General features: G+C 62.6%; 36 protein-coding genes and 1 riboswitch. Of the genes, 18 read left to right on the top strand and 18 right to left on the bottom strand.

Going from position 1 to position 41344, the window contains the following annotated elements; genetic code table 11:
• The 5 genes from AC3VI7_RS03985 to AC3VI7_RS03965 form a co-directional block, all read left to right on the top strand.
• Positions 1-816: PhoX family protein (locus tag AC3VI7_RS03985; protein ID WP_489671397.1), on the top strand; the 816-nt coding region annotated here is incomplete at its 5' end.
• Positions 817-878: 62 nt separating this feature from the next.
• Positions 879-1616, top strand: coding sequence for a hypothetical protein (locus AC3VI7_RS03980; protein WP_489671242.1), 738 nt, complete (start codon positions 879-881; stop codon positions 1614-1616).
• A gap of 104 nt (positions 1617-1720) precedes the next feature.
• The gene (locus AC3VI7_RS03975) at positions 1721-2974 is read left to right on the top strand and encodes a dicarboxylate/amino acid:cation symporter (RefSeq protein ID WP_489671241.1); all 1254 of its coding nucleotides are present in this window, start codon (positions 1721-1723) and stop codon (positions 2972-2974) included.
• A complete protein-coding gene (locus AC3VI7_RS03970; RefSeq protein ID WP_489671240.1) occupies positions 2974-3783 on the top strand; it encodes a DNA/RNA non-specific endonuclease in 810 nt (269 codons plus the stop codon). The genes AC3VI7_RS03975 and AC3VI7_RS03970 overlap by 1 nt, the downstream gene beginning before the upstream one ends.
• Before the next feature lie 47 nt (positions 3784-3830).
• Positions 3831-4334 (top strand): universal stress protein, encoded by a 504-nt coding sequence (locus tag AC3VI7_RS03965; RefSeq protein WP_489669275.1) that lies wholly within the window; start codon positions 3831-3833, stop codon positions 4332-4334.
• Here the strand turns inward: AC3VI7_RS03965 and AC3VI7_RS03960 are convergent, their stop codons facing one another.
• The gene (locus AC3VI7_RS03960; protein WP_489669274.1) at positions 4335-6440 is read right to left on the bottom strand and encodes a lytic transglycosylase domain-containing protein; all 2106 of its coding nucleotides are present in this window, start codon (positions 6438-6440) and stop codon (positions 4335-4337) included.
• 127 nt (positions 6441-6567) lie between these two features.
• The gene (locus tag AC3VI7_RS03955; protein WP_489669273.1) at positions 6568-7167 is read right to left on the bottom strand and encodes a rhodanese-like domain-containing protein; all 600 of its coding nucleotides are present in this window, start codon (positions 7165-7167) and stop codon (positions 6568-6570) included.
• Positions 7168-7282: 115 nt separating this feature from the next.
• Here AC3VI7_RS03955 and AC3VI7_RS03950 point away from each other — a divergent pair, with 115 nt between their 5' ends.
• Complete coding sequence (locus AC3VI7_RS03950) at positions 7283-7879, top strand: 5-formyltetrahydrofolate cyclo-ligase (protein WP_489669272.1); 597 nt, start codon at positions 7283-7285, stop codon at positions 7877-7879.
• A gap of 1 nt (position 7880) precedes the next feature.
• Here AC3VI7_RS03950 and metF read toward each other — a convergent pair whose 3' ends face one another.
• From metF to ahcY, 3 genes are read right to left on the bottom strand one after another with little or no spacing between them, the layout of a single operon-like run.
• Positions 7881-8726 (bottom strand): methylenetetrahydrofolate reductase [NAD(P)H], encoded by an 846-nt coding sequence (gene metF, locus AC3VI7_RS03945; RefSeq protein WP_489669281.1) that lies wholly within the window; start codon positions 8724-8726, stop codon positions 7881-7883.
• A 26-nt stretch (positions 8727-8752) separates the two neighbouring features.
• The gene (locus AC3VI7_RS03940) at positions 8753-9505 is read right to left on the bottom strand and encodes a TlyA family RNA methyltransferase (protein ID WP_489669271.1); all 753 of its coding nucleotides are present in this window, start codon (positions 9503-9505) and stop codon (positions 8753-8755) included.
• Between the two features lie 14 nt (positions 9506-9519).
• Entirely contained in the window at positions 9520-10917 is a 1398-nt protein-coding gene (gene ahcY / locus AC3VI7_RS03935; RefSeq protein WP_489669280.1) for an adenosylhomocysteinase, read from the bottom strand.
• Between the two features lie 150 nt (positions 10918-11067).
• A riboswitch (S-adenosyl-L-homocysteine riboswitch) is annotated at positions 11068-11142 on the bottom strand.
• A 236-nt stretch (positions 11143-11378) separates the two neighbouring features.
• Here ahcY and AC3VI7_RS03930 point away from each other — a divergent pair.
• Positions 11379-12221, top strand: coding sequence for a 3'-5' exonuclease (locus AC3VI7_RS03930; RefSeq protein WP_489671239.1), 843 nt, complete (start codon positions 11379-11381; stop codon positions 12219-12221).
• Here AC3VI7_RS03930 and queD read toward each other — a convergent pair.
• Entirely contained in the window at positions 12182-12625 is a 444-nt protein-coding gene (gene queD / locus AC3VI7_RS03925; RefSeq protein ID WP_489669270.1) for a 6-carboxytetrahydropterin synthase QueD, read from the bottom strand. The two genes, AC3VI7_RS03930 and queD, sit on opposite strands and share 40 nt — an antisense overlap.
• Before the next feature lie 26 nt (positions 12626-12651).
• The gene (queE, locus tag AC3VI7_RS03920; protein ID WP_489669269.1) at positions 12652-13323 is read right to left on the bottom strand and encodes a 7-carboxy-7-deazaguanine synthase; all 672 of its coding nucleotides are present in this window, start codon (positions 13321-13323) and stop codon (positions 12652-12654) included.
• A gap of 285 nt (positions 13324-13608) precedes the next feature.
• Between queE and AC3VI7_RS03915 the strand changes: the two genes are divergently transcribed.
• From AC3VI7_RS03915 to AC3VI7_RS03905, 3 genes are read left to right on the top strand one after another with little or no spacing between them, the layout of a single operon-like run.
• A complete protein-coding gene (locus AC3VI7_RS03915; protein WP_489669268.1) occupies positions 13609-15720 on the top strand; it encodes a 3'-5' exonuclease in 2112 nt (703 codons plus the stop codon).
• 11 nt (positions 15721-15731) lie between these two features.
• A complete protein-coding gene (locus AC3VI7_RS03910) occupies positions 15732-16631 on the top strand; it encodes a VOC family protein (protein WP_489669267.1) in 900 nt (299 codons plus the stop codon).
• A gap of 48 nt (positions 16632-16679) precedes the next feature.
• The gene (locus AC3VI7_RS03905) at positions 16680-17561 is read left to right on the top strand and encodes a LysR substrate-binding domain-containing protein (RefSeq protein WP_489669266.1); all 882 of its coding nucleotides are present in this window, start codon (positions 16680-16682) and stop codon (positions 17559-17561) included.
• A gap of 15 nt (positions 17562-17576) precedes the next feature.
• Here the strand turns inward: AC3VI7_RS03905 and AC3VI7_RS03900 are convergent, their stop codons facing one another.
• Positions 17577-19238: an L-lactate permease gene (locus AC3VI7_RS03900; protein WP_489669265.1), complete on the bottom strand. Its 1662-nt coding sequence runs from the start codon at positions 19236-19238 to the stop codon at positions 17577-17579.
• A gap of 200 nt (positions 19239-19438) precedes the next feature.
• On the opposite strand from AC3VI7_RS03900, the gene modA reads away from it, so the two are divergent.
• From modA to modC, 3 genes are read left to right on the top strand one after another with little or no spacing between them, the layout of a single operon-like run.
• Positions 19439-20182, top strand: a complete 744-nt coding sequence (gene modA, locus AC3VI7_RS03895) for a molybdate ABC transporter substrate-binding protein (RefSeq protein ID WP_489669278.1) — start codon at positions 19439-19441, stop codon at positions 20180-20182.
• A 24-nt stretch (positions 20183-20206) separates the two neighbouring features.
• Positions 20207-20908 carry a molybdate ABC transporter permease subunit gene (modB, locus tag AC3VI7_RS03890; protein WP_489669264.1) on the top strand — a complete coding sequence of 234 codons (702 nt, stop codon included), beginning with the start codon at positions 20207-20209 and terminating at the stop codon, positions 20906-20908.
• Positions 20905-21999 carry a molybdenum ABC transporter ATP-binding protein gene (gene modC, locus AC3VI7_RS03885; RefSeq protein WP_489669263.1) on the top strand — a complete coding sequence of 365 codons (1095 nt, stop codon included), beginning with the start codon at positions 20905-20907 and terminating at the stop codon, positions 21997-21999. Before modB ends, modC begins: the two co-directional genes overlap by 4 nt.
• Positions 22000-22020: 21 nt before the next feature.
• Here the strand turns inward: modC and AC3VI7_RS03880 are convergent, their stop codons facing one another.
• The 3 genes from AC3VI7_RS03880 to AC3VI7_RS03870 are packed head-to-tail and all read right to left on the bottom strand — an operon-like array spanning position 22021 to position 24031.
• On the bottom strand, positions 22021-22749 hold the full coding sequence (locus tag AC3VI7_RS03880) for a hypothetical protein (RefSeq protein WP_489669262.1): 729 nt from the start codon (positions 22747-22749) through the stop codon (positions 22021-22023).
• Entirely contained in the window at positions 22743-23546 is an 804-nt protein-coding gene (locus AC3VI7_RS03875) for a biotin--[acetyl-CoA-carboxylase] ligase (protein ID WP_489669261.1), read from the bottom strand. Before AC3VI7_RS03875 ends, AC3VI7_RS03880 begins: the two co-directional genes overlap by 7 nt.
• Positions 23547-23551: 5 nt before the next feature.
• On the bottom strand, positions 23552-24031 hold the full coding sequence (locus AC3VI7_RS03870) for an SET domain-containing protein (protein ID WP_489669277.1): 480 nt from the start codon (positions 24029-24031) through the stop codon (positions 23552-23554).
• A 92-nt stretch (positions 24032-24123) separates the two neighbouring features.
• Between AC3VI7_RS03870 and AC3VI7_RS03865 the strand changes: the two genes are divergently transcribed.
• From AC3VI7_RS03865 to AC3VI7_RS03845, 5 genes are all read left to right on the top strand, one after another.
• Entirely contained in the window at positions 24124-26736 is a 2613-nt protein-coding gene (locus tag AC3VI7_RS03865) for a DNA topoisomerase III (RefSeq protein WP_489669260.1), read from the top strand.
• On the top strand, positions 26733-26942 hold the full coding sequence (locus AC3VI7_RS03860; protein ID WP_489669259.1) for a DUF1289 domain-containing protein: 210 nt from the start codon (positions 26733-26735) through the stop codon (positions 26940-26942). The genes AC3VI7_RS03865 and AC3VI7_RS03860 overlap by 4 nt, the downstream gene beginning before the upstream one ends.
• A 165-nt stretch (positions 26943-27107) precedes the next feature.
• On the top strand, positions 27108-28784 hold the full coding sequence (locus AC3VI7_RS03855) for an MFS transporter (protein ID WP_489669258.1): 1677 nt from the start codon (positions 27108-27110) through the stop codon (positions 28782-28784).
• A gap of 63 nt (positions 28785-28847) precedes the next feature.
• A complete protein-coding gene (locus AC3VI7_RS03850) occupies positions 28848-29378 on the top strand; it encodes a hypothetical protein (RefSeq protein ID WP_489669257.1) in 531 nt (176 codons plus the stop codon).
• Between the two features lie 20 nt (positions 29379-29398).
• On the top strand, positions 29399-30154 hold the full coding sequence (locus AC3VI7_RS03845; protein WP_489669256.1) for an SDR family oxidoreductase: 756 nt from the start codon (positions 29399-29401) through the stop codon (positions 30152-30154).
• A 9-nt stretch (positions 30155-30163) separates the two neighbouring features.
• Here AC3VI7_RS03845 and AC3VI7_RS03840 read toward each other — a convergent pair whose 3' ends face one another.
• The 7 genes from AC3VI7_RS03840 to AC3VI7_RS03810 form a co-directional block, all read right to left on the bottom strand.
• Positions 30164-30682, bottom strand: coding sequence for a YbjN domain-containing protein (locus AC3VI7_RS03840; protein WP_489669255.1), 519 nt, complete (start codon positions 30680-30682; stop codon positions 30164-30166).
• Positions 30683-30755: 73 nt separating this feature from the next.
• Complete coding sequence (locus AC3VI7_RS03835) at positions 30756-31580, bottom strand: YfaP family protein (RefSeq protein WP_489669254.1); 825 nt, start codon at positions 31578-31580, stop codon at positions 30756-30758.
• Entirely contained in the window at positions 31577-32425 is an 849-nt protein-coding gene (locus AC3VI7_RS03830) for a YfaP family protein (protein ID WP_489669253.1), read from the bottom strand. Before AC3VI7_RS03830 ends, AC3VI7_RS03835 begins: the two co-directional genes overlap by 4 nt.
• A 7-nt stretch (positions 32426-32432) precedes the next feature.
• Positions 32433-34187: a DUF2300 domain-containing protein gene (locus tag AC3VI7_RS03825; protein ID WP_489669252.1), complete on the bottom strand. Its 1755-nt coding sequence runs from the start codon at positions 34185-34187 to the stop codon at positions 32433-32435.
• Between the two features lie 5 nt (positions 34188-34192).
• A complete protein-coding gene (locus AC3VI7_RS03820; RefSeq protein ID WP_489669251.1) occupies positions 34193-38953 on the bottom strand; it encodes an MG2 domain-containing protein in 4761 nt (1586 codons plus the stop codon).
• Between the two features lie 8 nt (positions 38954-38961).
• Positions 38962-39636 carry a DUF1175 family protein gene (locus tag AC3VI7_RS03815; RefSeq protein WP_489669250.1) on the bottom strand — a complete coding sequence of 225 codons (675 nt, stop codon included), beginning with the start codon at positions 39634-39636 and terminating at the stop codon, positions 38962-38964.
• Positions 39633-41344: DUF2138 family protein (locus AC3VI7_RS03810; protein WP_489671396.1), on the bottom strand; the 1712-nt coding region annotated here is incomplete at its 5' end. The genes AC3VI7_RS03815 and AC3VI7_RS03810, both read right to left, overlap by 4 nt.

Genomic DNA, 41344 nt, shown 5'->3' with positions numbered 1-41344 from the left:
ACCTTGCTCGACCACGGCACGCTGTTCGTCGCCCGCTTCGACACAGACGGCAAGGGCGCATGGCTGCCGCTGGTTCACGGTCAAGGCCCCTTGACGCCCGCCAACGGCTTTGCCGATCAAGGCGAAGTGCTGATCAAAACACGCCAAGCCAGCGACTTGCTGGGTGGCACCAAGATGGATCGCCCCGAATGGACGGCGGTCGATCCCAAAACCCGCAAGGTGTATTGCACGCTCACCAACAACAGCCAACGCGGGGCCGATAAGTTCCCTGGCACGGACGCCGCCAACCCCCGGGTGAACAACACCATGGGCCACATCATCGAGTGGCTCGACGACGGCGATTTCGATGGCACCCACCTGACTTGGCAGCACTTTGTTTTGGCCGGCAACGCGACCAACAACAACCTCAATGCGCGCGGCAACGTCAAAGGCAACGCGTTCGGCTGCCCAGATGGCCTGTGGATCGACGGCCGGGGCGTGTTGTGGATCGAGACCGATATGTCCACCAAGGACATGGGTCAAGGTGATTTGGCCGGGCTGGGTCACAACGCTATGCTGGCCGCCGACCCCAGCACTGGAGAGATCCGCCGCTTCCTTGTCGGCCCCGCCGGCTGCGAAATCACCGGCGCCACCGGCACCCCCGACGGCTGCACGATGTTCATCAACATCCAGCATCCCGGCGAAAGCCCCCACGAGCGCAGCGACCCCGACGCGCCCCGAAAAATCTCCAACTGGCCCGACCAGCGCCCCGATGGCCGGCCCCGCTCGGCCACGTTGGTGATCCGCAAAATGGATGGCGGGCTGATTGGGACGTGAGCCGAAGCAAATGGGAACCCACCCGTCGATGACATACGATCCCTGCCATGCGTCATTCCCCTATGTCATGGCTTCTATGGCTCACTTGCTTCGCCAGCGGCGTCTTACTGCTCGGCGGCGCTCACGCTGCAACACCCCCGCAAGCCGCTGAACAAGCCGAGCCCTGGGCATTCAAGGCCACCTCGTCTTGGTACAGCAGCGCCCAAACACCGGAGTCGGTGGATCTGAATCTGCGGGCGGGACAGGGGCCGCATGTGGTTTGGGTGGGGCAGTACCACGATCCAGTTTTCGATCAGGGCCGGGCCGGGTGGGAATACAGCGCGCAAGGCGCGGGATGGCAGGTGGTGCCCTCCCTACAAGTCGCCACCCATGGCTATGCCAGCGGCTCATTCAGTGCGCAACTGGGTCAGAAGGTTTATGCGCTGCTGGGTTGGGGGCGGAGCAACTTGCAGCCGTACATGAATCTCAATTTCGACCCCAATGACGCCTACACCTTGGGGGCCGGCATGCGCGGCAGAAGCTCAACGCTGTCTTTGTTCATGGTCAAGGATGACCGACTGCATACCGATCAAATCATTCACCACTTGGTCTGGCGCTACACCCCCGAAGAAGGCCGACGTTGGACGGTCGATCTTTCCAGCAAACGAGGCCGGCCCACTGAAAATGACCCCAGCCTGAGCGGCACCGGCGTGGCACTCACCTACGACCACCACGCCTTTTTTGTACGCTTGGCGCAGGAGCAAAAAGTCAATTTCACGCCCGATGATCAAACCCGCATCGCACTGGGGATGCGCTTTTGACCAAGGGCCGATTCAAAGATGTGGACATCCACAATCGACACCCCTGATCCGAGCCGTTACGGTCACACCCATACGTGTCAACCGACCACTGGATACCTCGCACCATGAAACGTCTCACGGGTCACCTCTATTTCTGGGTCCTCCTTGCCATCCTTGCGGGCGGCACCTTGGGCTATCTCGACCCCAAAACCGGGGCCAGCCTGAAGCCGCTGGGGGATGGCTTCATCGCGCTGGTGAAGATGCTGATCAGCCCAGTGATCTTCTGCACGGTGGTGCTGGGCATTGCCGGCTCGGGCGACATGAAGAAAGTCGGCCGCGTGGGCGGCAAAGCGCTGATTTACTTCGAAGTCGTCTCGACCTTCGCCTTGGTCATCGGCCTGATCGTGATGCACGTGCTGCGGCCGGGTGACGGCTTCAACATCGACCCCAAAACGCTCGACGGCAAGATGGTGGCCAATTACGCCAAGGCCGCCTCAGAGCAAAGCACGGTCGATTTTGTGCTGCACATCATCCCCAAAACCTTCACCGATGCGTTCACCGGCTCCGGTGATTTGCTTCAAGTGCTGCTGCTGGCCGTGCTGTTTGGCTACGCCATGATGCACATGGGTAAGGTGGGTCAGCCGGTGCATAAGTTCATCGAAGACGCATCCCACATCTTCTTCGCCATGATGGCCACCGTGATGAAACTGGCCCCGTTGGGTGCGGGGGGTGCCATGGCCTTCACCATCGGCAAGTACGGCATCGCTGCGCTTAAGCCGCTGGCCGCGCTGATGGGCAGCTTCTACCTGACGTGCGTGCTGTTCGTACTTATCGTGCTGGGCAGCATCGCCGCCCTAACCGGGTTCAACATCCTGCGTTTCATCGTCTACATCAAGGATGAACTGCTCACGGTGCTGGGTACATCGTCGTCGGAATCGGCTTTGGTGCCGTTGATGAGCAAATTGGAACGCATGGGGTGCTCCAAGTCGGTGGTCGGTTTGGTCGTGCCTTCAGGCTATTCCTTCAACCTCGACGGCACCAACATCTACCTGACCATGGCCGCGCTGTTCGTCGCCCAAGCGCTGAACATCGACCTCAGCCTCACGCAGGAGCTGACGATCTTGGGCGTGGCCATGCTGACGTCCAAGGGCGCATCGGGCGTGACCGGGGCCGGCTTCATCACTTTGGCAGCCACGCTGGCGGTGGTGCCGACCATCCCGGTCGCCGGCTTGGCGCTGATTTTGGGCATCGACCGCTTCATGTCCGAAGCACGCGCACTGACCAATTTCATCGGCAATGGTGTCGCCACCGTGGTGGTGTCCAAGTGGGAAAAAGAACTCGACCACGCCAAGATGGCCGACGCCATGCAAGGTCGCTGATGCGCCAAAGGGCCCACCTCGCAAGATCGGTGCTGATCGGTTTGATCAGCCTGATCTCACTGCCGCTGCTGCTTTCTTGCGGTGGCGGTGGCGGAGGTAGCCCCGACACCGTGATCACGCAGGACTACGGCGGCTTCAAGCTGCTCTACGACTGCACCGAGCACACGGCGCTGCGCTACGAATATCCTCTGGGCTTCGACACCGGCTACTTGCCTCGCCCGGCCAATTTCACGTTCGACCCGAGCTTGCCGGCCGGTTGCACTCAGCAAACCAGCACCGCCACCTACGCCAGCGTGGTCAACGGTTGGGACCGGGGCCACTTGGTGATGTCGAACCACATGGACTACGACGCCACGTTTTTGCTGCGCGCCAACTACATGACCAATGTGGTGCCGCAGGTGGGGACGTTCAACCGGGGCATCTGGCTGGACGCCGAAAACGTGGCCGAGTGCTACCGCGATATCGCGCCGCTCACGGTCTACGGCGGCGTGGTCTACACCGATCCGAGCAACGATTTCTTCCTCGCCAGCCACGGCATCCGCACGCCGGATTGGTTCTGGAAAGCCATCGTCAGCACCGATCCACTCACCCAACAACCGATCGCCATCGCTTGGGTCATCCCCAACCAAAGCAACCTAGGACCCTTGGACAGCTATCTGGTGAGCTTGAACGAGCTCGATCAGCAGATCGGTGCCTCGATGGTGGCTATTGCTGGCGTGCCTGCGGACGTGCGCGCCAGCAAACCCGTCACCACTTGGCCCCTGCCCGCCAACTGCTCCTTCGCCCGCACCGCAGGCTCAGCGATGTGATGAAATGGGGTGAACCCAGCTACACACATCCTCTGAGGAGCACATACATGGTCAAGATTTTGGTTGCTGTCGATGGCTCAGCCGCTTCCCTTGCGGCGGTTGAACACACCCTGCACCTCAGCCGCGAAGGCTTGCCGGTGCAATTGGTCTTGGCAAACGTCCAAGAACCCGCCTCGCTTTATGAGCTGGTGGTCGCCCACGATGCCGCCGTGCTTGAAGAAGTCAGCACGGCTGCGGGCTTCCACCTCTTAGCACCCGCCGAAGCGCTGGTGCGTGCCACCGACGTGGCTTTTGAGAGCGTGGTGGTCTCGGGCGACCCGGCCCACGCCCTGGTCGATCTGATCGAACTACACGCCTGCAACATGGTGGTCATGGGCGGGCGCGGCTTGGGCAGCATGCGCAGCGCCTTGCTCGGCTCGGTCTCACAAACCGTACTGCATCACACCTCGGTGCCGGTCACGATCATTCGGCATCTGGCCGTCGAACCGCCTGAGGCCGAGGACACCGACGACGTGGAAGCGACGCCAGAAGCCGCCGCCAACGTCGGCTGATCAAGGCAAATCAGTGCCCTCAGGGGGCGTATCCGAGGGCCGAGGGCCGATCAGGGGGCCCAAGCGGGTCTTGAGGCTCACGTCCCGCTGTGCGTTGAGTAAGGCGCTGTAGTAGCTGGTGTTGGCCAACACCTTCTTGACGTAATCACGCGTCTCGTTGAAGGGAATGGTTTCAACCCACGCGGCGGCCTCCATGGTTTGGCCTTCACGCCAACGCCGCGAGCGACTCGGCCCGGCGTTGTAGGCCGCCGCCGCCAAGGGCTGCGAGCCATGGAAGCTATCAAGCACCATCTTCAAATAGCCCGTGCCCAGACGCAGGTTCATATCCCGCTGGCTGATGTTGTCGGGGTGATAGGCCAAACCCATTTTTTGGGCGGTCCACTTGGCCGTGGCAGGCATCACTTGCATCAAGCCTGCGGCCCCAACGTTGGAGCGCGCCACCGTGACAAAACGCGATTCTTGGCGGATCAAGCCGTACACATAGGCTGGGTCCACACCGACGTCCTTGGTGATGCGCAAAACGTCCTCCCGAAACGGCGTCGGGAAGCGCTGGCTCATGTCGATCTCTTGGCGACTACGGTCACTGGCGTTGATGCAACGGTCCCAGATCTCCAGCGCACAAGCGCGCTGCGCTGCGGCCAAAAGCTGGCGATCATCAAAATCGCGCATCGTGAAGTTCCACTCCTTCACCCCTTCGGTCCGCAAGCCCAAGGCCAGCAAAGCCAAGGCGCGATTGATGCCCGGATGCTGCTCGGCGGCCGACCGCTCTTCGGGCAAAAGCGCGGCCGGCGCTTCCGGCAAGCTTTGAGGCTGATTCAAGTCCTCGGCCGCCAACTGCCCATAAAAACTGAAGTGGTTCTTGATCCGGTCCAACTGCTGCCGGCCCTGATACCGCTCAGCATCGCCTTCCGGCCCGGTGCGCAAAGAGGCGCGCAAAGCCCGGCCGCGCCAATACATCCAAGCGGGGTCGCGCTGCTCTTGGGCACTCATGGCCTCAATCGCTTCGCGGATACGCAGCCAGCGGCCGGCATCCACGCTGCGCAGCGCGGCACGCACCCGCCAAGCCAGCATCTCGTCGCTCCACTCGGGATCGCGCGCATGCGGCACCTCGGCCGAGCGTTGGAACCATAAATCGGCCTGCGGCATGAGCCGCAACGCCGCTTGGCGTGCCACGGCGGCCCACGTCCAAGCGGCGGTGTCGGGGGCCATGCGCGACTGCCAGCCCGCCAGCGCCTTGGCGGCTTGTTCCGGGTCTTGATTGGCCCAGCGCGCAATGGCCACCGACGCCAACTCTGAATCCGGGCGCCCGGAGGCTGAGCCCAAACGGGTCAACACACGCTGCGGACCATCCATCAACTCGTTGCGCGTGGCGGACGGCATGTCCTCCATCAAGGCCAGGGCTTGCTGCATCACGCGAGGACGGTCAATGTCGAGCGCGCTGCGGGCCTTTTGCCAAACATCGGCATCACTGAACAGACGGGCGTCATAGAACGTTTTGGCCAGCAAGGCACAGCCTTCATCGGGCTCACGCTGCGCCATCCAAGCACGCCGCGCGGCAGCACGCACATCCTCCCCCGTTTGGGAACGCGCCAAGAGGGCATAGCAAACCACCTCGCGGTCATCGTTCATGCGAAAGCGCGGGTAATCCGCCGCCACCTGCGCCCAATCACGCCGATGACCCACTTCGAGGAGCCAATCGTTGCGCAGGCGGTCTTCGAGATAACTGTCCGGCCAGCGGGTATAGAACGACTCGATTTCATCGGCCGACACTTCGGTGAGCCGGTTATTCAGTTCCCAGTACTCGGCCCAAATCAGCAGCGGGTGCTGACGCGTGGCCAAAGCTTGGCGCGCTGCGAGCAGACGTTTGCGGTCATGGCGGGCAAAGGCATCGCGCGCCTCCAGCACCCAAGCATCCGGCCCTTGGGCGGCAGATGCAGCGACCCCGGACACCGCTTGCGCCGCCACCGACTTCTTGGCGTGCGGTGCGTGATGATGCTGGGCTTGACGTTTGGTGTGATGCCCACCACCCGTGTGATGGCGATGAGAAGCTGCTGTGGCCCAGGCAGCACTGCCCAAGGCCAACAGCAATACAACGATTCGGAACATGCGAGAGAAGGCGGTTTCGAGCATGCAGCCACCGGGCGCGAAGTGCGCACAGACGCCGTGGCTGCGGCGAGCCGCCCTTTGTAGCGCATCTCGCCCTCAAAACGCGCTGAAGGCGATGAAAAGAGCCTTAAAAATCGCCGGCAACCACCGGAAAGCCCAAAGCGGCCCAGTCGAGCATCCCGCCCCGGTAGTAATAAATCTTGGTGGCCGGGAAGCCATCGCGCGTCATCGCCGCAATCGCAGTCGGACTCTGCGGGCACACCGGGCCGTTGCAGAAGGCATAGACCTTCTTAGCCGCACCGCAATCCCACGGCTTGGCACCCGCAACCGGCTTGTCGATCTTCTTGCAGCCGAGCTCGTTCATGCGACCGGCCACTTCGGTGTAGGGGATGTGATACGAGCCCGGAATAGTGCCTTTGACGCGATCTTCCGACTCGCGCATATCCACCAAGATCGCATCTTTGTCGTTCATGGCATGCAAGATTTCGATCTCGGTCACCGGCACCACCCCCGGCACAGGCACCAGTGGCTGCAACCAACCCTTGTTCTTGGCGCATGTCGTCATCACCCGGGTGATTTCCACCGGACCCTTGTCGGTCTGGACGATGAAGACCTTGTCCTCGCCAAGAATGCGTAACTTTTCAGGCTCAGCAGCCTGCGATGCAGGGCTCAACAAACCGACCCACAGGGCCGAAGCAGCGGTCACAACAAAACGCAGAGCAGTCATGGACGGTTCATCTCAAGAGTTAGAGCGCATCATCATATAAGCAAATGGCGATATTTGTGATTCACATCGCAAAACGCCGGTTGCTCCCCCGACCCACCGCCGCCACAATCGACCCATGGACACCCCCTTCAAACTGCCCGAGCCGCCCCGCGATAAAAGCACGCTGCGCAAGCAGCTTCAAGCCGAGCGACAAGCGCTGCACGACCGACATCAACGCTCGGTGCATTTGCAAGAGGTGCTGCGCGTCTGGCTGGTGAGCCGCTTCGAGAACAGCATCGGCGCTTACTGGCCCATCAAAGGCGAGTTCGATGCCCTGCCTGCGCTGTTTCGCTGGACCGAGGCCGAGCCCGAACGCCGCATCGGCCTGCCGGTGGTGGACCGCGAAACCAAGCAGTTGCGCTTTCATGTTTGGTACCCGGGCTGCCCGATGGAAGAAGATGCTTTCGGCATCCTCAAGCCCAAGGACACCGAAGAATTTCACCCCGAACTGCTCTTGGTGCCCTGCGTGGGCTACGGCCCGGGCGGCTTGCGGCTTGGCTACGGCGGCGGCTTTTACGACCGCACCTTGGCCAGTCTCAACCCGATGCCTTTCACCGCCGGCCTGGGCTTCAGCCACAGCTTCATCCCTTGGCTCAAAGGCGAGCCGCACGACGTACCGCTCGACACCATGCTCACCGAAGACGGGCTGGCGTGGTCGCGGGAAGACGCCTGATTCAACCCAAGCGCCGCATGATCTCCAACACCGCTGCGCTGCTGTTCATGGTGTAGAAATGCAGTCCGGGTACGCCGGCCGTGCGCAGCTGATCGCACAGCGAGGTGACCACATCCAAGCCAAAGGCACGGATCGAAGCCGTATCGTCACCGAAGCTTTGCAAGCGCAAGCGCACCCAGCGCGGGACTTCAGCGCCGCAAGCATCGGCAAAACGGGTGATGCCGCTGGCGTTGGTGATCGGCATGATGCCGGGCACGATGGGAATATCCACACCCAACGCTTGTGCTTCATCGACAAAGCGGAAGTAGGCGTCGGCATTGAAGAAGAACTGCGTGATGGCCGAATTAGCCCCAGCGCGGGCCTTGGTGGCAAAAGCCTGCAAATCGGCCTGCGGGTTCTTGGCCTGCGGGTGCATTTCCGGGTAGGCCGCCACCTCGATGTGGAAATGGTCGCCGGTCTCAGCGCGGATAAAGGCCACCAAGTCCGAGGCGTAGCGAAACTCGCCCGAGCTACCACCATAGCCGCTGGGCAGATCACCGCGCAGGGCCACGATGCGGCGCATACCCATCGCCTTGAACTGCGCCAGTCGCTCACGCACCGAGTCGCGGGTCGCACCGATGCAGGTGAAATGCGATGCGCCCTGCTGGCCTTCGTCGAGGATGGCTTGCACGGTGGCGAGCGTGCCGTCTTGCGTGCTACCACCGGCACCATAGGTGACGGAGCAAAACTGCGGCTGTAACGCATACAGCTCACGCCGGGCAGCCGCGAGCTTGGTCACACCCTCGGGCGTTTTGGGCGGGAAGAATTCGAGGCTGATGGGCAACACCAAGCCAGCATAAGAAATCATGGTCATCGTCGCTGTCCTTTCAGCGTTCAGGTCCGCGCCCAAACAAAAAATTCGCGGTTGCCGTCACCGCCGTCGATCGGGCTTGGCAGCCATTGCTGCACCCCCAAACCGCAGGCGGTGCAGGCGTCACGCAGGCGTTGCTCGACCCGGGCGTAGGCGGCTTCATCCTTCACCAAACCACCTCGGCTGATATCGGCAGGCTGCAATTCAAACTGCGGCTTCACGAGCATCAGCAAATCACCGCCAGTCGCCAAAAGCGGTTTAAGCGCAGGAAGTACCAAAGCCAGCGAAATAAACGACAAATCGCCAGTGATAAAGCCAAAACCCGTTTTAGGCATCGCCTTGCCCAGCGACGTTGGGCTCAGATGACGTGCGTTGACACCTTCCAGCGCCACCACGCGCTTGTCCGCCCGCAACTTGGCATGGAGCTGGCTATGGCCCACATCCACCCCGACGACTTTCGCAACACCCCGGGCCAACAACACATCCGTGAAGCCGCCCGTGCTTTGTCCCACGTCCAAGGCGATGCGTCCGCCAAGATCCAGCCCGAGAACGGCCAAGACGCCATCGAGCTTCAAGCCCCCGCGTGACACCCAGCGCAGCTCGGCGTCATCGGTGACCTTGATCTCACAGCCCTCGGGCAGATCTTCCCCAGCTTTTTTAGGGACCACCCAGCCTTTCGGCCCGAGCCAGTGGACGGCACCCCGCTCAATCAGCCGCGAAGCCACTGAGCGCGTTGGGGCAAGCCCACGAGCAACCAGGATTTGATCTGCACGCATCGGTGTCAATCCAATCAATAACGGTACGTATCAGGCTTGTAAGGCCCTTGTTTGGGCACGCCAATGTAGGCCGCTTGCTCGTCGCTCAGTTCAGTCAGCATGGCACCGACCTTTTTCAGATGCAGGCGCGCCACCTTTTCATCGAGGTGCTTGGGCAACACATAGACCTTGCCCACGTCGTAGCCATCAGGGTGGCAAAACAACTCCATCTGGGCGATGGTCTGGTTGGCGAAGCTCGACGACATCACAAAACTCGGGTGGCCGGTGCCGCAACCCAAATTGACCAGCCGCCCCTTGGCCAGCAAGATGATGCGCTTGCCATCTTCGAAGATCACGTGATCGACCTGCGGCTTGATCTCGTCCCACTGGCAGTGGGTTTCGAGTTTGGCGACTTGGATTTCGTTGTCAAAGTGGCCAATGTTGCAGACGATGGCCTGATCCTTCATGGCCTGCATGTGCTCAAAGGTGATGACATCACGGTTGCCGGTGGTGGTCACAAAGATGTCCGCCTTGTCCGCCGCCCAATCCATCGTCACGACTTTGTAGCCTTCCATGGCGGCTTGCAAAGCATTGATCGGATCAACTTCCGTCACCCAAACCTGAGCGGAGAGGGCGCGCAAGGCTTGGGCCGAGCCCTTACCCACGTCACCGTAGCCGGCGACCACAGCCACCTTGCCAGCAATCATCACGTCGGTGGCGCGCTTGATGCCGTCCACCAACGATTCGCGACAACCATAGAGGTTATCGAACTTGCTCTTGGTGACCGAATCGTTGACGTTGATGGCACGGAACAGCAGGGTGCCTTTGGCGCTCATCTCCTTCAGACGATGGACACCCGTGGTCGTTTCTTCGGTGACGCCGATGATTTGGGCGCTTTTGCGGGTGTACCAAGTCGCGTCTTCCAGCAGCTTGGCCTTGATCGACGCATAGAGGCAGGTCTCTTCTTCGCTCTGCGGGTGATCCAGCACCGACAGATCTTTTTCGGCGCGCTGCCCCAGATGCATCAGCAGCGTGGCGTCACCACCGTCATCCAAGATCATGTTAGGGCCTTCGCCCGCCGTGCCTTTGGGGCCGAAATCAAAGATGCGATGGGTGTAATCCCAGTAATCGGTCAGGTTTTCGCCCTTGTAGGCAAAAACGGGGGTTCCGCGCTCGACCAAAGCCGCCGCCGCGTGATCTTGGGTCGAGAAAATATTGCACGACGCCCAGCGCACCTCGGCACCCAGCGCCTGCAAGGTTTCGACCAGCACAGCCGTTTGGATGGTCATGTGCAGGCTGCCTGTGATGCGGGCACCCTTCAAGGGTTGCTTGGCCGCGAACTCTTCGCGAATCGCCATCAAGCCGGGCATTTCGGTCTCAGCGATGCGGATTTCCTTGCGGCCCCAAGCGGCGAGGGTCAGATCAGCCACCACAAAATCGTGATGCGCCGGTTGAAGGTGCGTTGAAGTGGAAGCTGCGGTCACGTCGTTCTCCAAAAAAGCGAGCGGACCTGCAAGCACGACGCCGACACAGCTCCTCGATCAAGAGGAGCCCGAGTGATCACTCACCGCACGGCGGGTACATGCAGGTGAGCGTGGTTGCAACAAGGATTTTTCGAGCCTGGGGCCTCGTCAGGCCTTGCAACGCTCCTCGAAAGGGATCGCATTATAGCCACGAGCTATCCATCTCTAGGAGCTCCAAAAGCCAAAAAAGTTATCCCAGTACCAGTTCTTGTTATTTAAATATTTAAATAGTAGTAGTAGTAGAGGGTAGTGCAATCCTGTGGATAACTACACTTTTTTATTTAAAATCAACAACTTAACCTGTGTGTAAACCTGTGGGTTACCTGGTGGATAAGCTGGTGACACTTTGATAACAACTTGGTGAGACAAGGGTGTGTCTGTGGATAACTGCGAGTTATTCAAAAATTATCCACAGGGTTATCCACAGGGCATTTGCCCGTTCAAGCCTGTGGATAACTTGGGTATCACGTCATCCCTTGTACGATGTGTGCCCTTGTGTTCAGCTCTTGGAGCGCTTTGTGTCGGGTGTTTCTCCCGTTTTTGCGGTGATCGATTTCGAAACCACGGGCTCGTCCATGTCTCAGGGCGCTCGGGCTACTGAGATTGGTGTGGTGCGCGTTCATGGGGGGCAGATCGCCGGGTGCTATCAAAGCTTGATGCAAACCGAGGCCTGGATCTCACCGTTCATCGAGCAGCTCACGGGCATCAGTAATGCCATGGTGCGTGATGCACCCCTTGCTGCTCAGGTGATGCAACAGGCTTCGGCGTTTGCAGAAAATTGCACGATGGTCGCGCATAACGCGTCTTTTGACCGTGTTTTCTGGCGTGTTGAGCGCAAGTTAGCCTCATGTGTCCCCGCAGACTTTGATGAGCCCACGGGGTTCATTTGTACGTTGATGTTGTCGCGACGGCTGTATCCCGAGCTCAGCAGTCATCGGCTGAGTGCGTTGGCCGAAGCGTTTGGGCTGCCAGATACGGGTCGAGCTCACCGAGCATTGGCGGATGCTGAGGTCACGGCGCATTTGTTCCTGCGCATCGTGCGTGACGTGGAAGAGCGCTTCGCTACTGAATTGGCGGGACGACCTGTCTGTCCAGACCTGCTCAGAGTGCTGCAACAGTCGGGCAAAAAGAACCTATCTTCTTGCGTGGCGCAGTTTTGCCAGAAGCAGAACGCTCAAGCCTCGAAATCAGCCCAGCAGGTGGGGGTTTCGTAAAGACGTAAGCGGCGCAGTTGTAGGCCTGAACCGTAGTGATCCTGATAGAGCGGCTGCAAGATCTCAAAGGCGATGGCCACGAGATTTTCAGCGGTCGGGATGCGTGGCAAAACGATGGTCTTGTGACCGGGAATCTGAGTCAACAGCGGCATGATCACGCTGTCGCCTTCGTAGACCAGAAAACCATGGTCCCAAAGATCCACCAAATGCGTCTTGGCGATGGTCTTGACTTCGCTGAAGTCCATCAGCATGCCGTGATCGCTGTGGCCCGGGCGGTTGACGGGTTCACCTTGGAGGGTGATTTCAAGCACATAGCGGTGGCCGTGCAGGTTACGGCACTGGCTCTTGTGGTCCGGAATGCGATGGCCGGCGTCGAATTCCAGTCGTTTGGTGATGGTCAGCACGCGCTTGAGCCTTTTCTGTCAGAGATCTATCGAATAGCCAGGATTTTGTGGGTTTGCAGGCTCAAACGCCAGCGTGGATGTTTGAGGCAATACGCCACCACATCCTCGATGTTCTTGGCTTGGTCTGCGCCATCCATGGCTTGCAAGTAGCAATGCTCGAAGCGTAATTCGCCGCAAGCCATCTGTGCTTCAAGGTGGGCAGGATCCAAGCCTTCCTGGGGATAAATCACCTTCAGTTCGTGGCCCTGCTTTTGCACCCAGGTGCTGCCTGCCTTGGGGCTGACGCAGACCCAGTCCAAACCGGCAGGCGCTGCAAGACTGCCATTGGTTTCGACCGCAATCTGGAAACCTTGGGCATGCAGGGCGTCAATCAGGGCCGTATCGACTTGCAGCAAAGGCTCGCCCCCCGTCAGAACCACCAAACGCATGGCTGTGGCTGTGGCGTCTTTCCCTGCGGTGTGGGTCCAGTGTGCGGCGATGGTCTCGGCCAAGGCACGAGCCGAGTCGAACTTGCCGCCCCCTTCGCCGTCCGTGCCCACGAAGTCGGTGTCACAGAAACGGCAAATCGCGCCAGATCGATCACGCTCACGCCCTGTCCACAAGTTGCAACCGGCAAAGCGACAAAACACGGCGGGTCTGCCGGTGTTGGCCCCTTCGCCTTGCAACGTGTAGAAAATCTCTTTGACGCTGTAAGTCATGGCAAAAGGCGTGCGTGGCAGGGCCAGTGGAGGGGGCGCGCGATTCTATGACAGCCCCCGATGGGGCCACAGGGTGTGGGCAGAAATCCTTTTGATCACGGGAGGCACTTTTGCGTGACAATTCCTTGCAATTTGTGCTTTCTTTCACGGTTCTTGTCGTTGCAAATGCGGGAAAGTCACCCAGTTGCAGGGGTGTCCGAGGGCTTCCTCTACATTCCTTTCCTCAGCTTGGCGTCGCAAACCCTCGGCAGACCTCGACTCTTCTGGCCTGACCTCTTCCTGCCCATGGCGATCTTTCCTCAGGGACTCACCCATATCGACCGCCGTTGTACAGCGGGCGAACGTCGGGTGCTGCTTCAATTGCGGCGTTGTCTCGAAGACGACTATCTGGTTTGGTACGACCTGCCTGTCGGACCGAAGGGCTGCCAGCCTGATTTTGTTGTGCTCAGTCCCCGTTGGGGTTTGCTGCTGTTAGAGGTTCGCGACTGGACGCCAGACAAGATCGTTGCCGCGAATCGACACAGCGTTGAGCTTGAGACAGCCGCCGGACGCATCACGGCCACGCATCCCTTGAGCCGTGCCCGCCAAGATACCTTGGCACTTGTCGAGCTCATGCAGCTTGATCCGAGCTTGATCCGTGGCAGTGGAGCGTTTAGCGGCAGGCTGATGTTTCCCTATGGCTGGGGCTTGGTCTTGACCGATCTGCATACGGCTGATCCGAAGAATGCTGATTTTTCCGAGCTTTTCCCTCAACGAAGAGTGCTGATAAGCGAGGATCTTGATGATTCTTTGGCTCCCACCGCATTCATGCAGCGCCTGTGTGGCATGTACACCGTCCACTATCCAAGCACATTGACGTTGCCGCAGCGCGATCGTGTGCGGTGGCATTTGTATCCTGAAATCCGCGTACAGCCCTTTCAAGCCAAGCTATCGCTGGCGGATGAATCGCCTCAGACCGTACCGACTTTGCTGACTTTGCCGGCTGCATCCTTCGCGCCTGAGGATGACTTATGCACCGTGATGGATGAGGTCTTGGATGTGGATCTCGGCGGCCCATATGGCGGGGTCAACCATGATTTGGGCCATCAAGTTGGGGACCACTTCGATGGGCTTATTCCGCGACAAGCCAGCGTGCCCGAGTTGATGCAGATTTTGGATTTGAAGCAAGAGCAGGTGGTGCGTACTTTTGGTGAGGGCCACCGTGTCATCCATGGTGCGGTCGGTTCAGGTAAGACGATGATCCTGATTTACCGCGCCCAGCAATTGATGACGCACGCCCAACCCGAGCGTCCGGTCTTGATTCTTTGTTACAGCCGAATGTTGGCGGATCGCATCGACGCTGTGTTGCGTGGGCGGGGGGTGGATGCCCGGGTGCAGGTGCGCACATTCCATGCGTGGTGTGAGGACTTGGCGCGTTCTTGTGATCTGACGGTTTTGGCCGACCGTCGGGCGGTGGATTACTTCGACCTTTTGCCGCGCACCGTGGATCGCGCCATGGAGGCGGGTGTGGTGCCGCGTGAGCGATATGCCGCCATATTGGTCGATGAAGCCCATGATTTCGACGATCTTTGGCTGCGGATGGTGACGCGGATGGTGGATCCCGTGACGCGTCATCTGTTGGTGCTCTATGACGATGCTCAATCGAAGCATCAAAAAACGCGGCGGCTATTTAGCTTTGCCAGTGTGGGCATTGAGGCCCGTGGTCGCACCCATTGGTTGCGGACCAACTATCGCAACACCTCTGAGGTTCTGGCGGTATCGATGCGTTTGGCACAGGCGTTGCTCGCGATGCCCGACCCATCCCAAGGGGGTGGTGGGGCGGCGATGGAGGCGGGGTCCGACGACAGCGTGCAGCGCATTCTTCCTGCCAGTGGGGGTCGGCGGGGTGCCTTGCCGCAATTCATCGAAGCGCGTGATGCCGATACCGAGGCCATGCTGATCGCTGATCGCCTTGCCCGGGCCCATGCCGATGGGCATGCTTTGCAGGATATGGCCGTGTTGTGTCGGGCCAAGTTTCTTATGCCGCCGATCGAAGCGGCCTTGGAGCGCAAGGGGTTGGCGGTGCAGTCGATGGGGCAGCGCGGTTTTCAGCACATCGATTGGCACCAGTCCAGCATCAAGCTCTTGACTTTGCAAGGCTCCAAAGGCCTGGAGTTCCCTTTCGTGGTGGTGGCGGGCTTGCAGGCGATGCCGATGCGCAGCGAGGCCATGGATGAGGAGCTGCGTTTGCTCTACGTGGCCATGACGCGCGCTACCGACGAGCTGTTGTTGTCCACCCACGGGGATTCGGTGATGGTGCAGCGGGTGCGTGACGCCTTGGCGGTGGTCAAGGACGAGTTGCGCGCCCAAGACGCCCTGACCAAATCCACCCGGTATCACACCGACATCCGGATTTAGGTTCATGAACCATGACTTCCTTTGATCGCAGCAGCCAAGACGTTGGCAACATCGTCGAGTTGGGTCACGTCAATATCCGTGTGCCCGATCAGCAGCAGGCGCTCATTTTCTACGTCATGGGTTTGGGCCTGACGCGCGATCCGTACCTGAACACGGGTGTGGATAACTTGTGGATCAATGTCGGCACCAGCCAGTTCCATCTGCCCACCGGCCCGGCGCAGGTGTTGCGTGGCCGGGTCGGCTTGGTGATGCCCGATCTGCCTGCGTTGCTGACCCGGCTGGAGCGCATCCAACCGCGTTTGGTGGGGACGCATTTTTGCTTTAGCGCGCGGTCCTCAGAAGCCGTGGACGTGGTTTGCCCCTGGGGCAATCGCATCCGTATCCACGCCTCCGATCCGACCCGGTTTGGGCGCATGTTGCTGGGTATGCCTTACGTTGAGATCAACATTCCGCTGGGTGCCGCAGCGCCCCTGGCGCGCTTTTACCGTGAGATCTTGGCTGCACCAGCCAATTTGGCCGCAGATGCTGATGGAAAAGAGGCTGTTGTCTACATTCCCATGGGAATCAGCGAAGGACTGATGCTGCGCGAAACCACGCAGCCGCTGCCGGCCTACGACGGCCACCACATCCAGATCACCTTGGCGGATTTCTCGGGCGTGCATCAGCGTTTGGTGGCGCGCGGCCTGATCAGCGAGGAAAGCAACCTGAGCCAGTACCGTTTCCAAGATTTGATCGATTTGGACCGTGGCACAGTCCTGGCGACCCTGGAACACGAAGTGCGCAGCATGCGCCACCCGCTCTACGCCCGCACCCTGATCAACCGCAATCCCGAACTCACCCACCACCACTACGCCAGCGGCCATGAAGCGGCGGCGTGGCGGATGAGACCGCCCACGGCTGCTGGATCCTAGAATCCGCGCTCCTTTCTCTTTTCGTGGGCGCATCGCGCCCCAACTGCCATGGCCCGTGTGCGTCGTCTTCCACCCATTCACGCCTTGGTGGCGTTTGAGAGCGCCGCGCGTTTGGGTGGATTTGCGCCCGCAGCGATGGAGTTGTGCATCACGCCAAGTGCAGTCAGCCACCGCATTCGGCAGCTCGAAGCTCAGCTGGGCGAGCAGTTGTTCGATCGCACGGCCAGCGGGGTGCGGCTGACTGAGGCGGGGCAGCACTGCTTGGTGGGGGTGCGCGAAGCCTTCGACCGGCTCGCCAGCCTGTCGCGCAGCAGTCCGCACGATGAGGTGGTGCGCTTGGTCGTCGGTACGCCACCGACTTTTGCGCGCAATTTGCTCATTCCGCGTCTGCCCGAGTTCCAGCGGCTGTGGCCGGACATCGAGATTGAGCTGGCGATTGGCGCGCCGATGCAGGACCGTCCTGAGCGGCACGATGTGGATATTCGTTTCGGCAACGGGCTGTTCGACGAGCGGCTGACGGTCAAGCTGTACGACGACCGACTCGATGTGCTGGTCTCGCCGGCCTTTTTGCAGCGCCAACCTGCCGTGACGCGGCCCGCCGAGCTGGCGGGTTTGGAGTTGCTGCGCAGTCCCTTGGTGCCTTGGCAGCCTTGGTTTCGAGCGGCCGGATTGAACTGGCCTGAGCCGCAGCGCGGCACGATCTTTACGGACTTGGGCGCGTTGCTTGAAGCGGCCGCCAGCGGCTTGGGTTTCGCGCTCAGTTCACGCCGGGTGGCCGAGCGCTGGATCCGGGACGGACACTTGGTGCCCTTGTTCCCGGATCTGGAGGTGCCCTCCACCAACACCTATCACGTGCTGGTGGAGCGCGACTTGGCACCCCGTCCCGAGGTGGCCGCCTTCACCGATTGGTTGCGCTCCACCTTTGCTTGATTCAACGAACCCCCATCACCGAACCACCATTTGCGAGAACGGCCAAACGTAGGCTTGCAGCGTGACGTACAGACCGACCAAGCAGGCCAAGGCGATCGAGTGGAAGAACACGTAGCGCAGGATGTCGCCTTCATGGTTGAACCAGCGTGTGGCGGTCGAGGCCACCACGATGGACTGGGCGTCGATCATCTTGCCCATCACACCACCGGAACTATTGGCCGCACCCATCAAGTTCGGTGACAGCCCCAGCTGCTCCGCCGCCACCTTTTGCATGCCGCCAAAGAGCACGTTCGAGGCGGTATCCGAGCCCGTCAACGCCACGCCGATCCAGCCCATCAAGGTGCCGAAGAAGGGATAGAACACGCCGGTGTTGGCAAATGCCAAACCCAAGGTGGTGTCGGTGCCGGAATAGCGCGTCAACGTGCCCAAAGCCAGCATCAGCACGATGGTGATCAGCGAGTAGCGCACCAGCCAGAACGTCCGACCGAAGGTGGCCAGCAGTTGCAGCGGGTTGTACTTCATCACCAGCCCACCGACCAGGGCGGCCAAGAAGATGCCGGTGCCGGTGGCTGAGAGCAAGTTGAGGGTGTAGACCGCTGCTTCCTTGCGCGGGGAGGGCACCACGGGCGGCATCTTCTCGATCAGGTTGTGCAGGCCGTCGATGGGGAAAGCCGGTGCCCAGACACCGTTCCAGAACTTCTTGACTTCGGGCAGGCCCCAAATGAAGACAAACACGGTCAGGATCGCCCAAGGCAGCCAAGCCCGGATCACGTCGCTGCGTGGGTGACGGCGCGGGGCTTGGGCCACGTGGCCTTCGCCGCCGTCTTGCTCATGGCCTTTGAGCGACACCGAGCGCCAGATCGTCTTGGGCTGCCACACGCGCAAGAAACTCACCAAACTGATCATCGACACCATGGCGGCGATCACGTCCACCAGTTCAGGTCCGATGTAGTTCGACACCAAGAACTGCGTGACAGCGAAGCTCAGGCCTGTGACCAAAATGGCCGGCCAGATCTCCAACATCGCTTTGCGTCCGGCAAAAGCCCAGATCAGCCAGAACGGCACCAAGAGCGAGAACAGCGGCAGCTGACGCCCCACCATCGCCGACAGGGCCATCACGTCGTAGCCATGCACCTTGGCCAAGGTGATGATCGGGGTGCCCAGCGCGCCGTAGGCCACCGGGGCGGTATTGGCGATCAGCGACAGGCCTGAGGCGGCCAGCGGTGAGAAGCCCAGCCCGATCAAGATCGCGGCGGTCACGGCCACGGGGGTGCCGAAGCCGGCCGCGCCTTCAAAGAAGGCCCCGAAGGCAAAGGCGATCAGCAGCAGTTGCAACCGGCGGTCTTCGGTGATGCCGGCAATTGAGTCCTGCAAGATGGCGAAGCTACCGTTTTGCTCCGTAAGTTGATGCAAAAAGATGATGTTGAGCACGATCCAGCCGATCGGCAGCAGGCCGGTCAAGCCCCCGAGCAGCGCGGCGTTGCCCGCCATGCCCACCGGCATGCTGTAGACGAAGACGGCGATGGCCAGCGCGGCCACCAAGCCCGCACCCGCCGCGATGTGGGCTTTGAGGTGCAAGAAGCCGAGGCCCACCAGCATCACCACCACCGGCACAGCAGCCAGTAAGGTGGAGAGGGCCATGTTGCCCAGGGGGTCGTAGATCTGTTGCCAAGTCATGGGTTGACTCCTAAAGGGCCGAAATGGAAGGTCGAGAATGCGCGCGATGGTCCGGGTCTCGTGCCGGGATGACAAACGAAAGATTTTCAGCGCGGGTGACGAACAACTTTCATTGCGGATAAACCCGCAGGCCGTCGTTCTACCGTCATCGGCTCAAGCCGATAGACTCCCAGCCCATGAAAACATCGACATGGATCTTCATGAGGTGGCTTGGGTGGGCGCTGGTGGGGTTGTGGCTCTTGCCCGCCCAGGCTGGCGAGGTCCAAGTCGCGGTGGCCAGCAACTTCACCGCGCCGATGCAGGCGATGGCGGTGGCGTTCGAGCGCGAGACAGGCCACACGGTGCAGATGTCCTTCGGCGCTTCGGGCAAGTTTTATGCGCAGATCAAGAACGGCGCGCCGTTTGAGGTGTTGCTCTCGGCCGATGACGAAAAACCAGCGCAGTTGGAAAAAGATGGTCTGACGGTGCTGGGGAGTCGGTTCACCTACGCTTTGGGCACCTTGGTGCTGTGGTCGGCTCAAGCTGGGCTGGTGGATGCCAAGGGTGAGGTGTTGGCCAAGGGGGCCTTTCAAAAGTTGGCCATCGCAGCGCCGAAGTTGGCCCCCTATGGCGCTGCGGCCATGGAGGTTTTGAGCGCCATGGGTGTGCTGGCGGCCGTCCAGCCCAAGCTGGTGCAGGGCGAGAACATCGCGCAGACCTATCAATTCGTCAGCACGGGCAACGCTGAGCTGGGCTTTGTCGCGTTGTCGCAAGTGATGAAAGACGGCGTTTTGCGGGGCGGTGGTTCGGCCTGGATCGTGCCGGCCAAGCTGCACCGCCCCATCCGCCAAGATGCGGTGTTGCTCGCCAAAGGCCGGGGTAACGTGGCGGCTGAGGCGCTGCTGGTGTACTTGAAAGCCGACAAAACCCAAACGCTGTTGCGCGCCTATGGCTACGGCCGATGAGTCGATCTGAGCGGATGCAAGCCCATGCTGCATGACGGTGATCTTCAAGCGCTTGGGTTGACGCTGCGGCTGGCGGCGGTGGTGACGCTGCTGCTCTTGGTCGTGGGCACACCCATCGCATGGGGCTTGGCGCGCAGCCGCGCGTGGTGGAAGGGGCCGGTGAGTGCGCTGGTGGCGCTGCCGCTGGTCCTGCCGCCTTCGGTGCTGGGCTTTTATCTCCTAATCGCCATGGGGCCCGAGGGCTGGGTCGGGCGCTTGAGCCAAACCTTGGGCTGGGGTTTGCTGCCGTTCACGTTCTGGGGGCTGGTGTTGGGCTCGATGGTCTACGCGCTGCCCTTCATGGTGCAGCCGCTGCAAAACGCTTTCGAAGCGCTGGGCGAGCGCCCGCTGGAAGTCGCGGCCACCTTGGGTGCTGCACCGCTGGATGCTTTTTTCAGTGTGGTGGTGCCCTTGGCGCTGCCGGGGTTTGTCAGCGCTTGCGTGCTCACCTTTGCCCACACGGTGGGGGAGTTTGGCGTGGTGCTGATGATCGGCGGCAATGTGCCCGGCCTCACAAGGGTGGTGTCGGTGCAGATTTACGACCACGTGGAGGCGCTCGAATATGCCGATGCGCACCGGCTGGCGGCGGTGATGTGGGTGTTTGCGTTTGCGGTGCTGCTCAGCCTCTACGCTTGGCAAGCTCGGGCCCGCACCCGCGTGGGCATAGGGATGGGTATGGGCCGATGAGCATCGAGGCCCGTTTCAAGATCGACTGGCCGGGTTTCGGCCTCGACGTGGATCTGACCCTGCCGAGTCGGGGCGTGACGGCGCTCTTCGGGCCTTCGGGTTCGGGCAAAACCAGCGTGTTGCGTTGCTTGGCCGGGCTGGAGCGCGCGCCTCAAGGTCGGCTGCGTTTTGAGGGTGAGCTTTGGCAAGACACCACGACGTGGGTGCCGACCCATCAGCGGGCGCTGGGTTATGTGTTCCAGGAAGCGAGTCTTTTCCCGCATCTCTCGGTGTTGGGCAATCTGCGCTACGGCCTGCGGCGGCGTCACGGTGCGTCCGACCTGAGTCTGGATCACGCCATTGAGCTGCTCGGTATCGAGCCGCTGCTGGCGCGCCACCCCGAGCGCCTTTCAGGCGGCGAGCGCCAACGGGTGGCGATCGCGCGCGCTTTGGCGGTCAGTCCGCGCCTGCTGTTGATGGATGAGCCCTTGGCCGCGCTGGACGTGGCCCGTAAGCAAGACATCCTGCCCTACCTAGAGCGGTTGCGCGACGAGTTGCAGATTCCGCTGATCTACGTCAGCCACGCGCCTGACGAGGTGGCGCGGTTGGCCGATCACTTGGTGGTGATGGCTGAGGGCCGGGTGCAGGCTGCCGGGCCTTTGGCGGCCACGCTGGCCCGGCTTGATCTGCCAATCCGGCTGGGCGAGGACGCAGGGGTGGTGTTGTCGGGGGTGGTGGCTGAGCGCGATGCGGCTTGGCATTTGCTGCGCATCGACTTTGCCGGTGGGGTTGTGTGGACCCGCGATACCGGGCTGGCGTTGGGCCGCACGGTGCGTGTGCGTGTGCTGGCGCGCGATGTCAGTCTGGCGCTCGACGCCTCGCCGGGCAGCAGCATCCTGAACATGCTGCCCGCTTGCGTGGACGCGTTGGCCGACGATGAGCATCCCGGCTTGCTGCGGGTGCGACTCATGGTGGGCGCGAAGGGGGCATCCAGTCAGGGCCAAAGCCCGATCTTGGCGAGCTTGACACGGCGCTCGGCGGCGGCACTGAGCCTCAGGCCCGGGCAGTCGTTGTGGGTGCAGGTGAAATCGGTGGCGCTGCTGGAAGGCTGAGCAGCTCGGCTGAAGAGTTTTTCAGCGGGTTTTGCAGGCTTGAAAGGCCCGCACACCCAAGGCAGCTTTGAGCGAGGTAATCCGGGCTTGAACGGCGGCATCGGCGGACGCGATACGCAGGGTGTGGGCGAGGCTGGGGGGCAGGAGCTGGACGATGCGGGCGCTGCGGACATGGATGTCGTTCATGTGCAACAGCGCTGCCTCGGCGGCATCAAGGCGTTGGTATTCGCCCAAGGACAGGCCAAATTCCAGCTCGGGAATGCCGTGAACTTCGTCGATCTTGGTGATCTCCATGCGCTGCAATTCATCGACTTTGCGCAACATGACTTCCCGGCTGGGATAGCGGCCCATGTACAGCATCCACCGGCCGGGCACATCACGGGTCTGCACAGCCCACTGATGAGATTCGATGCGGGTCTTGAGAATGGCCACCGCTTGATCGAGTTCCGAGGTGTTGAACGGTCCAGCTTCGAGGCAAGCCGTGGGACTCGCGACGGTCGGATGGATCGGGGGTGTCTCGGAGGGATCTGTGGGGCTGGTGGTCGATCCAGTCGAGCCCGCTTGGCCGGTTTGGCCGGTTTGCGCTGGCACCACCACCTGCACCGCTTCCGGATGGACTTGCTGGCGCACGCGCTCAGGCTCGCGGTCCCCTATGGGGTCAACGCCAAGCACGCGGGTCAAATGACCTTGCGTCCAAGCATAGAACGCCAGATTGGCGATCAATAAAAAAAGAACCAGCCCTCTCAGCATGGTCGGACGCTCACTTCTCCACTGTGGATGGCTTCAATGCCGCTGGCAGTATGCACGAGCAGCGCCCCTTCGTGGTTGGTTCCGGCCGCGTAGCCCTGAATCGAGGGGCCGGCTTGGACAGGGCGTCCGGCCAGCACATCACGCGCTTCGAAGCATGGTTGAAAGGCGGCCCAGCCCTGATGTTCAAAGGTCTTGAGGGCATGCAGCAACGGCTCAGCCAAGCGGCGCAAGGTGGTGGGCGCATCCAGCGCGGGATCAAGGCTTTGCAAGCCGCCATAGCCGGTGTTGAAGGGGATGTCTGGGGCGTGCGCGGGCTGGGCGGCGATGTTCAGGCCCACGCCGATGACCAGCCAGCGCTGAGCGTTGGGCAGCATCAGGGTCTCGATCAGGATGCCGCCCAATTTGTGGGCGCTGAGATCGGTCGGATCGTTGTTTCGCAGCCACAAATCGTTGGGCCACTTCAGGCCGATGCGGGGCGCAGTGGCGGGCACAGGTTCCAGCGCCTCGGCCAAGGCCACGCCCACCGCGAGCGATAGGCCGGACCAATCCTCGGGTGCGTAGGGCAAGCCCAAGGAGAAAGTCAGCGAGGCTCCCGGCTCGGACCACCAAGCGCGGCCCATGCGGCCCCGCCCAGCGGTTTGACGCTCCGCCACCATCAAGCAGGGCGCGAGGTCGCCCAGACGGGGGCGTTCGAGCAAGGCAGCGTTGGTGGAGGCGGTTTCGGGCAGCACTTCGATGCTGAGTCCGGGGCAAAGGGGCTCTAAGGCCAGCCAGAGATCTTCGGCATGCCAGTTCACGCCATTCACAGTCGGGGCTTTCGCTTGGGTTTGGGCGCGAGCAGGGTGCCGCGACAGCTTGGGGTGCCGCAGCGGCAGGCGTAGCGTTGCTTGAGGGCGGCGGTATAGCGCTCGTCGATGCTCAGGCGGTAGTCGAAGGTGAGCTCCTCGCCGGCTGCAATATCGCGCAGCGCCCGGATGTGGATGCGCCCGCCATCGTCCTCGGTCTCGCAATTGGGCGCGCAGGCGTGGTTGATCCAGCGCGAGGAGTTGCCCCGCACACCACCGTCGATCACCCGGCTATCGTCGATGTGGAAGTAGAAGGTGTGATCCGGCTGCGCAGGGTCGTGAGGATGACGGCGCAGCGCCTCAGGCCAGTCGATCACCTCCCCCGTGTATTCGATGATCCATGCGCCCGCAGGGATCGGCACAAGGGCAAAAACACCTCGGCCATGAACGCTAGAGCGGCGTACTTGGATGCGTCGGGCGCGATGGGTAGCTGGCATGCTCGGACGGCGCTCGCAACTTTGAGTAGATTGATGGGTGTGGGCATGCGCGCAAGCGCGCGCGAGGCCCGAATTCTAAAGAACAGAACATCATGAGCAAGTCTCTCGTCATCGCCGAAAAACCATCTGTCGCGCAAGATATCGTGCGCGCCCTCACGCCGGTGGTGGGTAAGTTTGAAAAACAGGCGGATCACTTCGAGAACGATCAGTGGATCGTGACCTCGGCCGTCGGTCATTTGGTCGAGATCAAGGCCCCGGAGGAGTTTGATGTCAAGCGCGGCAAGTGGAGCTTCAACCACCTGCCGGTCATCCCGCCGCACTTCGATCTGGAGCCCATCGACAAGGGCAAAGCGCGTTTGGCCGCCGTGGTCAAACTCATCAAGCGCAAGGACGTCACCAGCTTGATCAACGCCTGCGACGCGGGCCGTGAAGGTGAATTGATTTTTCGCTTGATCGTGCAGTACGCCGACGGCGGCAAAGGCAAGCTCAATAAGCCGGTGCAGCGCTTGTGGATGCAGAGCATGACGCCGCAAGCGATCCGCGACGGTTTTGGGCGGCTGCGCTCCGAAGCTGAGATGCAAGGCTTGTCGGACGCCGCGCGCAGCCGCTCGGAGGCCGATTGGCTGGTGGGCATCAACGGCACGCGTGCCATGACCGCGTTCAACTCGCGCGACGGCGGCTTCTTCCTCACCACCGTGGGCCGGGTGCAAACGCCGACGCTCTCCATCGTGGTCGAGCGCGAGGAAAAAATCCGCAAGCACGTGCCGCGTGACTACGCTGAGATCAAGGCCAGTTTTGCAGCGGCTGCGGGCGTTTATGACGCCAAGTGGTTTGATCCGAAGTTCAAGAAGGACGAGGACAGCGACCGGCGCGCCGACCGGCTCTGGGACATCACCCAAGCCCAAGCGATTGCTGACGCGGTGTGGAGCAAGACCGGCACCGTGAGTGAAGAGGCCAAGCCCAGCACCCAAGCCAGCCCGCTGCTCTACGACTTGACCACCTTGCAGCGCGAGGCCAACTCACGCTTTGGTTTCTCGGCCAAAAACACCCTGGGTTTGGCGCAGGCCCTGTATGAAAAGCACAAGGTGCTGACGTACCCCCGGACCGACGCCCGCGCGCTGCCCGAGGATTACGTTGATGTGGTCAAGCAGACCTTCGAGATGATCGCCTCCGAGGGCTCTGCTGGCCTGCTCAAGGACTTGGCGCCGCACGCTCGCAAAGCCCTGAGTGCGGGTTATGTGAAGCCGACCAAGCGCGTGTTTGATAACAGCAAGATCTCGGACCACTTCGCCATCATCCCGACCTTGCAAGCGCCCGGTGGCTTGAGCGAGCCCGAGGCCAAGCTCTATGACTTGGTGGTGAAGCGCTTCTTGGCGGTCTTCTACCCATCGGCTGAATTCATGGTCACGACCCGCATCACCAAGGTGCCGGTGGACGTGCCCGGCTTTGGCAAAGAGCAGCATTTCCAGACCAACGGCAAGGTGCTGGTCACGCCCGGCTGGCTGGCGGTCTACGGCAAAGAAGCCCAAGGCGATGACGCCAATTTGGTGGCCGTGCTGCCTGGTGAAGCGGTGATCAACGACGACATCCAAGCCTTGGCTCTGCGCACCAAGCCCCCGGCCCGTTACAACGAAGCCACGCTGCTTTCCGCCATGGAAGGCGCGGGCAAGCTCATCGACGACGAAGAACTCAAGGCGGCGATGCACGAAAAGGGCTTGGGCACACCGGCCACGCGCGCTTCGATCATCGAAGGCTTGATCGCTGAAAAGTACCTGCTGCGTGAAGGCCGTGACCTGATCGCCACCGCCAAGGCTTTCCAGCTTATGACGCTGCTGCGCGGCTTGGATGTGCAGGATCTGACCAAGCCCGAACTGACGGGACAGTGGGAAAACCAGCTCGCGCAGATGGAGCGCGGCCAGCTTAGTCGTGTTGAGTTCATGCGCGGCATTGCCGAGATGGCCGAGCGCGTGGTGCGCAAGGCCAAGGAATACGACCGCGACACGATCCCCGGGGACTACGCCACCCTCGCCACACCGTGCCCGAACTGCGGCGGCATGGTCAAAGAGAACTACCGCCGCTTTGGCTGCACGGGCAGTGACGGTGCCAGCGAAGGCTGCGGCTTCTCGATCACCAAGATCCCGGCCGGGCGCAGCTTCGAGCTGAGCGAGGCCGACGCCTTCTTGCGCGATCACCGCATCGGGCCGTTGGAGGGTTTCCGCTCCAAGGCCGGCTGGCCCTTCACGGCCGAGATCCGGTTGGTGCGTGACGACGAAATCAACAACTGGAAGCTCGAATTCGACTTTGGCGAGGATGAAAAGAAAGCCCAAGAAGAGGGCGAAGCGATTGATTTCTCGGGCGAGCAAAGTCTTGGGGCCTGCCCGAAGTGCAAGGGCCATGTCTACGCCCACGGCACCAACTACGTCTGCGAGCACGCGGTGGGCGCGCATGTCACTTGCGACTTCAAGAGCGGGGTGGTGATCCTGCAACAGCCGATTGCACCGGAGCAGATCCACAAGCTGCTCAGCACCGGCAAGACCGACGTGCTCGATGGCTTTGTCTCGAACAAGACCCGCCGAGCCTTCAAGGCTTTCTTGGTTTACGACAAGAAAGAGGGCAAGGTGGTGTTTGAGTTCGAGCCGCGTGCGGCCAAGGTGCCCGGCAAGACGGCTGCCAAGACCGTCGCCAAGAAGACTGACGACGCATGAACAAGGCCCCGGCCAAGAAGCGGCTCACCAGCCCATGCGTCAATATCTGCCGCATGGATGCCGCCACGGGCTGGTGCGAAGGGTGCTTGCGAACCCTCGACGAGATCGCCGCTTGGTCGGCCTTGGATGAGTCGGTGCGGCGGGCGATCTGCCGCACCCTGCCGGCGCGGCGGGTGGTCTGGCGCCAGCGTCTGCGTGAGGCATGAGCCGCTGGGCGGCTATTCCTGAGGCTCGGTTCAGCCAGATTTCATCCTGAGAGATGCGCTCTGAGGCCTTTCCCTTGCTTTGTGCCGCTGTCAGGATTTGGTCAGACCCTCATTCAACAGTGCAACAGTGTGCGCAAGCTTTCTTTGCGCTCAGGAGAACAACACATGGTCCGTGCCGCTGGCAGCGTTCGCAGTAGTGCCAACAAACCGATGTCGGCTGAAGAGAGAAAAGTCATTCTTGCCTCTTCGCTCGGCACGGTCTTCGAGTGGTACGACTTCTACCTCTATGGCTCTTTGGCGACCATCATCGCCAAGCAGTTCTTTACGGGGCTGGACAGCACCTCGGCGTTTATCTTTGCCCTGCTCGCTTTTGCAGCAGGCTTCATCGTCCGGCCCTTTGGTGCCTTGGTCTTTGGTCGGCTGGGCGACATGATCGGCCGCAAGTACACCTTTTTGGTGACGATCCTGATCATGGGGTTGTCCACCTTCATCGTCGGTGCGTTGCCCGGCTATGAGTCCATCGGGGTGGCCGCGCCGGTGATTCTGATCGGCTTGCGGCTGATGCAGGGCTTGGCGCTGGGCGGCGAATACGGTGGTGCGGCGACTTATGTGGCCGAGCACGCGCCGCACGGCAAGCGCGGCATGTACACCTCGTGGATCCAGACCACGGCGACGATGGGTTTGTTCCTGTCGCTCACCGTCATCTTGGGCACCCGCACCTTGATCGGTGAAGCGGCTTTCGCCGATTGGGGCTGGCGCATTCCTTTCCTGTTGTCGATCATCTTGCTGGCGGTGTCGATCTACATCCGGCTGTCGATGAACGAGTCGCCGGCCTTCAAGCGCATGAAGGAGCACGGGCGCACGTCACGCGCACCACTGTCCGAATCCTTCGGCCGCTGGAAAAACCTCAAGGTGGTGATCTTGGCGCTGCTGGGCCTGACAGCCGGCCAAGCGGTGGTTTGGTACACGGGGCAGTTCTATGCCTTGTTCTTCCTCACCCAGGCGCTCAAGGTCGATAGCTCAACGGCCAACATCTTGCTGGCTGTGGCCTTGTTGATCGGTACGCCGTTCTTTGTGGTGTTTGGAACTTGGTCGGACCGCATCGGGCGCAAGCCCATCATCATGGCCGGCTGTTTGTTGGCGGCCTTGACGTACTTCCCGCTGTTCAAGATGCTGACCCAAGCCGCTAACCCCGATCTGGCGCGGGCGCAGGCCACGAACAAGGTGGTGGTGCGGGCCAACCCGGCCGAGTGTTCCTTCCAGTTCAACCCGACCGGCACCGCTAAATTCACCAGCTCCTGCGACATCGCCAAGCAAGTCTTGGCGGCCCAATCGGTGAGCTACGACAACATCACCGCATCCGCTGGCACGGTGGCTTCGATCACCATCGGCGAGGTCGTTATCCAAAGCTATGCCGCCAAGGGGTTGGCGGCGGATGAACTTAGGGCGGCTGATACAGCCTTCAAGAAGTCGGTCAGTGACACCCTCAAGGCCGCCGGCTATCCCGCCAAGGCGGACCCGGAGAAGATGAACAAGCCGCTCATGGTCGGCATCCTGACCCTCTTGGTGCTCTACGTCACCATGGTCTATGGGCCGATTGCGGCCATGCTGGTCGAGCTGTTCCCGACCCGCATCCGCTACTCATCGCTGAGCTTGCCGTACCACATCGGCAACGGTTGGTTCGGCGGCCTGCTGCCCACCACCTCCTTCGCCATCGTGGCCCAGACCGGCAACATGTACAACGGCCTCTGGTACCCCGTGCTCATCGCCGGAGCCACCTTCGTGATCGGCACCTTGTTCATGCGCGAAACCAAGGACATCGACATCTACGCGCGTGATTGAGCCCGAGCTTGCACACCCCACCACGCGTTATGCTGCGGCCCGGATCAGTTTTCGGGTGAAGTGATGAAGATCTTGAAATGCTTGCGGGTGGCTGGGGTGGTGTTGGGGCTGGCCTTGGGGGCTGGTGGGGCGCAAGCGACGCCGACCGATATGGAGTTGCAGTTGCATGTCGCGCCGGCATCGCTCACCTCGGACCGATTGACGGCGTGGGACTGCGTGTTGCAGCGCTCCATCGGCAATGAGTTGATTCTGGGCGTGAGCTTTGGCTTGCATGAGCTGGGTTTGCGCAACGGCAGCCGCCAAGGTGCTGTGGCGGCTGCGCTGCGGCTGGCCCGGCGGTTGGACTTTGGCTCGCCCGATGTTCAGCCGTATATCGGGGTCGAGGGCGGTGGCGCGACCGCCTTGTTCGATACCGCCGGTCAAGCCGGGCTGATCGCCGGGATGAACTGGTATCCGTCGCACTCGATGTTCGGTGTGACTTTGGAGTGGTCGCTGGCGAGCAAAACTACTTCCGAGGGCGGGGTCTGGGTGCCCAACGTCTCCACCACTCAAACGGTCAACGGCTGGCGTCTGGGTCTGACGCAGCGGTATTGAGGGATAGGAAGGAAGACGACGTGAACCACCGTGTAGCGTTGATCACTGGCGCGGGCAGCGGCATTGGCCGGGCTTGTGCGCTGGCTTTGGCGGTGGATGGCTGGCAAGTGGTGTGCGCCGGTCGGCGCATGGAACGCTTGCAGGCTACCTTGGATCTGGCTGTGCCAGAAGTCGCCAAGCGCATGCTGGCGTGCGAGGTCGATGTCACCGCTGAAACCTCGGTCGAAGCGCTGTTTGCGTTTGTTCAGGTGCGCTGCGGCCGGCTGGATCTGCTGTTCAACAACGCCGGCGTTTTCACCCAAGGCGTGTCGCTGGAGGATCTGCCTTTGACGGCTTGGAAGGCGGCGGTGGACACCAATCTCACCGGGGCCTTTCTTTGCACCCGGGCGGCTTTTCGCCTGATGAAGGCTCAGCAGCCGCAAGGGGGCCGCGTCATCAACAACGGCTCGATCTCAGCCCAGACGCCGCGCCCCGGCTCTGTGGCGTACACCGCCACCAAGCACGCCATGACGGGTCTGACCAAGACCGCCGCGCTCGACGGTCGGGCTTGGGACATCGCCGTGGGTCAGATCGATATCGGCAACGCAGCGTCCGAGATCACCACCGTGATGAGTGCGGGTATCCGTCAAGCGGACGGAACACTCAAATCTGAGCCCGTGATGGACGTGCAGCACGCTGCCAACGCGGTGCTGTACATGGCCAATTTGCCGCCCGAGGCCAACGTTTTGTTCATGACCGTGATGGCCACCCAGATGCCGTTTGTCGGGCGGGGTTGAGGCCGAGATTTATTCGAGGACTTTGCCGCGAAATTCCGGCACGATCTTGGCCCACCAGTCAAAGTTGTCTTCCAAGTTCTTGCGCGTCACGCCGTAGTCGATGTTGACCGACATCTGCAACACCGGGTCACCGTCCTTATCCAAGAAGGCCTTGCCGTAGCGACGCGTGCGGTTCCACTCGTTGAGCTTGTCCAGCGTGACCTTGGTGCCGCTCCACGCGGCGTTGAACTGAATGTCGGTGCATTTCTTACCGCTCTTGCAGCCGTAGAAGTACAGCCCGTACTTGGTGCCTTCAATGCGGCCCACGATCTTGGGGTCGCCACTGCTGTCCGTATCGAGCGAGGCGTTGCCGAAGCCCTTGGCAATGTCAAAGATCTTGTCTGGATCGGCGGCGGTGATGATTTCTTGCCCACTGGCCGCAGGGGCGCTTGAGCCTGAAGCACTGCTTTGGGCGATCGCACCTTGCATCAGAGCGAGGGACGCGATGAGCGGCACGCCAAAGGTGCCACGACGTGAGAGCAGAGCCATCGAAATCTCCTAGGGTTGCAGAGGTTAGTTGGAACGTTTTTGCACAATGGTGTGCCCGATAAGTGTGCCCGATTCAAGAGCGACGTTGAAAGGATTGCACCAACATCAACTCACCGATACGTCGCACCGGCACGCTCAGCGTCTGGCGTTTTTCAGCTCCGGTGTTCTCATCAAGCACCACCGTGATGTGTGCCGTGATCATGGGCTGCTCCCGGGTCTCGTCGTCGAAGTGGTAACCCTCGGCGCCAAAACGGCCCCAGTAGTTGAGGTAGACGTGATAAAGCCCGGGCAGCGGGGCAGTCATGGAGAACATCTCCGGCCCTGCGCCATCGACGCTGTCCACGTCCAGCCCACCCCCTTGGGGCAGCACCGGATTGCCGAAAAAAGCATGGCCGCCGTCAGGCGTCAGGACGTGCAAATCAAGTTCGGCGTGCGGGTCATCCCACGCCAAGATCACGCGGATGCGGGCCTTGGTCTTGAGCGGGTCTGCTTCAAAGAACTGGATGCGCTGGCGCACACCGTCGCTGCGGACTTCGATGCTGTTGCTGCCGGGTCCAAAGGCATAGGGCCGGGCAAAACGGCCCTCTTGATCGGTCGCCAACGGCATGGCGTTGCCGTTGACCACCAAGCGCGCGGGCCCGGAACCTCTGCGGGTGGTTTTGAGCTTGTTCAGCTTGCCTTGAATGAGCGTGCGTCCACGCTGACCACCCCGGTCGATCAGATTGTTGGGGTAGGCCACTTCAACGGGTGCGTTATGCGCGTCCAAGCCACTGTGAACCCAGCCGCTGACCGGGGTGTGGATCGGGCCGTTGGCCGGCATGTCCATGGGCACGCTGCCCAACACCACCCAACCGAGGTGCCACCAGCGGCCTAAGCGATGGCGAAGAATCGGTTTCATCGTGCCTCTCCCGGGTGACCCGCTACGAGGAACGTATGCACCAACGTCAGCTCACCCGGCTTGCGCATCGGTACACGTCGCACCTGCTGCTTCTCGCGCAGGGGGCCTTCGTTGTCGATGATGGCAATTTGCGCCACGGTCAGGTCTTCGCGGGCGTCGCCTGCGCCGTAGTAGTTGACGTAAACCTGCCACAGCCCGGGGGGCGGGGCGGGGTGGGCAAAGATCTCCGGCCCGAAGCCGGTGGTGACATCGACATCCAAAGCCCCGCCGTTGGGTGCCACCCGGTTGCCGTAGAACACATGCTGGCCGTCGGGTGAGACCACGTGCAGGTCCAGATCCGTCATGTCGCTGTCCCAGCTCAGCACCACGCGCAAGCGGATGCGCGCGCGCGCGCTGTTGGCTTCAAAAAACTGCACCTGCCGCCGTTCTTGCCGCCTCTCGCCAGCAGCGGTGCTCACGCTCACGCCTTGCGAGCCGGCACCGAAGGACCACGGCCTAGCGAACTGGCCGTCGGCATGTACCTCCAGCGGTAAGGCGATGCCGTTGACCACCAAACGGGCTGGATCGCGGCGGGTGGGCGACTTGATCGCGGGCGCTTTGGCCATGTTGGTGATGTGCCCGGCGATCAAGGCGCTGGGGTTGGCACCCACCCGGTTAGCGTTGACGCTGGCGGCGGGGTAGGTCACTTCTTGAAGGAATTCGCCGGGCGTCGCTTGGGTGTAACGCCAGCCGCCGACGGGCGCGGTGATCTCCACGACAGGTTCAGTGGTTTTAGTGGTTTGGGGCGCGGCTTGGGCCGTGGCTTGAAGGCATAGGCCCAAGAGCATCAAAACGGCAAACATCATCGAGACCTCATGAATCAACCAGTTGTTGGGCCAAGCGCTCGATCAGCGCTTCGTCTTGGCCGTTGGGGTGGTGCCTGAACGCCAGATGCAGGTATTCGTGGATCAGGGTGACGCGCCCTTCGCGGCTCCACCATTCGCGCAGGTGGATGCGCAGCTGATCCGGCTCGGCAAAGGGCACACCGCGCTCCAGTTGGCAGACCTTGATCGGCGCTTGCAGCGCTTCAAAACCGCTGACTTGGCGCAAACGGCTGCGCCAGCGGGCTTGACGCTCCAGCAGCCACTGCATCGCTTCCGGGAGTTCTTGACACGATGCTGCTTGGTGCCAGCCCCTGAGGATAAGCTGTGGATAACTTGTGTGAAGGATCTCCGCCATGCCCTCACCCGAGCGGTGCGCGGCCACCGCATCCAACCAGCTCAGCACGCCGGGCGCGCCTTGATCGCGGTGATAGCGCACAGGGGTGGGGCCTTCAAGCACCAGCTCGGCGGTGAAGGCCGCCACTTGGCGCGCGGCGGCGCTGGGGGGGCGGGGGCTGACGCGCTGCGCTTGGCTGCTGTCTTCCACCCGCAGGCAGCCGCTCAGATCTTGCTCGGCGTTTTGCCGCAGCCATGTGCGGGCGACCACCGCCAAGGCGTGGGCCGCAGCGGTTTCGCGCGCATCGCCTTCGCGGTCGATCACCCGGGCGATGTAGTCCTCCAGCGGCCATTGCGCCGAGAGTTCCGGACGACCTTGGGGCATGTGGGGATCTGGATGGTGACTCAGTCGCAGCGGGTTATCCGCCCCGCCGGGCACGCTCAACTGCTGGCCGTTGACGAAGTGCAGGGTGTAGGGCGTGGGCCTGGCGGGCAGCAGACCGTCGGGCGGTGTGGGCTGGATGGCTTGCAGCGGGTAGCGGGCAAAGAGCTGCACCTGCACGCAGGGCTGAACGTGTTGGCTGGCTTCATCGGCTGCGGCATCGAGGCGTCCCGAAGGACGCCACGCTTGTGCCAGCCAGCGGGCGTGTTGCTGCAAAGCGTGCTGGCTGGTGCCGGGCGCGCCAAACCAGAAGGCGCTGCCGTCGGCCAACCACCCGGCCGCGCCGCCGATGCGCTCGCCCTTGGCATCGAACCATGACCAAGTTTTGAAGCGCGGTGAGCTGCCCAAGGCGGCCAGCAGGCTTGGGTCGCGCAGGGTGTTGGGCAGCAAGGCTTGGCGCGCGGCTTGGCGGGCGCTGTCGGGCACATGCTGCAAAGCGTCGAGCAAGCTGGCGACGGGTACAAGGGTTTCAGGGCGCAAGGCGTCGAGCTGACGCAGCCAAGACGGCACGCCTTGACCCGAGCCGTTGTCCGGCCACAACGAGGCCCAAAAGCGCGCCCAGTCTGGGGCGGTCAAGCCCAAGCGCTGTGGCTCGAAGTACGGTCCACAAGAGCGCTGGAGCGCTTGATCACGCGCCACGCTCTCGCCGGGTTCGCAGCAGTATTCGTCGTCCGCGTGCCTGGCACCGGGTTCGCAGCGGTAGGGCGGCTCATGCCCAGCTTCATGCCCAGCGGCTGCGTCGCGGGTCTGAAGCCAGCTGTAGACAAAAAGTTTCCACAGGCTGCCCAAGGGTGTGGATAACCTGTTGACATCTTGGTCATCCGACAGACCTTGACCCATCACTTGACCCAGCAGCCGTGGACCTTGGCTGGCGCTGAAGGGTGTGGTCAGGGCTGTGGACACAGGTTCCGCCCCGGTGGCTGCCAGCGAGATGCCGAGCAGCAGGGTGAGGCAGAACCCGTGGGCCAAGATCTTCACCGCACTTCAACCCGTGTCCAGCGCGTGCCGTTGCCATCGCCGCCCTCTACCGCCCGCGCTTCGGGTTCGTACATGCGGTAGAGCTGCGCCGGGGGCAGGACGTAGCTGCCGCGCTGGGCAAAGCGCAGCAAGTGCCTGAAGACCAAGGGTTTGCCGACTTGGAGGCGCTCAATCGGCACGGCGTAGCCTTGGGCGGTGTTTTGATGCACGGCGCGCTCCAAAGCGCTGGTTTTGCCGTCGCTGCCGAGCAGATCCAGGCCCCAAGTGCTGGCTTCGACCGCTGCACCCGGCGGCAGGGCGGCTTCCAACAAGGCCCAGCGTATAGGCCGCTCACGCCGCTCGGATCGCACGCGCAACTCATCCAAGTAAAGCGTGTTGGTGTCGAGTGCTGCGCCGTTGGGCATGGCCTCAAGGCGCACGCTCATCCGTCCTTGGCCTTGGCCTTGGCTTTCAGGCTGGGCTGGGGGATCTTTCTGGGCCGAGGGCAGGCTGATCACTTTGTAGAGCCGGCGCTCGATCTGCACCGGCAGCGTGGCCGCACTCGGGCTTTCGGCGCTTTCGTAGCTGATATAGGCCACCTTGGCCCCGCTGTTTGGGCTCGGTTGCAAGGTCAGCGGCAAGGGGGTGCCGGCTGGCAAGGTCCACTGCGTCTGGCCCAAGCTGCCTTGGGTGGGCACCCACGGGGCGCTCAAGGCGTTGGGTGCCACACGCAGCTCGGGGGCCGCACCGCCGCCCAAAGCTTGGTGCAGCCACATCAGGGCTTGGGCGCGATCAAAGCTGGGTTGATCGCCGCGCACTTTGGCCAGCAAGGCGTTGGCTTGGGCGCTGCCGCCTTGGCGGGCCAGCACCAGCAGGCTTTGGACCAGCGGTGAGGGCACTTCGTTGAGGCGTGCCATGGCAGCGTTGGCTTGGGCACGCAGGGCCGCGTCCGGTGCTTGGCCGGGGCGCTGGCTCGTATCCATCACCGCCAGCACCCACGCCATGTCAAGGGCTTGGGTCGAGGATGGGCTCTCATCGCTGAACACCAAGCTGTGGATGCCAAGCGGCGCCGGCGTGGCCTCGCCCTTGGCGTGGGCTTTTTGTATGGTTTGTCGCTTGGTCAGGTCATCGAGCAGCGCGGCCGAGAGCGAGCTCACCGGCAAGCCCATGGCCCGCATCCAGTGCAGCATCAACGCGCGTTGCAGCGGCGGCGCGCTCGCTCCGCCCTTGGCGTAGACCGTCAACAGGCGTTGCCAGTGCTCGGCGGGCAGGCTCAAACGCAGGGCTTGGCTGGCGCGCCAGTCGGCGTAGTAGGCGTAGGTGGTGAGGAAAGCGTCCTCCGGCATGCCCCGGCCCCACCAGCCAAAACGCGCCTCAGGCCCGGCCATCTGCGCCAAGGCGAGTCGGGCGGTGGCGAGTCGCTGCGTGAGCATCGGGGCCAAGCTCATCTGCGCCGGGCTGAGCGAGCTGAGCGCCAGCGCGAGCGGCAGCATACGGCTGGCGGTTTGTTCGACGCAGCCATACGGAAACTCCACCAGCTCATCGATCCAGCGATTGAAGGCCGCAGCGGCCGGATCGCTGGCCAGCGTGACGCGGATGCGTTGCGGATCGGCGGCCAGCGAGAGCGTGCCCGGGCCGCCGTTGCTGAGGTCAAGGATGCGTTCGCGCGCTGCCATGCGCGCCACGGGCAGGCGGCGCAGCTTGCGTTGCAGGCTGTCCACCAGCACGCCGTTGCGCTTCAGGCTGAGCGTGAGGAGCTGGGTGCCGACTTGGTCGGCGCTCAAGGGCAGGGTGACGAAGTTCGGGCCGGGTTGGAGCTTGAGCGTTTCGCTGCGGCTCAAGCCTTCGACACCACTGATGCCACTGGAACCGCTGACGCTCCACGTCACCTCAGCCTCTTGGGGCAACTGGTTGAACAGGGCCACGCTCGCTTGGGCTTTGTCCCCCACGCGCTGCCAGTCGGGGCTGGTCCATGTGACGAAGAAGTCCTTGTGGCTTTGCACCCACGCGGTTTGCTGGCCGACGTGGCCCCCGGGCTCCATCGCCCGGCCGGTGATGCGCCAGCGGGTCAAGGCGTCGGGCATGCGAAAGCTTAGGCGGGCGCGGCCGTTGGCGTCGGTGTGCAGGCGTGGCACCCAAGCGGCGGTGTCCACCTCGTCGCGGCGCGGGCGCTCCAGCACTTTCAAGGCGCGTTCTTGCACGGCGCGGCGTTTGGGCACTTGGCCCAGCGCCCGGGTGGCCAAGTCGTAGCCGATGAAGGACAGCGAGGCTTGGGTGCGCACGTTGTTGCGCCGCAGGTGATTGAAAAAGTCCTCGATGCTCGGGGCGATCTCGGGCTGGAGGACGTAGATCATTTCATCGACCACGCTCACCGCCACATCGGCCGACACCGGCTGGCCGCCCAGCGTGGTGCTGACGTCGATGTTGACCAGCTCGCCCGGGGCGTAGCGCGGGCGTTCGGGCTTGAAGTCGATGGCGATGCGCGGTTGCTGCACCCGCAGGCCTTGGTTCTCGAACACCATCTCGCCGTGGCGCACATAGGCCACCGAGAAGGTGATGTTGGGCTGCATCGCCTCACTGACCTTGATGCGCACTTTCCATTGCGCAGGGCCCAGCCGCTCAGCGCGCAAGCCTTCGCCGCCTTGGGCCAGCAGCGCAGCGGCTTCCACCTTGTCGCGCTCCAGGCTCAGCAAGGCGTGCTCGACGGGCTCTGGAAAGCTCACCAGCGCCTCAGCGGTGTCGCCGGCGCGGTAGCTCGGACGGTCAAAGACGATCGACATGCCGCCTGCGGGCGCTTTGAGCCCGTCGCCGCTGACCCAATGCGACGTGGCCGCCACGATGCGGCCGCGCTCATCGCGCAGCGTCACGCTGTACGAGCCGGGTTGTTCGAAACGCAAACCGAGTTGCTGCGCCTGTTGGGCTGGGTCATCGAGGCTGCCTTCGGCATGGCTGCGGTCTTCTAGGCGCACCCATGACCAGCGCGCGGGCGGGTTGGCGGGGGCGATGCCTTGACGACTCGGCTGCCACGTGAACGTCACGCGCTCACGCGGATTCGAGAACTGCCGCTCGGCCCCGAGGTGCCAAGCGTTGGCCCCGCGCTCGATCAAGATCTCGCGCGTGCCACGCACCCGGTAGGCCGCGCCGTCGGTGGCCAGCACCGAGAGGATGTAGCGGCTGGGCTGCTCGGCGGCGGGCAGGCTGTAGGGCGCAAAGCCTTGCTTGTCGGTGAGCAGTTCTTCTTGGGCCACCTTGAGCGGGAACGCGCCGCTGTCGCCCAACTCGCCTTCGATCATGCTCAAGCCTTGAGCGCGGGCACTCAAGCTGAGGCGCGCGCCGCTCACGGGCTTGCCGTCGGGGTAGGTGAGCCGCAGGCGGCCGCTCACCGCTTGGCCGGTGGCGAGGTCGGCTTGGTCGGGCAACCAACTGATCTCGAAATGCGGTTTTTGATACTCGGCCACGCGAAAGGCGGCGGCGTAGACTGCGTCGCGCAAGCTCAGGCGCAGCTCGTAGCCGCCCGCCACGGCGTTGTCGGGTAGCCGGAACGCCCCGTCAGCCCCTGAGCCGGTGGGACCGCCAAAAAACGCCAGCTTGCGTGTCGCTACCACTTGGCCCGCCGGGTCGAGCGCTTGCAAGGCGATCTCGCCGTCGGCCAGTGCCACCGAATCACGCGCATTTTTGAATTCGCGCCCACTCACCTTGATCTTCACCTCGTCGCCGGGCCGATAGAGCGGCCGGTCGGTGACGGTGTAGAGCTTGGTGGCGTGGATCTCGCTGTCTTCGTAGAAGTTCTCCGAGATGAACACCCCGCCCTTGGGGTCGAGACCGAAGACGTAGCTTTGCTCGGGCGCGCGGTGATCCAAGCGCAGCAGGCCCCGGGTGTCGGTGCGTCCGCTGGCCAAAGTGCCCACGCCGTCGCTCCACACCACCTGCGTGCTGGCCACGGCTGTGCCGTCTTGGCGCTGCACGCTCCAGACCAGCATTTGCGCGCTGGAGATCTTGTTCACCGCCACCGTGTCGCTGATGAACAGCAAGGTGGTGGCGCGATGCCGTCCGGTGCTGGCTTCGACCAGATAAAGGCCGGGGTCGAGGCGCTTGAGCGGGATGTGGACATTGCCTTCGTTGGGGCGGATGAAGTCGCTGCTGCTGCCTTCGAGCTTCACGCCCTTGGGGGGCGCGATCGGTTGGGCGTATTGCACGGGGTAGCGAAAGCGCTCCACCAGCGGCAGGCCCGGGATCGGCCGAAAGGCGATGGGCTCTTCAAAGGTGGAGGGGTGATCGAGCGCCGGCGGTGTTTTGAGCTGCGGCACTTCTTGCGTCACCGTGTGGCGGGCGTTGCTGGAGAAAAGGCCGCGCCACGCCATGCGCGACTTCACCACCCAGCTGTCCCACAGATGCGTCAGGGTGTTGGGCAGGCCTTCGACACTGGGGCGGGCCGGCACCTGCACACGGTGCAAATTGCGCTGCTTGCCCAAGAAGTCGAGCGGCTCTTGGATGCGGTAGACCCGCATATCGACCCCGCCCACGTTGTCGAGCATCCACGGCGCGTTCAGCTCCAAGCGCACACGCGGGCTTTCGTCGCTGCCGTAGGTGGCGTCCGAGAGCAAAAAGAACGGCTCGCCCACCAGCACCTGGTGGTCGTTTTGCGCCAGCGGCGGCTCTTCTTTGGCGTGAACGGTCGCAGCGAGCGCCAGCACGCTGAGCAGCATGAGCCGCACAAGAGCCAGCAGTCGATGCATCACGTGGGCGTGGAGGCCGTGGAGTGTCGAGGAGGAAGTCATCGTCGTGATCACGCCATGAAGGCCAGCCTGAAAAGGCCGACAAAATTCGGGTTGCTGTCTTCGGGCCGCCAGCGGGTGTCGCTCCATTGGCGCAGTTGCGCCACGCGTACCGCCCGTAAACCGTTATCGCCGTGATCACCGTGACCGCTGTGGTCCGAGCTGCCGTTGTGATACGCCACATAAGGCCCCAGCCAGAGCATCAGGTGCTGCTCGTCGCCCAGATCAAAAAACAGCAGATCGGCCACTTGGGCTTGATGGAAGGTGCGGCTCACAAAGCGTGTGTTGGCCTGCACCAGCTCCAGCGCGCTGACAAAAGCGCCGCGCGTGCCGTCCGCTCGCTGCCAGCGTTGGCGCAGGGCCTTGGCTTGGGTCGCATCGGGTTCCGGCGGCAGGGGCCGGCTGAGCAGCCCCATCGACTTGCGCCAGGGCAAGTCGTGCTCGCGCAGGCTCTCGGCCACCGCAAAACGCACCAAGCCGGCGCAATCGCGGTGCGTCCAGCGCGGGCTTGGGCCTTGCTCCAGCTGGGCATGCACCAGCACGCTGATCCAGTCGCGCACGATCCGGCTTTGGGTGCTGTCTAAGCGTGGGGTTGGGGCGGTGCTTGGAGCCGTGTTGTGAGCGGCGTTTTGGGCGGAGGCTGTTCCCAGCGCCGCCAGCCATCCCAGCACGATGCGGCGGTTCATCGCTCCACCTCGGCTGGGGGCAAGGCTTGCCAGTCGAGCGCGGTCCAGCCTTGGGCGTCGGGGGCTCCGTGCAGCACGGCTTGGACGGGCGGCAAGCGGCCAAAGGCATTCAAGCGCGGGAAGAGCTGGGTTTCGGCCGCTTGCTGGAAACCGCTTTGGCGCGGCGTCATCACCTTCAGTGCTTCGTGATGCAGCAGCTCCGCCACGTTGACCGGCGTGACCACCGCCAGCGTGGCGCGCTGGCTGGCGGGGTCGCGGTTGAGGGTGTCGGCCACGCTGGGGTAGCGCCGAGCTAAGGTGTCGGCCGCGCGAGCCACCAAGCTGGCGTCGGGCGAAAAGAGCCACCATTCGCCCACGCGGCGCAGGCTGACGCGGTAATGCGCGGGGTCGGCGCTGACGCGCAGCGGCCCGTAAGGGGCGTGGATGCGGCCGCTGCCTTCTTGTTCATCCCAATCGGCCCCTTTGGGCAACCACCACTGCATCAGGCTTTGGAGCGTGGCGGCGTCGGGCGCGGGCCCTTCGGCGTGGGCGATCAGCAAGGGCGTGTGCAGGTGTGAAAGCGCGTACCAGCAGATCGCGGCCGTGCCGTCCAAGCTGCCGACCACCCGTGCCAAGCTGGGCGCGGCGTTGCCGGTGCGGCGCGGGTCGGTCAGCACGCTGCGGGTGCGCGCCCAGTCCACCGGCAACGCCGCGCAGGCGGCTGGGTCGGCGGGCAGGGCGGACCACGGCACGCCAGCAGCAGTGATGGCCGCGTTGGCCGTGTTGGCCGGGTTGGTGGGTGCGGCGGTGGGGCCTTGCTTGATCCAACTGTTCAGCGCCGTCCCGCCCGCCGTCACCTCGACCTTGAGCGCTTGCAGCGCCGGGAAGAAGGCTTGGTAGTTGAAGCTCAGCATCGGTCCGCGCAGCACCCCTTGGTGCGCCGTGTTGGATGGCATGAGCCCAAGCGGCTCGCGCCATACGCCTTGGCGGCGCTCATCGCCAGAGAGCAAGGCGCTCAGCACCTCGGCGGCGTTGCCATCGACTGTGCGGTCGCTTTTGAACAGCAAACCGGGGTCGGAGAACACCACCACGCGCTCGCCCACGCTGGCGATCGCCAAGGTGCGCCGGGCCGAGAGTTGCAGGGCGAGCACCGGCACGGTGCTTGCGGCATCCAGCGGCACCTCAGCAATCAAACTCAGTTGCCGATCATGGGCCGCCAAGGGGGCCAAGCTTTGCAGCGCAGTCGCCACGCTGCTGCGGCTCATGACCATCGCCCAGTGACGCGCCGCGCCCCGGTCGTCGGGCCAAAACGCCACCTCGGCGCGGCCGCCAAGGGCCAGCTCGACCAAGTTATCGGCCAAGCGCAACTCATGTTCAAAAGCCAAGCGCTTGAGCGCACCCACCAAGCTGATGCGGTCGTCGTGCTCTTCGTAATAGAAAACGAACTCTTCGTTCAGCAGCTCACGCAGCACCGGCGCTTTGACCAGATCGCGCGACAGCCCGACCAGCGACGGCGTGACGATCAAGCCCTGCGGCTCGCGCACATTCACTCCCAGCGTGTTGATCGAGCCTTCAAACCGCGCCCATCCCAAGCGCGACCACCCGAACAGCCCCAAAAGCCCCACCAGCAACAGGACGATCATCCCGATGATCCCGCTCACCCCTACCGTCTTCCCGCGTGCCATCTGCGCATCCCCTTCACCGCTGCGATGCGGCAGGCGGATCATAT

The organism is Leptothrix toolikensis (SeqCode) (genome assembly GCF_057922285.1).
This window is presented reverse-complemented; position numbering and strand designations above follow the sequence as displayed.

Coding starts and splice junctions, on each gene's coding strand:
- AC3VI7_RS03865 (WP_489669260.1), top strand. CDS start 24,124: ATGAGCAAGTCTCTCGTCATCGCCGAAAAACCATCTGTCGCGCAAGAT.
- AC3VI7_RS03970 (WP_489671240.1), top strand. CDS start 2,974: ATGCGCCAAAGGGCCCACCTCGCAAGATCGGTGCTGATCGGTTTGATC.
- AC3VI7_RS03905 (WP_489669266.1), top strand. CDS start 16,680: ATGGCCCGTGTGCGTCGTCTTCCACCCATTCACGCCTTGGTGGCGTTT.
- modB (WP_489669264.1), top strand. CDS start 20,207: ATGCTGCATGACGGTGATCTTCAAGCGCTTGGGTTGACGCTGCGGCTG.
- AC3VI7_RS03965 (WP_489669275.1), top strand. CDS start 3,831: ATGGTCAAGATTTTGGTTGCTGTCGATGGCTCAGCCGCTTCCCTTGCG.
- AC3VI7_RS03915 (WP_489669268.1), top strand. CDS start 13,609: ATGGCGATCTTTCCTCAGGGACTCACCCATATCGACCGCCGTTGTACA.
- metF (WP_489669281.1), bottom strand. CDS start 8,726: ATGATTTCTTATGCTGGCTTGGTGTTGCCCATCAGCCTCGAATTCTTC.
- AC3VI7_RS03950 (WP_489669272.1), top strand. CDS start 7,283: ATGGACACCCCCTTCAAACTGCCCGAGCCGCCCCGCGATAAAAGCACG.
- queE (WP_489669269.1), bottom strand. CDS start 13,323: ATGACTTACAGCGTCAAAGAGATTTTCTACACGTTGCAAGGCGAAGGG.
- AC3VI7_RS03850 (WP_489669257.1), top strand. CDS start 28,848: ATGAAGATCTTGAAATGCTTGCGGGTGGCTGGGGTGGTGTTGGGGCTG.
- AC3VI7_RS03980 (WP_489671242.1), top strand. CDS start 879: ATGTCATGGCTTCTATGGCTCACTTGCTTCGCCAGCGGCGTCTTACTG.
- AC3VI7_RS03855 (WP_489669258.1), top strand. CDS start 27,108: ATGGTCCGTGCCGCTGGCAGCGTTCGCAGTAGTGCCAACAAACCGATG.
- AC3VI7_RS03975 (WP_489671241.1), top strand. CDS start 1,721: ATGAAACGTCTCACGGGTCACCTCTATTTCTGGGTCCTCCTTGCCATC.
- modC (WP_489669263.1), top strand. CDS start 20,905: ATGAGCATCGAGGCCCGTTTCAAGATCGACTGGCCGGGTTTCGGCCTC.
- AC3VI7_RS03940 (WP_489669271.1), bottom strand. CDS start 9,505: ATGCGTGCAGATCAAATCCTGGTTGCTCGTGGGCTTGCCCCAACGCGC.
- AC3VI7_RS03835 (WP_489669254.1), bottom strand. CDS start 31,580: ATGAAACCGATTCTTCGCCATCGCTTAGGCCGCTGGTGGCACCTCGGT.
- AC3VI7_RS03830 (WP_489669253.1), bottom strand. CDS start 32,425: ATGATGTTTGCCGTTTTGATGCTCTTGGGCCTATGCCTTCAAGCCACG.
- AC3VI7_RS03840 (WP_489669255.1), bottom strand. CDS start 30,682: ATGGCTCTGCTCTCACGTCGTGGCACCTTTGGCGTGCCGCTCATCGCG.
- AC3VI7_RS03900 (WP_489669265.1), bottom strand. CDS start 19,238: ATGACTTGGCAACAGATCTACGACCCCCTGGGCAACATGGCCCTCTCC.
- AC3VI7_RS03910 (WP_489669267.1), top strand. CDS start 15,732: ATGACTTCCTTTGATCGCAGCAGCCAAGACGTTGGCAACATCGTCGAG.
- AC3VI7_RS03960 (WP_489669274.1), bottom strand. CDS start 6,440: ATGTTCCGAATCGTTGTATTGCTGTTGGCCTTGGGCAGTGCTGCCTGG.
- modA (WP_489669278.1), top strand. CDS start 19,439: ATGAGGTGGCTTGGGTGGGCGCTGGTGGGGTTGTGGCTCTTGCCCGCC.
- AC3VI7_RS03870 (WP_489669277.1), bottom strand. CDS start 24,031: ATGCCAGCTACCCATCGCGCCCGACGCATCCAAGTACGCCGCTCTAGC.
- AC3VI7_RS03880 (WP_489669262.1), bottom strand. CDS start 22,749: ATGCTGAGAGGGCTGGTTCTTTTTTTATTGATCGCCAATCTGGCGTTC.
- AC3VI7_RS03815 (WP_489669250.1), bottom strand. CDS start 39,636: ATGAACCGCCGCATCGTGCTGGGATGGCTGGCGGCGCTGGGAACAGCC.
- AC3VI7_RS03820 (WP_489669251.1), bottom strand. CDS start 38,953: ATGACTTCCTCCTCGACACTCCACGGCCTCCACGCCCACGTGATGCAT.
- AC3VI7_RS03860 (WP_489669259.1), top strand. CDS start 26,733: ATGAACAAGGCCCCGGCCAAGAAGCGGCTCACCAGCCCATGCGTCAAT.
- AC3VI7_RS03955 (WP_489669273.1), bottom strand. CDS start 7,167: ATGACTGCTCTGCGTTTTGTTGTGACCGCTGCTTCGGCCCTGTGGGTC.